Raw genomic sequence first — 56,086 nt, forward strand, 5'->3', positions numbered from 1 at the left:
TATTCAGATGTGTTCACAAACTCCGAACAATGCCCCGGCCACCGCTTCTACCAGCGCAGACACGCCGATACACTCCAGCCCCGAACTACGGCTGCAGTACTAACCTAATAGCGCCGGCCGTGCAAACGCCTGGTGGCGTGTGACGTCAACTTCGTGACAACTGAACGGCCGTGACCGCGAGGGGATTCCCGCGCGGCCGCCGCCAGGATGTCGACCGACTCTGCGATACCGGTCGCGATGTCGTCGACCGCGGGCACGTTGTCGGGGCACACGCACACGCTCAGATCGAGCACGTCGCCGCGCGAGGTCAGCGCAATGGTCAACCCGCAACCAGCTTGTAGCGGCACCACGGTGTGCATACCGACGACCCTGGCCCCCGCGCAGTACGCTGACACGGGCTTGCCGGTTATGTACGAGACACTGCCGTGGCAGATCGGTGCCAGGCCCAGTCGGGTGTAGAGCTGCGATGCCGCGTGGGCTGCGGTCGGCGGCATCGCCGACGCGATAGTCACGAAATCCACTGTTCCATAACCTTTCTCGATGTCACGTTCGCGAACGGTGTTCAACCTTTCGGTGGCGGTGTGGAGGTTGGTGAGGACCAGCACGGGGTCGTCGAGCTGCACCGGGAGGCGAATCCGCCCGACTGTCAACGGATTGCCAATCGCGTTAGGATCGGCGTCTGGCGGCGCGAGCGGCATCTGCATTAGGAGCGGACCATCGGGCACGGTGCCGTGGCGCTGCAGCCAGGCGCGCAGGGACAGTGTGCAGGCGGCGAGGAAAACGTTGGTGATGCTGCCCCCGAACGCCTTCTTGACTGTCTGCAAGTCAGTCAGCCGGATGGAGGCGAAGGCCACCGACCGCCGCTGGGTCAGCGGCGCGTCGAACACGGTGTGCGGCACTGGCCCGGTCATCGACGACGCAGCTGGCACGATGGGTTTGTGTTCGCGCGCGCCGCGCAGCCGACTCCGGGCGGCCCGGAGGACGTCAGCTACGGCCTCGGCGAGAAGCCAAGCTCCGGTGACATTGTTCTCGATGACCTCGGTAACCGTGTCGGCGACAAGCTCGCCGAGGGAGGGCGTGCCCAGGCTCGGCTCGGTCGGCATGGCATCGGCGGGGTCGTGCGCACGGGTAGTCAAGAGCCGCGGCCACACCAACGCTGATCCGGCGCCCCCGCCGCTCACTGCAGGTGACATCTTCACCGCCAACGCCCACCGGCCGCCCGCCAGACCGTCGATGCTCCACGCTTCCCACAGACGGCGATCCAGTGGTTCGGCGGCCAGCTGCCCCATCAGGTCGGCGAACTCGCCCGGATCGCCGGGATTGTGAACAGTTGCGCCATGGATCTGGGGAGTTGGGTCGTAGTCGTCGATCTCGGCCCACACGGGCTGGCCCATACCGAGTGGCTTGCCTACCAGCCGGCTGCGGAAGCGCGCCAACGCCGGTAGCGACGACGCCACCAGCCGGTGTAGCCGGTCGTGGCTGAGCTGATCGGAAGCCTCCATGATGATCAGCGCGACGGTGTGCGCAGCCGTCGTCGAAGTCTGGGTGTGCAGCGACACTGCATCTGCCGCAGGCAAACGGATAACCATCAGCGCGCCACCCCCTCCCCCACGGAAACCTGAGCCAGCGTCGGACAATCGATCTCGATAATCGAAGGCTTCATCATTCTTTCAAGGCCAGTTGTCTTTGCAGCTCAATCAGCCGGGTCTCAAGTTCGACCACCGCATGTGCGACGACGCTAGATGCCAGGGCTGCGCGCGCAGCCGGGCCGGTGGGGCCAGCGGTAGTAGCATTGTCGATGTCCTCGAGTCGCCGCAGCATCCGCTGTGAAATCACTGCTTCGAGAGGCAGGTCGTCAAAACCAAAACTGCTGAAGGCTTTGAATGTTGGTTCGTCACTTGTCATTGTGCTTTGTCCCTAACGTGGTGATGCGGTGCAGTGAACCTGCGGCTAGACGGGGAAGTCGCGGCAAATCGTCTGAGGGCAATGTCAATTCCGACTCGCCGAGCGTTGGGATCGGCCTTGTGATTCCCAACGCCCCTGTGTGGCGTTGCTCTTGTGCGGCTTTCCCGGTCCTGCTTGCTGCTCATGAGCAGGGTGTCGACACTTGAGGCGTCGTTTGATGCTGCGGCGGACATCACGATCCCGTATGCGTAGTCGGGGGCGGTGTACCACGGGACGACCAACAAGATGATCTTGCTTCTGGTGCGTCGGGTTACTTCGATGGTGTTGGACGGCGGGCGGTGGCTTCCGTCGAGTTGGACCGCTCGCCCACCGGTCGTGAGTTGGGCTGGCGCTTCTATCTCATTGACGTTGTACGTCACGCGATCAATTTCACCGAGCCGAAGCGACAACACCGCGATCAGATCTGGCAACTCCGTTGTGAGGTCATCGCTGCGCGGCCACCATGCCCCATCCACGTGCCCGCCGCGAGGCGACTTGGGCTTCAACCGCAATCGCGGCGTGCGGACGCGCGGTGTGTCGTGCTGCCTGAAGCTCTTGCGGGCCTGTTCCAGCCTCATTGCCACGATCCCTCTTGACCACCAACCGGCCAATTATTCGAAATCGGCGATGGCGTGACTCGGACCGGTCCCGCACAAAAGCCCGCAGATGCCTTTCACCCTACACGCGTCTGGTCCGAAAACGGAGTGGCGCAACGGGCGAAACCGCGAGGCGGTCGAATGGCTGACTGTGGTGGTGTCCGAGACGGCTAAGAGGTTGTTCACTCCCCCAGAGCATGCTGCGACGCAATTTGAAGCCGAACGGGCAACTTCCATCGTGATTGTGATGAGTGCCCGCCAGGCGACCCGACTGCCATGATATGGCACTGACCTTCACGATCGCTCTCGGCGGGTGCTGAAGTCGTAAACACCACTGGCTCAAAGATTTCCATGACGTGTTACCGCGGTCGGTGCATCCATTGTCCCGCATGTGCAGAGCCGCTCAGGTTTGCCAAGACTTGCAATGGTTCCGGCATGCCGCGCAGAACGGCTAACTCGCCACGCCTGTCATGGTGGGCGCACCTGCGTCTGCTTACCGTTAAAAACACTTGATGAAGCACGACTGCCCACACCACCCGAACGCGGCTCGCAGGTTGTCGATCTCGGTTTCGGCCTGCTCGATAAGCTGCTCAGGGTGCGCGCGGTGTCGGCCTCGCCGGACTTCCCGAGTTTTTCCAGCGCATACTGGCACACCGTTTCCAGCAATCGGTAGCGCGTTGCGCCACCGGGGAGTTCGGGATACACGAGTCGGACGGCGCTCCTGGATAAAAGGAGCGCCGTCCGAAGCACGAACCACCTGGTTACCAATCGCGCATGATGGTGCGGTGAAATGTGGCCTCGGCGTCAGGAGACATTTTCCCGCCTGACGCAAGCCCACCGCACTGTGCCCAGTTGATGGGCATTGCTTTGCGTGGGTGCCTGGTGCTCGTGCCGGGCGCCACAGCCGAGAGGAGGAATCTTCTCTTCCGGTCCGACCTTGGTCTGCCGTGGATCCGTACCCTTAGGTCTACCCCGCCTATCCAGGCAAAGCAACAGTCAAATGAGTTGGGCCGAGCGTTCAATCCGGCATCTGGCCGACCATCTCCAATTCCTGTCCGCGCACATGTTCGGCCGGATCGACAGCGTCGACGCTGATATTGCCCGACATCGACGAGCAGATCGAGGCGCGTCTGGCACCTTTTCATGTCGAAGACGGTCCTGGACACCAGGGTCCTCGCCGCCGAAGACCTGGGCGCAGCGCCGGCGCCCCTGGTGCTCGCGCAGGTGGAGTGCTACACCAGCACAAGCCAACCCCGAAAATGGGTTGGCCCACACCGAACGAGAAACCCATGACCGACACGCCCGACGACCTGCCGTCGCCCGACGAGTTCCGGAGGAAGATGGCGCACGTCGACCGCGAGTTCGCCGATGCCCGCCGGTACCTGTCGACGTTGTGCGCTGCGCGCCACTTGGCGTACGGCGCACGACGTGCCGAGGCCGAATCACTTAAGGCACTTCACCATTGCGACCAGTTAGGCTGTGGATGGGCGGCGCCTTGTTGAAATTGAAACCTCGTTCCAGTTCAAGTTCCCTGGTTGGTAAACGCCGTCGGCCACCGCTCGCCAGTCCCGGCGGTGCCACCATCACGCCGCCGGGCTGGCGGGCACCCTTTCCCAACGTGAATTTGCGTCACACGTGTCCGGCGTCGCCGGGGACCAGGGCACGAAGGTGGCATTGAAATCTGTCACAGATGATGGCCGCAGGTGATGACCGCCTTCTTGCCGCGAACCGCGGTCGTCACCCAACCACCAACCGATACCGAGCCTGAGGCCCGGGCGGGCTTCCACAATAGGAACACCGTGCCATTGCGCCAGGTGTCGTCCTTATCCTGGAGCGGAACCCCGCATATTCTCCGACTATCACCTGTCGAATATGGACGGCCTGCTGCATACCGCGCCCAGCGCACCTGGCCCTAGCTAGCGGGACGGGGCTGGGCTGACCACGTCAAGGATCGCCGCCATCAGCCGCAACCGCAGCTGCCCTCCGCGATCACCCGACGCCCAGCTCCCCGTCGGAGAGCATCGCACCGATAACCCGAAGCAGGTCAATAGCTTCCGCGCGCTCGGCCGTCGTTGCCGCCGCCATCACAACTCAGCGATCGCGACGTCGAGCGCTTCGGTGTACAGCTGCTGCCGCTGCGCATGATCGCACTGATCAAGCGGGATGCCGTACCACTCAAGCGCCCACTGCGACTTCAGCTCGTCGGTGCGGGCACTGAACCACCTCATCCAGCCGCGCCGCCTGGCAACATCGGACCGGCCTACCGGACGCGGCGGGGTAACTGTCTGCGGCCGGGACAGCCCCGACCGATCCGCGATGGTCGGTGCTGACCGCCGACCTCCTTCGCGGATGGCGTTAGGCCCGGTTGAGCGGGGGTGCATCCCACAACAATGGTTCCGTAGCAGAACGACGAGAGGAATACTCTATTCGCCTCTGTTCAGTCAGCCGGTTTAGCCGCGCCAGCACGGTCAAACCTCTGGTCAGTAGGAGGGAAATGCTGATGGCCCACCCAACTGATCGCCAAGAGAGCGAAAGCGACCTCCATCTTTGGGCATCTTTGGGCCACCGAACAAGTGTTGCGCGAACAAGTGTTGCGCGTCGGTCAACGAACTGAGGAAGTGCTACGACGGGCGAGGGCTGCCCAGCGAGCCGCAGCTGACAGCGTGGACAAGTCCGCAGACAGTCACGAACGAATCGCGAAGTCATACGAGGAATTAGCTGAACGAGCCGGCCGGCAGGACGACTACCTGAAACACGCGGCTCGCCACCGCACGTTCGCGCACGAGGATCGCCTGATGGCTGAGCGGTTGCGACAAATGGCAACTCCGCCTGAGTGAACGCGCAGCGAAAACGGGGCTGAACCCTCTTTTCGATCATGCTGGTGAACCCGTGCTGCACGGCGGGAGTGCGAATAACCGAAAGGCGTTCCGATGGTGTGCAGATAGCCGCGCAGCACGGATCGAACCGAAGTGGGGCGACGTCGCGGTCGTCGACGTCATGGTCACCGCGCACACCTACGCGGACCTCTACGATTCGGACCTGGATCGTGTGGCGAATGCGCTCGACGGGCTCGGAGACCGACGTGACTGCGGATACATGGCGGATAAACCGGGATCGCGGCGGGTTGCGGGACAGACCCTTTCGTGCTGGTCAGACAAGTTGGACCAGCAAGGCCTCGTCCAGCCACTGATTCCAACACCGACGGCGGATAACCGGCTGTCGACCGGCACTCAGGATGAGCACGATGGCGGCATTGACGGTGAGAATGTGCGGTTATGAAACGACCCCGCCGGGAGATGTCCGGCGGGGTCGGTGGTGTCCGGGGTGTCGGGGTGGTGCTCAGTCCGCCGTGACTTCGGCGATCGCTGTGCGGGTGGAGGATTCGTCGACGATGGCCTTGTCGGCGGCGAAGGCGGCGACGAGGGCTTGTAGCGCGAGGTTGTTGACCGCGCGCGGGTAGCCGCGGCTGGTCTGATGAACGAGGGTGACCGCGTCGTCGGAGAACAGGGTATCGTCGCGCCCGGCCAGCTTGAGGTGGTGACACAGATAGCTGCCGGTCTCGGTGTCGGTCATGGGCGCCATCGTGTAGCGCAGTCCGATGCGCTGGTCGAGCGCGGCGAGCACGCCGAGTTTCATTCGCCGCCGCAGGGTGGGTTGGCCGACGAGCAGACAGGCGAACGGGCTCGACGAGTCGAGCTCGTGATTTGTCAAGAGCCGCAACGCTTCTAATTGATCGTGGCCGAGGAGGTGGGCCTCCTCGACGACCACGACGGGAGTGCGTCCGCGCTCAGCGTGTTCGGCGGCCAGCGCGTCGGCGGCCTGGGGAGCCAGGGTGGCGTGATGGGCGAGGGGTTGCCCACCGAGCGCGGCGACGATGCGGTGGTGGATACCGCGCACCCCGCCGGTGGGGTCGGGCAGGTAGATGACGGTGTGTCGGCTGCGGTCCAGGGCGGCCAGCGCCGGCGCGCACGGCGACGGTCTTGCCGGCACCGGCCTCGCCGGTGATCACCCCGATACGGCGGGCGACACACCAGCCGATGCGGGCGACCGCCTCGCTGTGCGCGGTGTGGCGGTGCAGCATCCCCGGGGCCAGATCGCGGCCGAACGGCATCCGAGAAAGACCGAAGTACGAGATCAGGTTGGCAATCATTGCGGTGGCACCTCCTGGCCGGGGATCTGATCGGCTGCCCCGGACAGGGCAGCGTAGTTGACGCCGCGGGCGAGCTCGGCCGCGTGCGCGGTCTCGATCAGCTTGGCGTAGTCGATACCGCTGGGTTTCGGTGGCGCCGCCGGGGTTTCGGGTTTGGCTTTCGGGTGCGAGTGGCGCCCGATGTGGTGCGGGATCGCCAGCCCCATCGGCACGCCGGCCAGACGGACCTCGATGCGGGTTAAATCGAACGGGCCGACCAACGCCGGGTCGACCTCATAGCTGTTGCCTGCAGTGCGACGGTGGCGGTCTTGGTAACGCGGCGGTGTTCCTCCCACAGGAACGCCTCGGTGAGCGCCTCCGGCGCGGGCAGGCCGACCGGGCCGCCGGCTGACCAGCGCGCCAGCGGGGTCTGCCCGGTTTCGGAGTGCACCTGCCTGTGGTAGACGGTTTCGACCCAGGCCACGAAGAGCCGATTCAATTCGGCTAGGTCGGTCACGTGGTGGCGGCCGACGACGTCGGGTTCGCCGGTGATCTCTACCAGGAACTGCTCGCGCACAGTCCTGAAAAACCTCTCTATCTTTCCCCTGCCTTCAGGTCGATATGGTTTCGAATGAACAAGGCGCACACCGCGTTTCGCGCACGCCCGCAACAGCCACGTATCCACGTAGGCCGAGCCGTTATCGACATATGCGGCCTTGGGGACGCCGCGGGAGGCCAGCGCCGGGCGCAGCGCGGCGGCCAGCCGCACGGTGTCCTCCGCATAGCCCCACCGGTAGCCCGGCAGCAGCCGGGAATGATCATCTAAGAACGCGAACAGATATGTCTTGCGGGCCTCAATTCGTAAGCCGTGCAACGCATCTCCAATCCCCAGGTCATTCGGGTGCTCGGCCTCGAACCGGCCGAACACCGGCGCCGACCCTGCGGCTGCGGCGGTGGTGAGGCCGAGCCGGTGAAAGTTGCGCTGCAGGGTACGTTCGTCAGGGGCCCAGCCCAGCTGGGTGCGCAGGATCCGTTGGATCGCCGCGGCGGTGCGGTCCGGGTTCTCGCGGCGCAGCGCCACCGCCAGCTCCAGCACCTCGGCCGGGGTGCGCGGCGTGCACTGGCGCGGGTTGGGCACCAGCGCGTCGAACCCGCCGGCGCGCCAGTCCCTAATCCAGCGGTCGATGGTCTGCCGGCTGATCCGCACCTTCCGCCCGAACGGGTCGGTGTGCTCACGGGAGGCCAGCTCGCGCACCATCTTTCCCCGCTGCTTGGTGGAAAGCGCCGCATCGGCGGCCTCCCGGATCAACTGGTATCGGAACAAGCCGACCGCTTGGGCCCGCTCGGCCCGCACCTTGTCCTCATCATCAACCGTCACCGGCCGTCCTCCTTTGCGCATCTGTCAAACACACGACAGCGCAAACAATTACGGCCCCTCGACTCGCGGCGGCAGGGTCGACTCGTGTTGCACCCGCTCGCCGGGCCAGCCCGGCGCCAACAACCGCCCACCCGAGACGGCCACCGCCGTCTCGGCCGGCGACACCGTGGGCAGCAAAAACCGGCGCCCGATGGCCACCGCGAGCGCGACCATCGCCACCACCGCATCGGCGAACACCCCGCCGGCCGCATCCGGCATCACCGGATCCGGGTCCACCGCCCGCAACCAGACGGTGAACACCGACCGCACCGCCTCGGCACGCTCGGCGAAGCGACGCAGCTAACCCCGCACCGTCTCGGCCGGGCGAGCCAAATCCGCGGCGGTGCGGCGGAACCCGACCCGGCTCGTGGCCTTCGCCGCCAGCGCCGACACGATCACCGCCGCGGTGTCGGCGCGACGCAGCAACGCCGTGACCGGCAACAACACATGCGTCACCCGGCAACCGGTACACCGCGACCGGCGCGGGCACAGCTCCACCGGCCCGTGTCGGCCACGCACCTGCCGTGTCCGAGCCCGACCCCAACCCGCCAACACCCCGCCGCAGGACGGGCAGCTCAGCTCACCTGCCGCCAGCCGGCGCTCGACTTGATCAAAATCTGCTTCTACGGTGACCACTGCGCCTCCGAGCGCGAACAGGCGGCCCTCCCGTAGCACTCCGGCAAGAGACGACGGGAGGGCCGTCGCCTACCCATGACTTGATCACCGTGCCGCCCCGGCACCACAAACAACAAACACGGCTACAACAGGCCGACCCGCTGCTCACCCTCAGCGCCGGAACGCTACCCCCACGTCGGGCGTGGTCACCCTGAATGCCTCCGAACAAACCGGCGGACAGATTCGACGCCAGCCCAGGGATGGACACGGTACAGCATCTCCGCGTCGTGTATCGGGATGGCCCGACGGGGCGCCGCGCTTCCTGCTGTACCCGATGTCGGGCAGGCCGCTTCACCACACGACGGGCAATCCCGACCAGCGTATGGCCGCCCCGGCCGAGCAGTTCTATGTGCTTCCCCCTGACCTCGGCACTGCGATTGACTTTGCCCTAACCCACCGCGAGGTCATCAAGGGCAGACTGCGGCGAACGACGCAGCCGCCAAACAGGCGCGAGCTTGCTGCCGCCGCGCCGAGACTCCCTGAGCGAGACTGGTGGCGGGCTGCTGATCCTCTGCCGTCGCGGTTCCTGCCAGGTCTTGGACCACGGTCGGGTTGACGCTCGGACAGCCACGCATAGAATGATTGACGTGAGCAATAGCATCGAATTCATCGAATTCACTGAAGACCTGGAGGACGGCACTCCAGTTAAAGGCCTTCTTGTCCGGGAAGCGGCGACTGCGACCGCCAGAGATCTCGCCGCTGCGATCAAGCAAATCCGGCCGGAACGCGAAGAGGTTGTGGTTATCGCCGCAGATCACGCTGTGGCCACACAAGTCAAGCAGATCACACGAATGCTGGCTCAAAACAGACTTCTTGCCGAACGCCTGGTGGAGGCGATGTTCGTGCCGGGCACCACGGTCTCGCCGGCAGGGGCTCGCCAGGCACAGCGCAATGCCGAGGCGCGCCAAGAGCTGATCGATGAGTTCGGTTTCCGTGACAGCGACCAGATCGCAGACCTAGCCGGTTCGGCTGCGAGTAATCGCTCCGCCACTGCGTCACGCTGGCTGGCGGCTGGCAAAATATTCGCCGTCATCCACCGGGGTGCCCGCCTGTTTCCGAACTTCCAGTTCGGCACGGACGGACACCCCAGGCCGGTGATCGCGAAGGTGCTCGAGGTGTTCGAGCCATATGGTCTGGATGGTTGGGAGACTGCGCTGTGGTTCACCACGAGAAGTGGTTGGCTTGACGATGAGCGGCCGGTTGACCTGCTGACCCGCGAGCCGGAACAGGTCATCGGGGCAGCACGCCACGCATTTGATGAGGTGCCCGCATAGGGATACGCGTCCCCGACGTGCCAGATCCGCTCCCCGATCCGCTCGAACGGATCTGGCCTGCCGGGGATCCGATTATTCGCTGCCATCGCGTCGTGATGGGAGCAACCGAGTTCAACGCGTCGAACGTGTCCCGCCGTTTTCGCCCCGTCATACGGAGCGGCATAGTTGTTCCCACGCTCTACGGTGCCGACCAGGTGCATGGCGCACTGTCGGAAACGGTATTCCACGACGTGCCGATCCGAGGCAACGGACGGCGGATCGTACGCAAGGCGCTGCTCCCGATGATGCGCTCGACGGTGATCCCCCAGCGAGACCTGCGGCTGGTCCGGCTCCACGGCGCCGGCCTTCGTCGATTGCGGGTGACCCACAGCGAGCTCATCGAGAGCAGCTCTAGCCAGTACAGCCGAACCGCCGCCTGGGGGCAGGCGCTCTACGACCACGCCGACTATGACGGGCTGGTCTGGCGGTCACGTCAGTTCAATGACTCCTACGCGTTGATGCTGTGGGGTGACCGTGTCTACCGATTTAACGATCTTGACCCCGACCCGACCAATGCGCCGCTTCCGCTTTACGCAGGCGCCGGGTTCGACGAAGTCCAACAGCTAGCTAACGAGTGCGACATCACCGTCATCGGCTGAATAGCCAAGGTGCACAGTCGTTTCAAACATGCTTCGATACACGTTCGCCGAGGGCCATCAGCGACAGGTAGTGCCCGGACGCGCACACCCCCGTCGTCAATCGAGCGGGCAGACATCGAGCTGAACGTGCTACCAGTGCGCCGATGACGGACCGCAGATCTGCTCATCGACGACGATCAGCTGCATCGAGTGGGTGGACGCGTTCTACGGGACCATGAAGGCTCGAGCGGTCCCGATCAACGTCAACTACCGCTACCTGCAGCACGAGCTCACGCACGTCTACGGGAACTCCGAGGCCGTGATGGCGATCGTCGCCCCCGAATATGTCGATCGGGTCAACGACATCCGGCCCGTGCTGCCCGCCCTTCGCCAGCTGTTGATGCTGGGCGAAGACTACGACCAGGCCCTGGCTGGCGCCTCCCCGGAGCGCCGCATCACCGGCCGCAGCGCCGACGACCTCTACATCGTGTACACCGGCGGCACCACCGGGCTGCCCAAGGGTGTGATGTGGCGGCAGGAGGACCTGATCCGTGGCGCGCTGAACGCCCTGCGTTACGGAGCCCCGCTCGACAGCGTCGAACAACTCGGTGCAGAGGCCGCCGCGAACGAGTCCCCGATGCGGCTTCTCACGGTCGGGCCGCTGATGCACGGCGGCAGCCAGTGGATCATGGGCAACTGTCACGTCGCCGGCGCCACTTTCGTGTTGTACACGCAGCGCAGTTTCGACCCGGCCAAGATGCTCGACCTCGCGTCGAAGGCCAAGGCCACGAGCTTGGTCACACTTGGTGACGCCACCGCCCGGCCGCTGGCCGAGACGCTGCTGGCCGAACCCAACCGATGGGACTTGAGCAGTCTGTTGGCGGTGTCCAACGGCGCGGCGCCGCTTTCGGCCGCCGTGCGCACGCAGCTGCGCAGGGCTTTGCCTACTTGCGTCATCAACGACAGCTATGCGGCGTCCGAATCCGGCACCACCGCCACCCGCATCGATGACGGTATAGCCCGCACCGCGCCGCTGTTCAATGCCGGACCCGACGTGATGGTGGTCGACGAGCAGCTGCGACCCTGCCCGGTCGGCCAGGTGGGCATGCTCGCCCGCAGCGGCGCGATCCCGCTGGGCTACCTCAACGACCCGGAGAAGACGGCGGCGGCCTTCAAACAGATCAACGGCAAGCGCTGGGTCCACCCCAGTGACTTGGCCCGACTCGAAGAGGACGGCAGCATCTCGCTGCTGGGGCGCGGCTCGGTGACGATCAACTCAGGCGGGGAGAAGATCCACCCCGAAGAGGTCGAAGGCGTGTTACTCGAACACGAAAGCGTCTTCGACGTCGGCGTGGTGGGCACGCCGCACGAACGGTGGGGTGAACAGGTGACGGCCGTCGTGCAGTTACTGGTGGGCGCCTCGCTGACGCTAGAACAGCTCCAAGAGCACACTCGCAAAACCATCGCCGGCTTCAAGGCCCCCAAGGTGATGCTCACGGTGGATCATGTGCCGCGCACGGTGCTTGGCAAGGTCGACTACCCGGCATTGAAGTCGATGGCCCTCAAACTCCTCGGGCTCGAGAAGTCTGACACCCAGGCGCGGGCTGCCGATGAGGATGCCGGTGCCCCAATGGATCACTGAATTCCTCAACATTGCGGGCCCGCCACACCCCACCAATGCTGAGTGCCGCCTACAACCGACGTCGTCGCGGCCCGCTCATCGCCTTGCGGTCGCGTGAGCTTCCGCTAACGCCCGGCACCAAACGGCAGGTCCAGACCCGTGGTCTGCCGGTCATCCACCGGGAGATACCCAAAGAGTGCGGATTTTCGCTCTTCCGGATGCGATCTCGAGCCCACCAAGTTCTCGCAAATGCGTACCTAACCTGCACCGTCTCGAAGTGGTCCCGGCTGGGATCGAACCAGCGACCTTCCGCGTGTGAAGCGGACGCTCTTCCACTGAGCCACGGGACCGGCGCCGAGCGGCAACGAGGTCGAAGACTAGCACGAGCCGTGCCTGCACCGAACGTGCTACCTGGGCCGGTGACAGCCAAAGCGCCCCAAAGAACCTGGAGATTTGTGTGCGCCGGGTCACGTGGACTATCGTCGTCCTTCGCACCGGGCGACGATCTCGTCCGTTGCGCGCGGATGTAGCGCAGTTGGTAGCGCATCACCTTGCCAAGGTGAGGGTCGCGGGTTCGAATCCCGTCATCCGCTCGAAGGTGCAAGTGGCATCAATCCCCCGCGGTGGAGTGGCCGAGTGGTGAGGCAACGGCCTGCAAAGCCGTGCACACGGGTTCGATTCCCGTCTCCACCTCCAGATTGCAATCCCCGGCGCGATTAGCTCAGCGGGAGAGCGCTTCCCTGACACGGAAGAGGTCACTGGTTCAATCCCAGTATCGCGCACCAGTGTTTGTGCAGGTCAAGGGGCATTATGAGCCCGACACGTCGAGCCGGCACGCACAGGACGCACGAATCGGCACGTCGGCACGCGCAACAGCCAGCCGAAGCTGCTGGCTGATGAGTGTGGCTTCGGCGGTACGGCCGAGCTGCCGCAGGCATTCGTGGTACCCGTGCAGGCTCCAGACGTTCCCGGGATGCTGGCAGGGCCTGGCCAAGGTGGGGTCCAGACCGAGGTCGGCGGCATAGACGGCCGCCGCTTTTTCGACATGCCCCTGCTCGAGCAGCAGCGCACCATACGAATGCCGAGTGGGCTGCATCCAGCCCCACGGCTCGTCGTAGGGCAGCCTGTCGTCCAACTCGACGGCGCGTCGCAGATGACCGAACGCCTCGTCGAAGCGCGCTTCGCGGTAGGCGATTTCACCGTCGAGCATGGCCGCGGCCACGGCCAGGATGTCGCGACTGGTGTTGTTGAACAGGTAGCGCGAGCCCGGTATCCGGTCGTAGGCCTTCGTGAACGCGGCACGCTCGGCATCTGCCTGCGCCAGTTGATCCGTGGCGGCCAGCGCGACTCCCCGTCCGTAGTGAATCGTCGCCGTCGTGGTGCAGTACAGACCTTGGTCCTCCGGCAGCGGCTGCGCGATCAGCTCGTCCCACCGGCCGAAGCGCACCAGCACGTGGGTCCGCAACGCCACGAACGCTTCGAGCCAGTCGGCCATCGGCGGGGATTCGATCGACAGCAGCTCGGCCGTCAGCTGACCGGCGAGCTCGTCGGCGGCCTGCAACGCCATCTGCAGCCGCCCTTCCAACATCGCCGAATAGACGATGAAGTGCAGATCGTGCGCGCGGTATAGCGAGTAGAAGTTCAACGGGCCCTCGCGGCTCACAAAGCGCCGGTCTGCTTGTACCGCAGCAAGATTGGCCGTCACCGAGCTGCGATAGTCGCCGCACAGCACATCGATGTGGCTGGGCATGTGCTGCAGATGCCCGGCGTCAGGCACCAAGCCGCGCAACAAGTCCGCCGCCGGTAGGGCGTCCTCCGGAGTCGCCGACATCTCCATGGTGTGCAGGTACAGATGCAGGATCCCCGGGTGTTGGCGACCGGCCGGCGTGGCCAGCGCCGCGTCGAGGATCCGCTTGGCCTCCAGCACCCGCGAACCTGCCGCCGGCTCGCCGGTCGCGGTGTCCCACAGGGCCCACGCGGTGACGTTGACCAACGCGTCGGCGGCCAGCGCTTGCACGTCGACGTCGTCGGGGTAGGCAGCGGCCAGCGAAGCCATCGCGTCGGCATAGGCGATGACGCCCGCATCCAGGTCGTCGGCGGGAAAGCGGGTCCACAACGCGGCGATCAGGCCTTTCTCCACCGGAGTGGCCCGGCCGCGCTCGGCCAGCTGGAGCTCCGCACCCGCGCGGGCCAGCGACCCGCGCAGGTCGACCGGGTCGAACGCCTCCCACGCCTTGTTGTAGTTGGGCCCGACCGCATAAGCGATTCCCCACCGCGCGATGGCCAGCTCCGGGTCGAGCGCCAGGGCTCGCTCGAAGCACCGCACGGCCTCTTCGTGGTTGAACGCATACGCCCATACCAGCCCGCGGTCGAACCAGAGTTGCGCTTCCGCGCAACTGGTCTCGATTGGCCGGTGATAGGAGCCGAGGTCGAAATACTCGGCAGTCATTACCGCACCCTAGCGCGCCCGAAGGCCGAAGCAGCTCCCGTCGAACGTGTATCTGGCGACGACGCAGCCGGTCGCAGAGGTTCAGCCGCCGCTGTCGGGTTTGCTGCTCGCGGGCAGTTGCTCGGGACAGTAGACCCCCGCCGCGATCGCGGTAAATCTGGCAGCGTTGGGCTGCGTCAGCTTCGGGCTGAGGTCTTGAAGGTATGTGACGACCTCGATCGCCGACTTACCCTCCTTCGCCATATCGCACACCTTCTTGCCGGTGGCGATCGTGGCGCCGGCGTTCTGATAGGTGATGCCAGCAGCTCCCAGCGCGACCAGGAACGCTTGATCTTGTTTGTCATCGGCGCGCGCAGGCGCTGCCAAGCCGATGACGGCGGCAACGCCGGCCAGCACCAGTAGCAGTCTCATGACCTCCAAATTGTCCCAAAGCCACCGAGAGCATGCACGTCGCGCGGCGAACGGCAGGTGAACTTTGCATGATTTCGCGGGCATCGCGAGCGTCAGCCCGCCCCTCCCCCTTGAGTTACGGCATGTGCGATCATGCGAAGGTCCCCGAATAGGGAGCCGAGGAGGCACCGATGCAGCGCTGGCTGATCATCCTTTCCACCTTCCTCGTCGCCGCAGCGGGTGTGCTGGCGCCAGCCGCTCCCCGCGCGTGGGCCGGCGACGCACCCATCGGCCACATCGGTGACACGCTGCGGGTGGACACCGGCACCTATGTCGCCGACGTGACCGTCAGCAGCGTGGAGCCCGTCGACCCACCGCCCGGCTTCGGCTACACGCGCAGCGGCGTCCCGGTGAAGAGCTTCCCCGGCAGCGCGGTCAACCGGGCCGACGTGACGGTCCGCGCCGTCCGGGTGCCCAATTCCTACATCATGGCGACCAACTTCAGCTTCGACGGAGTCACCCAGTTCGCCGACGCGTACAAGCCGCGGCCCTGCGACGCACCCGATTGGCTGGACGCCGCGCTGGGCAACGCCCCGCAGGGCGCGATCGTCCGCGGCGGAGTCTATTGGGATGCCTACCGTGACCCGGTCTCCGTCGTCGTCCTGCTGGACCGCAAGACCGGCCAGCACCTCGCCCAGTGGAACCTGTGACCTGAACGTTCAGATCACCCCGACGGATCCCGCAGACGCGGCCGAGTTGACGGCCGTTGCCGCACAGACCTTTCCGCTGGCCTGCCCGCCGTCGGTGTCCCCCGAGCGCATCGCGTCCTTCATCGACGCGAACCTGTCGGCGACCCGGTTCGCCGAGTATCTGACCGATCCGGGGCGTGCCATTCTGGCCGCCCGCGACCAGGGGCGAATCGTCGGTTACGCCATGCTCGTTCGCGGTGCCGACCGTGATGACTCAGCCGAGTTGTCAAAGCTGTACGTAATACCCGACTTTCACGGCAAGGGTGTGTCCTCGTCGTTGATGAATGCCGCGCTGTCGACGGCAACCGCGTGGGGCGTTCACCGGATGTGGCTGGGAGTGAACCGGAAAAATGTTCGCGCCCAACGCTTTTACCTCAAGAATGGCTTCACCGTCAGCGGAGCCAGGACGTTTCAGCTGGGCAGTCACCAGGAGTTCGACTACGTCATGACCCGGCCCGTCACCGGGCAGTCAGCGCTAACAGGCGTGACGTGGCCCGCAGATACTTCTTCCGGTAGCCACCAGCCAGCATCTCCTCGCTGAAGATGGTGTCCAGCTTCGCCCCGGAGCCCACCACCGGGATGCCGGCGTCGTAGAGGCGATCGGTGAGCGCAACCAGCCGCAGCGCGACGTTTTGGTCGTCGATGCCGTGCACGCCGGTCAAGAACACCGCAGACACCCCCTCGATCAACGTCAGATAGCGCGACGGATGCATGGTAGCCAGGTGCGCGCACAGGGCGTCGAAGTCGTCGAGGGTCGCCCCCCGGACGGAGGCCGCCCGCGCGGCGACGTCCGCATCCGACAACGGCGGCGGCGCCGGCGGCAGGTCACGATGGCGGTAGTCCGGACCCTCGATCCGTACCGTGGTGAAAATGCTTGCCAACGTGTGGATCTCGCGTAAGAAGTCCTGGGCGGCAAAGCGGCCCTCGCCCAGTTGCTCGGGCAGCGTGTTGGACGTGGCGGCCACCGACACACCGCGTTCGACCAGCGCGGAGAGCATCCGCGAGATCAGCGTGGTGTTACCCGGGTCATCCAGCTCGAACTCGTCGATGCACACCGCGGTGTAGTGCGCCAGCAGCTCGATGCATTCGGCGAAACCGAACACCCCGGCCAGCTGGGTCAACTCCCCGAAAGTCGCGAACGCCTTGGGGCGCTCCCCCGGCAGTTGGTAATAGGACGACGCCAGCAGATGGGTCTTGCCCACCCCGAACCCGCCATCCAGGTACAGGCCTACCCCGGGCAACACCTCACGCTTGCCGAACAGCTTCTTGCGGCCCGCCCGCCGCTCGACGGCGTGCCGGCAGAAGTCCTGACAGGCGAGCACGGCGGCAGCCTGAGTCGGCTCTGCCGGATCGGGCCGATACGTCGCAAAGCTCACCTCGGCGAAGGTGGGCGGCGGCCGCAGCTGGGCGATCAGCCGTTCCGGCGACACCGAAGGATGCCGATCCACCAAGCGGCCCACCCGGCCGCCGGCTCCCGCAGCGGTGGACCCGTGCATGCTGGCACTGTAGCGGCGTGCTGCAATCACACTCATGTCCGACTTCGGGGCCGGCCCGGCCGCCGGCCGATCCGCCGGCATCCGGCTGACGCTGCTCGGATCCGACCGCACACTCGACGAAGCCGACCTATCCGAGCTCTACGGCTACCCGGCGGACACCGACCGCACCTGGGTGCGGGCCAATTTCATCAGCAGCGTCGACGGCGGCGCCACCGTCGCCGGCACCAGCGGCGGACTCGGCGGCCCGGGCGACCGGACAGTGTTCCGGCTGCTGCGTGAACTGGCAGACGTGATCGTGGTTGGCTCGGGCACCGTGCGCGTCGAGGGCTACTCCGGCCCTCAGCTCGGCGTCGCCGCACGCTGCCAGCGACAGCTGCGCTGCCAAAGCGAGGTCCCGCAACTGGCGATCGTCACCAAGTCCGGTCACCTCGCCCGGGATCTCGGCGTGTTCACCCGCACCGAGGTGCCACCTCTGGTGCTCACCACCACGACGGTGGCCGACGAGACACGACGGCGCCTGACCGGCCTCGCCGAGGTGGTCGACTGCTCGGACACCGATCCCGCCAAGGTCGACGAAGCAGTGCTGCTGGCCAGGCTTGCCGAGCGCGGTCTACGCCGCATCCTCACCGAGGGCGGGCCGATACTGCTCGGATCGTTCATCGAGCGCGGCTTGCTCGACGAACTGTGCCTGACGATCGCACCGTTCGTGGTCGGCGGTCTGGCCCGGCGCATCGCCACCGGACCGGGGCAACGGCAGACCCGAATGCGCTGCGCCCACCTGCTCACCGACGACGCCGGTTATCTGTACACCCGCTACGTCAAAGCCTGACGTTACTGTGGTCGGCATGAGTCGGCGCATCACCTCCGCAACGGTCCTGGTCTCGATGGCCTGCTCGGTGACCACGGTGCTGACCGGCTGCGTCCCAGTCCTCGGCGCCAACCCGCGCTTTGCCACCTATAGCGGTGCCAAACCGCAGGGCGTCGCCACCACCACACCACCCCCCAGCGGCCCGCCACCGATCGCCGCCCCCAAGAACGATCTGTCCTGGCGCGACTGCACGTCTCAGGTCTACGGGAACGCGGCCATCCCCGCCGCGCCGGGCATCAAGCTGGAGTGCGCCACCTTCGACTCCGACCTCGACCCGGTCAACGGCGGGTCCGGGTCGGTCAGCATCGGCGTGGTCCGCGCCCGCTCGGGCCAAACCCCGCGTGACGCGGGACCGCTGGTTTTCACCACCGGTTCGGATCTGCCGTCGTCGACGCAGTTGCCGGTCTGGTTGTCGCATGCGGGCGCCGACATCCTGCGCAGTCACCCGATCGTCGCCGTCGACCGCCGTGGCATGGGCATGTCGAGTCCGATTGATTGCCGAGACCACTTCCAACGCGACGAGATGCGCGATCAATCGCAGTTCCAGACCGGCGACGATCCGGTGGCCAACCTCTCGGCAATCTCGAACGAGGCCACCACCAGCTGCACCGACGTCATCGCACCCGCCGATTCCGCCTACGACAACGGACACGCCGCCTCCGACCTCGAGCGACTGCGCAATCTGTGGGATGTGCCCGCACTGGCGCTGGTCGGCATCGGCAACGGTGCCCAGGTGGCTCTCACCTATGCCGGCTCGCGCCCGGACAAGGTGGCCAGGCTGATCCTCGACTCCCCGGTCGCTTTGGGTGTTAGCGCCGAGGCCAAGGCCGAGCAACAGGTCAAAGGCCAGCAGGCGGCGCTGGACGCGTTCGCGGCGCAGTGCGTCGCGATCAACTGTGCGCTGGGCCCCGATCCAAAAGGCGCCGTCACCGCGCTGCTGAACACGGCTCGCTCCCTCAAGGGGCCCGGGGCCTCGGTCGCGTCGATCGCCAACGCGATCACCACCACGCTGGGCTTTCCGACCGGCGACCGCATCAGCACCACCACCACGCTGGCCAACGCATTGGCGGCCGCCCGCGCCGGTGACATGAATCAGCTGTCCAACCTGATCAATCGCGCCGATGGCCTTCAGGACACCGACGGCCAATTCGTCAATTCGTGCAGCGACGCGGTCAACCGCCCGACCCCGGACCGGGTACGCGAACTGGTGGTTGCCTGGGCCAAGCTCTATCCCCAGTTCGGCACGGTCGCCGCGCTCAATCTGGTCAAATGCGTGCACTGGCCCAGTGGTTCGACGCCGCAAATGCCGAAGGAGCTCAAGGTCGACGTCTTGCTGATGGGGGTGCAGGACGACCCGATCGTCGGCGTCGACGGGGTTGCGCAGACGGCGGCCACAGTCATCAACGCCGACGCCGCGAGCAAGCGGGTGATGTGGCAAGGCATCGGCCACGGTGCCAGCATCTATTCCTCCTGCGCGGTGCCGCCGCTGGTCGGTTATCTCAACGACGGCAAGCTGCCCGGCACCGACACTTACTGTCCCGCCTGACACCTGCCGACTGGGTGTCCCGGTGTACGGTGCGCTGGTGACGGCAGCTGACTCAACTCGAACCCGCCTCCGCGAATCGATGCTGGCCGCATTCCGCCCCCGCACCGGCGCCCCGAGTACGGCGTCGATCGTGCGGGCGGCGCTCTGGCCGGTAGCCATTCTGTCGGTGCTGCACCGCAGCATCGTGTTGACCACCAATGGCAATATCACCGACGACTTCAAGCCCGTCTACCGTGCGGTGCTGAACTTCCGGCATGGCTGGGACATCTACAACGAGCACTTCGATTACGTCGACCCGCATTACCTCTACCCGCCGGGCGGCACGCTGTTGATGGCGCCGTTCGGGTATCTGCCCTTTGCGTCGTCGCGCTACCTGTTCATCTCCATCAATACGGTGGCCATCCTGGCCGCGGCGTACCTGCTGCTGCGGATGTTCAACTTCACGCTGTCCTCGGTGGCCGCGCCCGCCTTGTTGTTGGCCATGTTCGCCACCGAGACGGTGACCAACACCCTGGTGTTCACCAACATCAACGGCTGCATCCTGCTGCTCGAGGTGCTATTCCTGCGGTGGCTGCTCGACGGCAGAGTCAGCCGTCAGTGGTGGGCCGGGGTGGCCATCGGGCTGACGCTGGTCCTCAAACCGCTGCTGGGTCCGTTGCTGTTGCTGCCGCTGCTGAACCGCCAGTGGCGGGCGGTGCTGGCCGCCATCGTGGTTCCCGTCGTCGCCAACCTGGCCGCGCTGCCGCTGGTCAGCCACCCGATGGACTTCTTCACCCGCACACTGCCCTACATCCTGGGCACCCGCGACTACTTCAACAGCTCGATCCAGGGCAACGGCGTGTACTTCGGCCTGCCGACGTGGTTGATCGTGTTCCTGCGGCTGCTGTTCACCGCACTCGCCGTGGGTGCGCTGTGGCTGCTGTACCGCTACTACCGCACCCGCGACCCGCTGTTCTGGTTCACCACGTCATCGGGCGTGCTGCTGCTGTGGTCGTGGCTGGTGATGTCGCTGGCCCAGGGCTATTACTCGATGATGCTGTTCCCGTTCTTGATGACGGTGGTGCTGCCCAATTCGGTGATCCGCAACTGGCCGGCGTGGCTGGGCATCTACGGGTTCATGACGCTGGACCGCTGGCTGCTGTTCAACTGGATGCGCTGGGGCCGCGCCCTCGAATACCTGAAGATCACCTACGGCTGGTCGCTGCTGTTGATCGTGACGTTCACCGTGCTCTACTTCCGCTACTCCGACGCCAAGGCCGAAAACCGGCTGGACGGTGGTATCGATCCGGCATGGCTAATGGCCGAGCGGGAGCGCGTGCGGTGATCGCAAGCGCGGCGGAGTCGGGCGCTGGCGGTCACCGCCATTGGGGCTAGCGTGAAAGCATGACGCGCCGACGACGATGCAGAGCGAAGCGATGAGGAGGAGTGGCGCAAATGACTAAGCCCAAGTTGGAACTGACCGACGACCAGTGGCGCCAGAGGCTGACCCAGCAGGAATTCGACGTTTTGCGCCGGGCCGGCACCGAGCGACCCTTCACCGGCGAGTACACCGACACCAAAACCGAGGGCATCTACCAGTGCCGGGCCTGCGGTGCCGAATTGTTCCGCAGCACAGAGAAATTCGAGTCGCATTGCGGCTGGCCGTCGTTCTTCGACCCGGCGAGCTCCGAAGCGGTCATCCTGCGTCCCGACCACTCGCTGGGGATGACGCGCACCGAGGTGCTCTGCGCGAACTGCCACAGCCACCTGGGCCATGTGTTCGCCGGTGAGGGTTATCCGACGCCCACGGATCAGCGTTACTGCATCAACTCGATCTCGCTGCGCCTGGTCCCGACGGACTAGCTTTCGCCGAGCCGGTAATTTTGCAGGCCCTTACTCGCACTTTCGCTGCAGAATTTCAGTTTCGGCGGATCTGCCGTCAGCGGCATGCCCTAGTCCACCCGAGTGGCGTGCACTTCCCAGAACGGAGCGTGTACCCGGCCGCCAACGAGCCATGGTTCCATCGCCCGGAACCGTTCCAGCATGGGCCGCACCTCATCGACCATGTCGGGATTTCGCGCGGCCATCATTTCGATCGATTCGACGCTCAGATTGATCTGATAGGTCGTCGGCCCCAGGTAGGTGATCTCCCAGCCACCGACCGGTAGCACGTCACGAAAGTCGTTCTCCGACAACGACCGCGGCATGCTGAAGCCGTTGACGTCATGCTCACCGAACTCGTACATGTACAGCCGCGCACCCGGTTTGGTCGCCCGGTGCAGCGCCTGCACGTAGGACTGCCGTAGCTCCGGGGCGGTGCTAAAGGTGTGATAGAACGCGCAGTCGACGACGGTGTCGAACCGGCCGTCCAGCCCTTCCAACGTGGTGGCGTCGGCCACCCGGAAATCCACCGACACGCCGGCCTTGCGCGCGTTATCCCGGGCACGCTCGATGGCGGCCACCGACCCGTCGATCCCGGTCGCCGAGAGACCCTTGGCGGCGTAGTAGATGGCATGGTGGCCCGGCCCGGTACCCGGGTCGAGCACCTCCCCCTTGATCGCGCCCAGGGCGACGAGCTGCTGGACCACCGGCTGCGGGCCGCCGATGTCCCACGGGGTGGCCGCCGGAAGGCCGTGCGCGACGCGGTCGTCGCGATACATCTCCTCGAAGCGGGTGGGGTCAGCAGGGTCCGGTGCGGTCATGGCAGCGACCCCACCAGCTGCTCCACCGGCACCCGAGGCCCGCTGAAAAACGGTGTCTCGGCGCGGGTGTGCCGCCGGGCGTCGGTGGCCCGCAGCTCCCGCATCAGGTCGACGATGCGGTGCAACTCGGGGGCCTCGAACGCCAGGATCCATTCGTAGTCGCCCAGCGCGAACGCCGGCACCGTGTTGGCCCGCACGTCCTTGTATTCGCGGGCGGCCATGCCGTGCTCGGCGAGCATGCGGCGACGCTCCTCGTCGGGCAGCAAATACCACTCGTAGGACCGCACAAAGGGATACACGCAGATGTAGGCGCCCGGCTCCTCGCCGGCCAGAAATGCCGGAATGTGACTCTTGTTGAACTCCGCCGGCCGGTGCAGCGCCACGCTGCTCCACACCGGAGTGCAGACCCGCCCCAGGGCGGTGGTGCGCCGGAAGTCGGCGTAGGTGGCCTGCAGCGCTTCCACCCGCTCGGCGTGGGTCCAGATCATGAAATCGGCGTCGGCCCGCAGACCGGCGACGTCGTAGAGGCCACGCACCACGACGCCGCGTTCCTCCTGCTGCTTGAAGAACATTGCAGCGTCATCCGCCACGGCGTCGCGTTGCTCACCGAGTTCGCCGGGACGCACCGCGAACACCGAGAACATCAGGTAGCGGATGGTCGCATTCAAGGCTGCAAAGTCTAGTTTCGCGTCGAGGCGGGCCATGGCACCTATCGTGCCACTTGTGCGGCCCGGCCTGCTCGGAGTTTCACAAGGCCTCGAGGAGGCCGGTGACCGCCCGGCCCGCGGCCGCCACGCAGGCCGGCACCCCGATCCCGTCGAGGTAGCTGCCTGCAACGGCCAATCCCGAAGGCAGGCCGGCACGCACCTCAGCGACCAGATCCGCATGACCCGGCCCGTACTGCGGCATCGCCTCGATCCAGCGCTGCACGCGACATTCGATCGGGTGCACGGTCACGCCGAACACCGTGGCCAGGTCGTCGCGCGCCCAGGCCAGGAGTTCCTCGTCGGACGCGCGGTCGGCCAAGTCGTCACCGAAGCGGCCGAACGACAGCCGCAGTAGCTGCGTGTTCCCTCGCGGGCCCCACTTGCGTGACGACAAGGTGATCGCCTTGGCCCGCAACCGCTCGCCGCTGGCCACCAGCACACCGGAACACTGCGGAAACGGGGTGTCGAGCGGCACCGCGAGCGCCACCACCGCTGACGAGGCGCTCGTGATCCGGCGGGCGGCCGCGGCGCTACGCGGCGCGATTTCGTCGACCAATAGCACCAGGCGCGGGGCCGGGATGGCCAGGATCACCGCATCGGCATGCCAACGAGCACCGGTGTCGTCGTGCAACTCCCAGCCATGACCGCTTCGGCCGATCTCCACCACCGCGGCGCGCACTCTCCGCGCCCGGCTACGGGCGACCAGCTCGTCGACCAGCACCCGGTAGCCACCGTCGAGCGCACCGAACACCGGTCCATCGCCGGCGGGCGGCAACGCCTGCCGAACCGCGTCGGTCACGCTGGCGGCGCCACGATCGAGCGCTGCCGCCAGGTTGGGGGCCGCGGCGCGCAGCCCGATCGTCGCCGCCGAGCCCGCATACACCCCGCACAGCAACGGGTCCACCGATCGGGCCACCGTCTGCTCGCCGAACCGGTCGGCCACCAACTCGGCCACCGCGGGATCGCTACCCGGGCGCCAGCAGAACGGCCGAGCGGGCTCGTCCTCGATGCGCGCCATCGTGGCCTCGTCGACGAGGCCCGCCAGCGACAACGCCGACGACGGGATTCCCACCACCGTGCCCGACGGCAACGCATGCAGCTGCTGGCCGCTGTAGATCAGCGGCCGGGCACCGGTGGTGGTCCGTTGCCGGCCGGCCAGGCCGAGCTCGGCCAGCAGCGCCGGCACTTCGGGCCGGCGCAGCACGAACGCTTCGGCGCCCAGATCCATGGGTTGCCCGCCGACCAGCTCGGTGCGCAGTATCCCGCCGAGCCGGTCAGCGGGGTCGAACAACGTGATCATCGCGTCGTCACCGCCGGCGGCCCGCAACCGATAGGCCGCCGTCAAACCTGAAATACCGCCGCCCACAACACAATACGAGCGCCGATTCATAGCGAGTGGACCAGCGAAACCAGTTCGGTCAGTACCCCCGGATCGGTCTGCGGCAGCACTCCGTGGCCAAGATTGAAGACATGCCCGGCGGCGCCCGCGTCGACGGCACGGCGTCCGTCGTCGACGACGGCGCGGGCGGCGCGTTCCACCACCGGCCAGCCCGCCAGCAGCACCACCGGATCGAGGTTGCCCTGCAGCGCGGTACCCGGCTGCACCCTGGCGGCCGCATCGGCCAGCGCGGTCCGCCAGTCAACGCCGACGACGGTCGCCGTTGCCGGTTTGAGGGCCTCCGACATGGCGCCCAGCAGCTCGGCGGTGCCGACCCCGAAATGCGTCATCGGCACGCCGTGTTCAGCCAGCGTGCCGAACACCCGTGCACTGTGCGGCAACACGTATTGGCGGTAGTCGGCCAGCGACAACATTCCCGCCCACGAGTCGAACACCTGAATGGCGTCCACGCCGGAGTCGATCTGTCCGCGCAGAAACGCGATGGTGAGGTCGGTCAGCTTGCTCATCAGCGCATGCCAGCTGGCCGGCTCGGCCAGCATCATCGCCTTGGTGCGGACGTAATGGCGGCTGGGTCCGCCCTCGATCAGGTAGGAGGCCAGCGTGAACGGCGCACCGGCGAAACCGATCAGCGCGACGTCGCCCAGCGCCGCCACCAACAGCTGAACGGTCTCCATTACCGGCTGAATCGCTTGTGAGTCAAGGGGTTTGATGCGGTCGATATCGGCGGCGGTGCGCACCGGGTGAGTGATCACCGGTCCGACGTCGGCGACGATATCCAGCTCCACACCGGCCGCCCGCAACGGCACCACGATGTCGGAGAACAGGATCGCCGCGTCCACACCATAGCGCCGCACCGGCTGCAGAGTGATCTCGCAGGCCACGTCCGGCTCCAGACAGGCGTCCAGCATGCTGTGGCGTTGGCGCAGCGCCCGGTACTCGGGCAGCGACCGGCCGGCCTGCCGCATGAACCACACCGGCACTCGGCTGGGTTTGCGGCCGGCCACCGCCGCCAGATAGGGCGAGTGCGGAAGCTCGCGTCGGGTACGCGCAGGAGTATTCACTGGCCCCAATGCTGCCATGACGGGCCCGCAACCAGGTGTGCCCTCCGGGTTGTCTGGGTACTGCCCAATACGGCGGTCGCTGCATTGCGCGGACATTCGCCCCTCGAAGACCCATAGACGGCAGGCAAGGAGACGGGTTCATGTTGCTGACTCGAAATTCGGCACCCAGCGGGCATTTGGTCGAGGAGGCGGAGTATTTCGTCGACCGGGTGTTGCACAACGTCGCCCACGGTCGCTTCGAGCGGTCGCTGTCGGGCTTGACGGCGTTCGCGGCGCTGGTGACCACCGCGGAGGTGTACTTCGAGCACTATCGCGCCAGCTTCGGCAACAAATGGATGTGGAGCCCGATCGTCGTCACCCCGCCGGTGGTGGTCGCCGGGGTGGGCGGAGTGTTCTCCAAGCGCTGGGCCAAGCGGTGGCTGCCGGCGACCGCGGCGATATACGCGGCGAACGGCCTGCTGGGCGAATACTTCCACGCGCGCGGTGTCGCGCGCCGCCCCGGCGGTTGGCGGCTGTACAACTACAACGTGCCGATGGGTCCGCCCATCGCCGCGCCCGGCCTGATGAGCATCGTCGGGGCGATGGGTCTGCTAGCCGCGGTCCTGCGGCGGGAGAAGTAGCTGCCGTGCCTGACATCTCAACCGGGCACCACCTGCCAAAACTGCGACCGGACGGCAAGCCGCTGCATCCGTCCTGGCTACCGCGTCAGCGCCGCGGCGCCACCCCACAGATGATCGGCCGCTATCCCGACTACGACGTGCTGTCGACGGCCGACACCTGGGACGAGGCCACCCGAAAGGTGGTGCTGGCCCGGCTGGACGAGCCGGGGCCGTTGCGATTCTTCGACGAGTCGCAGGAGCCGACGCTGCGCGCGTTCTGCGACACCGTGTTGGCTCAGGACGCCGAGCCACGGATCCCGGTGGCCGAGTTCGTCGATGCCAAGCTCGCCGATGGCCGGCTGGACGGCTATCAATACGCCGATATGCCCGACGACCGCGACACCTGGCGGCTGGTGCTCTCGGGTCTCGACGAGACAGCCCGCGAGACCGCCTCCGGGGTGGAGTCGTTCGCGGCGGCCGATCTCGCGACCCGCGAATCCGTCGTGCAGCGGTTCGCCGACGGCGAGCTGTCCGGCGGCAGTTGGGAGAAGTTGAACGTCTCCCGGGCCTGGTCGGTGGCGATGCGGATGACGTTGAGCGGCTTCTACAGTCATCCGTGGGCGTGGAACGAGATCGGCTTCGGCGGCCCGGCCTATCCTCGCGGGTTCATGCGGCTGGGCGGTGTGGGCAGCCGTGAGCCGTTCGAGGCCCCGGGAGCCACCTCCGAAGATCCGGTCAGAACCGTCGAACAGGAACACATCGATGGGTGATTTCTGGCGCGGGCTGCTCAAGGGCTCGCTCGGGCCGCGCGACAACGATTCGCGGTTCCTGCTCGACGTGCACTCCCGTGACCTCCCCGGCGAGTCCACCATGCGCCGCTACTCCGACGACGAGGAGGTCGACCTGGTGGTCGTCGGCGCCGGCGCGGGCGGTTCGGTGCTGGCCCAGCGACTGGCGCGGGCCGGCTGGCGCATCGTCATCCTGGAGGCCGGCCCGTTCTGGCACCCGGACGAGGACTGGGTGTCCGACGAAGCCGGCTCCCACCCGCTGTATTGGACGCAGAAGCGGATCATCGGCGGATCGGATCCGGTCGAGCTGGGCAAGAACAACTCCGGGCGCGGCGTGGGCGGGTCGATGGTGCACTACGCCGGCTACACGCCGCGCTTCCATCCCAGCGACTTCGAGACCTATAGCCGCGACCGGGTCGGCGCCGACTGGCCGATCAGCTACGCCGACCTGCGCCCGCACTACGAGCGCCTCGAGCTCGAGCTGCCGGTGGCCGGTCAGGACTGGCCGTGGGGCGATCCGCATCGCTATCCGCATGCGCCGCACCCGGTGTCGGGGGCCGCGATGAAGCTGTGGGAAGGCGCGATGCGACTTGGCATCGAGATGCGGGTCGGCCCGGTCGGCATCGTCAACGGCACCTTCGGCAACCGGCCGCACTGCATCTACCGCGGCTATTGCCTGCAGGGCTGCAAGGTCAACGCCAAGGCCAGCCCGTACGTCACCCACCTGCCCGACGCGCTGGCGCACGGTGTCGAGATCCGGGCGAGCTGCATGGCCAGCCGGATCGAGCTCGACGAGAACGGAAATGCAAGCGGGGTAACGTATTTCGACGAGGTTCGGGGTCGTGAGCGGTGTCAGCGGGCCAAGGTGGTCGCGGTGGCCTGCTATTCGATCGAAACTCCGCGGTTGTTGCTCAACTCCGCCAGTCCGCGGTTCCCCAACGGCTTGTGCAACAACCACGACCAGGTGGGCCGCTACGTGATGGTGCAGGGCGCCTCGCAGACCGCGGGCCGGTGGCCGGAGGAACTGCGGATGTACAAGGCGCCGCCGCCGGAGGTGTCCTCGGAGCAGTTCTACGAAACTGATCCCGACCGCGGTTTCGCCCGGGGGTTTTCCATCCAGACCGTCTCGCCGCTGCCGATCGGCTGGGCCGAGCATGTGCTCGCCGACGGGCATTGGGGTGCGGCGCTGCGCGAATACATGCGTGACTACAACCACTGGTCCACCATCGGTGTACTCAACGAGCTGCTGCCACACGAGGACAACCGCGTCACCCTCGCCGACGAGACCGATCAATACGGGCTGCCCGTGGCCCGGTTCGACTACCACCTGTCGGACAACGACAAGGCCAACATGGGGTACTCCACCCAGGTGATCTCCAACATCCTGCACGCCGCCGGCGCGCAGGACGTGCTGACCATCCAGCGCTTCGCCCACCTCATCGGCGGTGCCCGGATGGGCAGCGACCCGCAGACCAGCGTCGTCAACTCCGACCAGCGAACCTGGGCAGTGCCCAACCTGTTCATCGCCGACGGCTCGGTGTGCCCCACCCAGGGCAGCGCCAACCCGGCGCTGACCATCATGGCGCTCGCATCGCGGCTGGCCGAGCGGATCGTGCGCGGTGACGTGCGGGCAGGCGCCCTGGTCGGCAGCCGATCAGCCCGTGCGTAACATCCTGGTATGCCAGTGCGCCACCCGCCAGTCGACTACGACGAGTTCCCAAGTCTACGAATAGAACACAACGAAAACGGCGTGCTGAACCTGATTCTGGACTCCCCCGGCCTGAATTCGGTCGGGCCGCAGATGCACCGCGACCTGGCCGACATCTGGCCGGTGATCGACCGCGATCCGGCCGTGCGGGTGGTGCTGGTGCGCGGTGAAGGCAAAGCGTTTTCCTCCGGCGGCAGTTTCGACCTGATCGACCAGACCATGGGCGACTTCGAAGACCGGGTCCGCATCATGCGCGAGGCCCGAGATCTGGTGTTCAACCTGGTCAACCTGGACAAGCCGGTGGTCTCGGCGATCCGCGGCCCGGCCGTCGGCGCGGGTCTGGTGGTGGCCCTGCTGGCCGACATCTCGGTGGCGGGCCGGACCGCGAAGATCATCGACGGCCACACCAAGCTCGGGGTGGCCGCCGGCGACCACGCCGCGATCTGCTGGCCACTGCTGGTGGGCATGGCCAAGGCCAAGTACTACCTGCTGACCTGTGAGCCGCTGTCCGGCGAGGAAGCCGAGCGCATCGGCCTGGTCTCGACGTGCGTCGACGACGACGACGTGCTCGCCACCGCGACGCGCCTTGCCGAGAATCTGGCGCAGGGCGCCCAACACGCGATTCGCTGGACCAAACACAGCCTCAATCACTGGTACCGCATGTTCGGGCCCGCCTTCGAAACGTCGCTGGGCCTGGAATTCCTCGGGTTCAGCGGCCCTGACGTGCGCGAAGGATTGGCCGCGAACCGCGAGAAGCGTCCGGCGCGATTTGGCGCCGGTACCGGCGGCTGAGCATGATTCGGCGCGCCTGTCTGCGGGTGTCGGACGTTAGGTCTACCGTCGGATTTTGTGACCCGCGCCGACGACATTGCGGAGCGCAGCGACAAGCTGGAGCTGCGCTCGTGACCGCAGCCGAGCCGGCCCCGTTCCGCGAAGCGGTCGCTGCCATGAATGCTGTCACCGTGCGCCCGGAGATCGAGCTCGGTCCCATCCGTCCGCCGCAGCGGCTGGCGCCCTACAGCTACGCGCTGGGCGCCGAGGTCAAACATCCCGATCTCGACATCGTCCCCGAGCGGTCCGAGGGTGACGCGTTTGGCCGGCTCATCCTGCTCTACGACCCGGAGGGCTCCGACGCCTGGGACGGCACCATTCGCCTGGTCGCCTACATCCAGGCCGACCTGGACTCACAGGAAGCCATCGATCCGTTGCTGCCCGAGGTGGCGTGGAGTTGGCTGGTAGAGGCGCTGGAGTCGCGCACCGAGCACATGACCGCCCTCGGCGGCACCGTCACCGCCACCACATCGGTGCGATACGGCGATATCTCCGGACCGCCGCGCGCCCATCAGCTCGAGCTGCGGGCGTCGTGGACGGCGACCACGCCCGAGGTGGGCAGCCACGTCGAGGCGTTCTGCGATGTTCTCGAGCATGCCGCGGGCCTCCCCCCAACCGGGGTCATCGACCTGAGCTCGCGGTCACGCGCCTGACATGTGCCCCGACCCGTCTCCCGCGGAGACCGAACCGTCGGGCAGCACCGCATCCCGGCCGACGCCGCTGCTGCGTCCGGCACACGGGATGCCGGAGCTCTCGGTGACCGTCGGCCAGATCGAGGCCGCCGCGGAACTCTTGGACCGCGGCCACGGGCCCTTTGCGGTGGACGCCGAGCGGGCGTCGGGTTTTCGCTACTCCAACCGGGCCTATCTGATCCAGATCCGGCGGGCCGGCGCCGGCACCGTGCTGATCGACCCGGTCAGCCACGGCGGCGACGCGTCGACCGTGCTGGCGCCGGTCGCCGAGGTGCTCAGGCAGGACGAGTGGATTCTGCACTCGGCCGATCAGGACCTGCCGTGTCTGGCCGAGGTCGGCATGCGGCCCTTGACGCTCTATGACACCGAACTGGCCGGACGCCTGGCCGGGTTCGATCGGGTGAACTTGGCGACCATGGTCGAGCGGCTGCTGGGGATGGGGCTGGCCAAGGGCCACGGTGCGGCCGACTGGTCCAAGCGCCCGCTGCCGCCGGGCTGGCTGAACTACGCCGCCCTGGACGTCGAGCTGCTCATCGAACTACGCGCGGCGATCTCGCAGGTGCTGACCGAACAAGGCAAAACCGATTGGGCCGCAGAGGAATTCGAGCATCTGCGGACATACGAATCGCGGACGGCGCCGGCGACGGCGCGGCCGGACCGCTGGCGCCGCACCTCCGGTATCCACAAGGTGCGCGACCGTCGGGGGTTGGCCGCGGTTCGCGAGCTGTGGCTGGCACGCGACCGGATTGCCCAGTTGCGCGACATCGCGCCGCGCCGGATCCTGCCGGACTCGGCCATCATCGACGCGGCCGTCGCCGACCCGAGATCGGTCGAGGACCTCGTCGCTTTGCCGGTGTTCGGCGGACGCAACCAGCGTCGCAATGCCGCGATCTGGCTGGCGGCGCTGGAAGCGGCCCGGGAAAACCAGCATCCACCGGAGGTGACCGAGTCGGCCAATGGGCCACCGCTGCCGGCGCGGTGGAGCAGGCGGAAACCCGACGCCGCCGCACGGTTGGAGGCGGTGCGGGCGGCGCTGGCAGAACTGTCGCAGCGGGTGCGGGTGCCGACGGAAAACCTGGTCTCACCCGAGTTGGTGCGACGGCTGTGCTGGGAATGGGCCGGTCCCCGGGAGGGCGCCGCGGACGCGATCGACGAGTTCCTCCGGGCCGGCCACGCGCGGGCGTGGCAGCGCCAACTGGTGGTGCCGGTGCTGGCCGCGGCGATAACCCGGGCCGATGCCGAATTTGCGAGCGACAGCTCTTAGTCGAGGTGCTCGCTGATCTCGGACGCCGGCCCGAGGGCGCCGGAACCGGTGGGGCCAAACCGGCCCGATTCGTCGCCCGCGTCGGATGTACCCAGCGCGGCGACCCAACCGGTGATACGGAGGGCCACGTCCTGGTCGGTCAACCCCAGATCGGCCAGCACCTCACCCCGTGAGGCGTGATCGAAGAACTCCTGCGGCAGCCCGACGTCACGGCACGGCACGTCGATCTCCGCGCGCCGCAACGCGGCCGACACCGCGGAGCCGATGCCGCCGTTGACCCCGTTGTCCTCCAACGTGACCAGCAGCTTGTGCTGCACGGCCAGCTCGCGAACACCGTCGGATACCGGCAGCACCCAACGCGGGTCGATCACCGTCACCCCGATGCCCTGAGTGTGTAGCCGCTTGGCCACCGCCAACGCCATCGAGGCCAGCGGGCCTACCGCCACGAGCAGCACATCGTGGTTCAGGCCGTCGGCCGGTACCGCGAGCACGTCGACACCCGCCCGCCGCTCGAGAGCCGAAATGTCTTCGCCCACATCGCCTTTCGGGAACCTCAAGGCCGTCGGGCCGTCACTGATGTCGAGCGCCTCACCGAGTTCCTCGCGCAGCCGGGTGGCGTCGCGGGGTGCGGCCACCCGGATGCCGGGCACGATGTTGAGCATCGACAAGTCCCACATGCCGTTGTGACTGGGGCCGTCCGAGCCGGTGATGCCGGCGCGGTCCAGCACCATGGTGACCGGCAGCTTGTGCAGCGCCACGTCCATCATGATCTGGTCGAAAGCGCGGTTCAGGAACGTCGAATAGATCGCTACGACGGGGTGCATCCCGCCCATCGCCAGTCCGGCGGCCGAGGTGATCGCGTGTTGCTCGGCGATGCCGACGTCGAACAACCGGTCCGGGAAGCGCTGCCCGAATGCCGTCAGTCCGGTCGGTCCGGGCATGGCCGCGGTAATGGCAATGATGTCGCGGCGCCGCCGGCCGTAGTTGATCAGCGCGTCGGAAAAGGTCGCCGTCCAGCCCGGACCGGCCGCCTTGGTGGCTTGTCCGGTGACCGGGTTGATCGGGACCGTGGAGTGCATCTGCTCGGCCTCGTCGGCTTCGGCCGGGGCATAACCCATGCCCTTGCGGGTGACCACATGCACGATCACCGGGCGGCCGAACCCGCGGGCCTTGCGCAACGCGACCTCCACCGCCCGTTCGTCGTGCCCGTCGACGGGGCCTACGTACTTCAGCCCGAGGTCGGTGAACATCAGCTGCGGCGACAGGGAGTCCTTGATGCCGACTTTGACGCTGTGCAGGAAGTGGTAGCAGACCTCACCGACCAGCGGCACCGCCCGCACCACGTCGCGGCCCTTCTCCAGCATTTGCTCGTAGGCCGGCAACGTCCGCAGCGTGGCAAGATGATCGGCGACGCCGCCGATGGTCGGGGCGTAGCTGCGGCCGTTGTCGTTGACGACGATGATCACCGGCCGGTGCGACCCGGCGATATTGTTCAGAGCCTCCCAGCACATACCGCCGGTGAGCGCGCCGTCGCCCACCACCGCGACCACGTGCCGATTGCGGTGCCCGGTCAACTCGAACGCCTTGGCCAGGCCGTCGGCATACGACAATGCTGCGCTGGCATGGCTGGACTCCACCCAGTCGTGTTCGCTTTCGGCGCGGCACGGATACCCCGACAGCCCGCCCTTCTTGCGCAGGCTTTCGAAATCCTGGGCGCGTCCGGTCAGCATTTTGTGGACGTAGGCCTGGTGACCCGTGTCGAAAATGATCGGGTCGTGCGGCGAATCGAACACCCGATGCAGCGCCAGCGTCAGTTCCACGACCCCCAGGTTCGGCCCGAGGTGTCCCCCGGTCGCGGCAACCTTGTGGATCAGGAACTCGCGGATTTCCTGGGCCAGCTCCCGTAGCTGGGCCTGGGATAGGTGCTGCAGATCGGCGGGCCCACGGATCTGTTGCAGCATTTCGCCAGTGTACGCAGCAAGGGCCCATTTAGCCCTCGCGCGCGCTCTCCGCCGAACCCGCGCCACAGTATGGGCTGAGCACTTGGTAGCGTCGGTGACCGGTGAGCCGGGAAGCCTGGTCGGCGTGGAGTGGTACCTACGACGCGAAGGAACACCATGACCACAGCTAGGCTGACCGCGACCCCGACTCCGACGTATCGTCGGCATATGCGCGCCGAGGACATCGCTGAAGATTTTCCGGTAGTCGACGTCAATTCGAGCGCGCTGGATGCTGCCCGCATGCTCGCAGAGCATCGCCTGCCCGGGCTCTTGGTCACCAAGCCCTCAGGAAAACCGTACGCAGTGCTGCCGGCCTCCCAAGTCGTGCGCTTCATCGTGCCCCGCTACGTCCAGGACGATCCTTCGCTGGCCGGCGTGCTCAACGAATCGATGGCTGACCGCTGTGCGGAAAAGTTGAGCGGCAAGACAGTCCGCGACGTGTTGCCGGACCACCTGGTCGACGTTCCTCCGGTCAATGCCGACGACACCATCATCGAAGTGGCCGCGATCATGGCTCGGCTGCGCAGCCCGCTCCTCCCGGTGGTCAAAGACGGCAGTCTGCTCGGGGTGATCACGGCATCGCGCCTCCTGGCAGCGGCGCTGAAGCGTTGATCTCGAAGGTCTCGGCGATAATCGGTGTCCCGGCACCAACACAGGTGACCACCCGATGAGTGTCATCGCGGTCTGCGTATTTGTGGTCGCCTATGCGCTGATCGCCAGCGAACGCATCAACAAGACGCTGGTAGCGCTGGCCGGTGCGGCGATCGTAGTTGCCCTACCCGTCATCAATTCCGAAGACGTCTTCTATTCTCACGAGACCGGAATCGATTGGGACGTCATCTTTTTGCTGCTGGGCATGATGATCATCGTCAGCGTGCTGCGGCAGACCGGGGTGTTCGAATACGTCGCGATCTGGGCGGCCAAACGGGCTGGCGGCTCGCCCGTGCGCATCATGATCTTGTTAGTGCTGGTCACCGCGATCGCATCAGCGATGCTGGACAACGTCACCACGGTCTTGCTCATCGCCCCGGTGACCCTGCTGGTGTGCGACCGGTTGGCGATCAACGCGAACCCGTTCTTGATGGCCGAAGCTTTCGCATCGAACATCGGCGGCACCGCGACATTGGTCGGCGACCCCCCCAACATCGTCATCGCCAGCAAGGGCGGGCTTTCGTTCAACGACTTCCTGATCAATCTGGCCCCGATCGTGATAATCGTGCTAGCGGCGTTCATCCTAATCGTGCCGCGCCTGTTTCCCGGCGCATTTACCGCCGATCCCACGCGGATCGGCGACGTCATGTCGTTGGAAGAAAAGGAAGCCATTCGCGATCACAGGCTGCTGATCAAGTGTGGTGTCGTCCTCGTGGCGGTGTTCACGGCCTTCGTCGCAAATTCGGCACTGCATATGAAACCATCCATGGTGGCGCTGGTGGGCGCTGGCATCCTGGTGGTGATCTCCGGGCTGGAGCGGTCCGATTATCTATCCAGCGTCGAATGGGAAACACTGCTTTTCTTTGCCGGGCTGTTCATCATGATCGGTGCCCTGGTAAAAACCGGTGTCGTCTATCAGCTGGCGCGGGCGGCGACCAACTTGACCGCCGGAAACGAGTTGTCCACCGTATTCCTGATTCTCGGCATCTCGGCGCCCGTGTCCGGCATCATCGACAACATCCCCTACGTCGCGACGATGACGCCCATTGTCGCCGAGCTGGCTGCGGTCATGCCCGGTCACATCAACCCCGACACGTTATGGTGGGCACTTGCCCTGGGTGCCGACTTCGGGGGCAACCTCACCGCAGTGGGAGCCAGCGCCAACGTCGTCATGCTCGGAATCGCCCGGCGCGCAGGCACTCCTATCTCATTTTGGGAATTCACCCGCAAAGGCATTGTGGTTACCGCGGTCTCGGTCGCGTTGGCGGCGATCTACCTGTGGGTCCGCTACTTCGTGTTGGGCTAACCGTTGCATACGCCGGGTATTGCTAGGGCTGACGCCGCCATCGGCGGCGCGCATAAGGATTGGTGGGACATCCCGTGAACATCATCGCAGTCACGGTGTTCGTCATCACCTATGCGCTCATCGCCAGTGACCGGGTGAGCAAGACCCGGGCAGCACTGTCGGGGGCGGCGATCATGCTCGCACTCGGGGTCGTCCGCTCACATGACGCCTTCTACTCGCCCGAGACCGGAATCGACTGGGACGTCGTCTTTCTACTGCTGGGCATGATGATCATCGTCAGCGTCCTACGACAGACCGGTGTTTTCGAATACGTCGCGATCTGGGCCGTCAAACGCGCGAATGGCTCCCCGCTGCGCATCATGATTCTGCTGGTGCTGGTGATGGCTTTCGGGTCGGCCTTGCTCGACAACGTCACCACAGTGTTGTTGATTGCTCCGGTCACGCTGCTGGTGTGTGACCGGCTGGCAATCGACGCGTCGCCGTTTCTGATCGCCGAAGTCTTCGCGTCCAACATCGGCGGCGCGGCGACGTTGGTCGGCGACCCGCCCAACATCATCATCGCTAGCCGGGCGGGGCTGTCGTTCAACGACTTCCTGGTGCACATGGCGCCGGTAGTTATCGTGGTGATGATCGTCTTCGTCGCTCTGCTCCCCCGCCTGTTTCGTCCCGTTACGGTCAAGCCCGACCGGGTCGCCGACGTAATGTCGCTCAACGAGCGCGAGGCGATCCGCGACCGCAAGCTGCTCATCAAGTGCGGCGTCGTCCTGCTAGCGGTGTTCACCGCTTTCGTCGCCCACCCGCTGCTGCATATCCAGCCGTCGGTCGTGGCGTTGCTGGGCGCCGGCGTCCTCATCGTGATTTCGGGCCTGGACAGTTCGGACTACCTATCCAGCGTCGAGTGGGAAACTCTGATGTTCTTCGCCGGCTTGTTCATCATGGTCGGCGCGTTGGTGAAGACCGGCATCGTCGAGAAGCTGGCGCGCGGGGCGATCGAATTAACCGGCGGTAATGAACTACTCACGGTGATGCTGATCATCGGCGTGTCAGCGCCGGTGTCCGGCATCATCGACAACATTCCGTATGTCGCCACGATGACGCCGATCGTCACTGAACTTGTCACGGTGATGCCCGGTCAGGTCGATTCCAACGTGCTGTGGTGGGCGCTGGCACTGGGCGCCGACTTCGGCGGCAATCTTACCGCCGTCGGGGCCAGCGCCAACGTCGTCATGCTCGGAATCGCCCGGCGCGCAGGCACTCCCATTTCCTTCTGGGAATTCACCCGCAAAGGCATTCTGGTCACCACGATCTCGCTGGCGGTGGCAGCGATCTACTTGTGGGTGCGTTACTTCCTGCTGGGATAGCCGCGGGCCAGTGAGCGCCAGCCGCGACTGTACTGATGGCGTCGAGACTGCGCCCACAGCGTGCCGAGAGCCCTGGTGCGCACGCTCACCGCAGTCTCGGCGCGGCATCGGCCTAGCAGGTCAACAGCGCAACGCATTCCACGTGATGGGTCAGCGGGAACGCGTCGAACACCCTGATCTTCTCGACCGAGTAGTCATGACTGCGGTACAGGCCGATATCGCGTGCGAAAGATGCTGCCTCACAACCGATATGCACCACCCGCGGCACCCGCGCGGCGGCCAGTAGGTTGATCACGTCGCGTCCGGCCCCGGTACGCGGCGGATCCAGCACCGCGACGTCGGCGCCGGCCGGTTGCCTTTCCAGCGCCCGCCGCACCGAATCGCTGACGACGGCTACCTGCGGTAGATCGGCCAGCGCGGCATGGGCGGTCCTCGACGCCGCACGCGCGCTGTCGACGGTCCATACCCGTCCCGACTCCCCCACCGCCTCACCCAGCACCGCGGCGAAAACACCGGCACCGCCGTAGAGATCCCACGCCGTCATGCCGGGAGCGGCCTGCGCCCAGTCCGCGACCAGGCCGCTGTACACCGCCGCCGCATCGCGATGCGCCTGCCAAAAGGCCGTCACCGGCACCCGCCAGATACGCCCGCCGACCCGCTGCACCGCGCGAGACTCACCCTCGACCGCGCTGGTGGCGACCCGCCGGCCATGGCGCACCGTGAGCATCACGTGACGCTGGCCGTCGTCGTCGAGCACCACGTTCACCTGCCCGCCCGGCGGCCAGGGGCGACCCGAATTCAGGCCGTCCAGCATCCCGGCGGGCACCTGCCCGCAATGTAGATCGGTCACCACCGCGCTGCTGTGGTAGCGGTGAAAGCCGACGCGACAGTAGGGTCCCACCTCGAGTCGCACCCGGCTGCGCCAACCGGTGGGACCGGCATCCGAAAGCGGTTCGACCGCCCCGAACCAGTTGTATCCGCCGAGCCGTTTCAGTTGATCGGCCACCACGTGCGCCTTGAGCGCCCGCGCCGCTTCCGGGGCGACAAAAGCCAGATCACAACAGCCGGCGCCAGTCACCCCGGCAATCGGGCACAACGACTCGATCCGGTCCGGAGACGGATCGAGCACTTCGATAACCTCCGCGTGCCAATAGGATTGACGCTCGGCGGTGACCCTTACCCGCACCCGCTCCCCGGGTAAGGCACAGCGGACGAAGACCACCCGGCCTTCGTGGCGCGCCACACAGCTACCGCCGTTTGCCGGCGCACCGGTGACCAACGTCAGTTCGGGTGCCAGGGTCAATCGAAGATGCCTCGCCGCGCATCGCCGGGAGCCACATGAGGCTGTAGCGTCTTCACCCGCTCCGACGAAGTCAGTTGCCAGGGAACCGATGTCACCATCACCCCCGGCATGAACAGCAACCTGCCCTTGAGCCGCAGCGCACTCTGGTTGTGCAACAGCTGCTCCCACCAGCGGCCCACCACGTACTCCGGGATGAACACCGTCACCACGGTCCGCGGGGATTCCTTGCTGACCCGTTTGACGTAATCCAGAACCGGACGGGTCACCTCACGGTAGGGCGAAGCGATGACCTTCAGCGGCACGCTGATATCGCTTTCCTCCCACTTGTGCACCAGGTCACGGGTTTCGGCGTCATCGACGCTGACCGTGACGGCCTCGAGCACGTCGGGACGGGTCGCCCGCGCGTAGGCCAGCGCACGCAGTGTCGGCAGATGCAACTTCGACACCAGTACCACGGCATGATTGCGGCTGGGCAACACGATTTCGTTGTCCTGCGCTGCGGCCTGTTCCGCCAGTTCCCGGTTGACCGCGTCATAGTGGCGGCGGATCAGCTTCATGAGCATGAACAGGGCGCCCATGGCGACAATCGCAATCCAGGCGCCCACAAGGAATTTCGTGACCAGGACGATCAGCAGGACCGTGCCGGTAGACACTAATCCGACCGAGTTGACCACCCGCGAGCGGATCATCTTGCGGCGGCCCACGGGATCGGTCTCGGTGCGAAGCAACCGAGTCCAATGCCGGACCATCCCGATCTGGCTCAGCGTGAACGAAATGAACACCCCGACGATGTAGAGCTGGATCAACGCGGTGAGTTCGGCGCGGAAGGCCATCACCGCCGCGATGGCAGCAGCCGCGAGGAACAAGATCCCGTTGGAGAACGCCAGCCGGTCACCGCGGGTGTGCAGCTGGCGTGGCAGGTAGCTGTGCTGCGCCAGCACCGAGCCGAGCACCGGGAAGCCGTTGAACGCGGTGTTGGCCGCCAGCACCAAGATCAGCGCGGTGACCGCGGCGATCAACAAGAACCCCACGTGGAAGCCGCCGAACACGGTCTGCGCCAATTGAGCGACCAACGTTTTTTGCTGATAGCCCGGCGGGGCGCCGGTCAGCTGCGTCTCCGGATCGTCGACGACCTGGACCCCGGTTTCGACGGCGAGCAGGACCATGGCCATCAGCAAGGTCACCGCGATGGTGCCCAGCATGAGCAGGGTCGTGGCGGCGTTGCGGGACTTGGGCTTCTGAAAAGCCGGGACCCCGTTGCTGATCGCCTCCACACCCGTCAGTGCCGCGCAGCCCGACGAGAACGAGCGGGCCACCAGGAATGCCAGTGCGGCACCGACGACCTTGCCGTGCTCGGCGTGCATCACGAATCCGGCGGACTCGGCGCGCAGCGGGTTGCCCAGCACGTAGATGCGGAACAGCCCCCAACAGAGCATCGCGCCGACTCCGATGATGAACGCATAGGTCGGAACGGCGAATGCCAGCCCGGATTCGCGGACCCCCCGCAGGTTCATCGCCGTCACCAGCACGATGGCGCTCACCGCGAAGAACACCTTGTGCTCATATACGAAGGGGATCGCCGAACCGATGTTCGACATCGCCGATGCGATCGAAACCGCAACCGTGAGAACATAATCGACCATCAGGGCGCTGGCGACCACGAGACCGGCGGTGGGGCCCAGGTTGGTGCTGACGACTTCGTAGTCGCCGCCCCCGGACGGATAGGCGTGCACGTTCTGCCGGTAGCTCGACACCACCACGAGTAGCACCGCGGCCACCGCCAGCGCGATCCACGGCGCCATGGAATACGCGGCGAGACCGGCCACCGACAGCATCAGAAAGATCTCTTCGGGGGCGTAGGCCACCGACGACATCGCATCCGAGGCGAATACCGGCAACGCGATCCGCTTCGGCAGTAGCGTGTGGCTCAGCCGGTCGCTGCGAAACGGCCTGCCGATCAGCAGCCGGCGCGCGGCGGTGGAAAGTTTGGACACGAGAGCCAAGGGTAAGCCCCGACGGCTTTGACGGTAGCGTTCCCTGGGCGAGAATTTTCCGCACCGGAATCAGCTACAGCCGAGAGGACGTCACGTGCGAGTGGTAGTGATGGGGTGCGGCCGGGTCGGCTCGTCGGTGGCCGACGCGCTGTCCCGCATCGGCCACGACGTCGCGGTCATCGACCGCGACAGCACCGCCTTCAACCGGCTCAGCCCCGAGTTTGCCGGCGAGCGGGTGCTTGGCCAAGGATTCGACCGAGATGTGCTGCTGCGTGCAGGCATCGAAGGCGCCGACGCATTCGCTGCGGTGTCCTCCGGAGACAACTCCAACATCATCTCGGCACGGTTGGCCCGGGAAACCTTCGGTGTGCCGCGGGTGGTCGCGCGCATCTACGACGCCAAGCGCGCCGAGGTCTACGAACGCCTGGGTATCCCCACGATCGCCACGGTGCCCTGGACCACCGACCGGCTGCTCAACGCGCTGCTCCGCGAAACTGAGACCGCCAAGTGGCGCGATCCCACCGGTACCGTCGCCGTCGCCGAGGTCATCTTGCACGAGGAATGGATCGGGCACCGGGTCACCGACTTGGAGCAGGCCACCGGCGCCCGGGCGGCGTTCCTGATCCGATTCGGAACCGGGGTGCTGCCCGAGCCGAAGACGATACTGCAGGCCGGCGACCAGGTCTACGTCGCCGCCATCTCCGGCCGGGCGGCCGAGGCGGTAGCCATTGCGGCCCTGCCGCCCAGTGAGGACCTCGAGTCAGGGCCGCGCAAATGAACCGCGCCGTCGACGAAGACACCGGCTCGGCCGGGGTTCGAGCCGGGGTTAAGGGGTGGCGCAGATGAAGGTAGTCGTCGCCGGGGCCGGCGCCGTCGGCCGCTCAGTCACCCGTGAGCTCATCGGTAATGGGCACGACGTGACCCTGATCGAGCGCAACCGCGACCACCTCGACCCCGACGCCATCCCGACCGCGCATTGGCAATTGGGCGATGCTTGCGAGCTGAGCCTGCTGGAGTCGGTGCACCTCGAGGATTTCGATGTCGTGGTCGCCGCTACCGGCGACGACAAGGTCAACGTGGTACTCAGCCTGCTGGCCAAGACCGAATTCGCGGTGCCGCGGGTGGTGGCCCGGGTCAACGATCCCCGCAACGAGTGGCTGTTCACCGACGCCTGGGGCGTTGACGTGGCGGTGTCCACTCCGCGAATGCTGGCCTCGCTGATCGAGGAGGCCGTCGCCGTCGGCGACCTGGTACGGCTGATGGAATTCCGCAAGGGCCAGGCAAACCTGGTGGAGATCACGCTGCCCGACGACACACCCTGGGGCGGCAAGCCCGTACGCAAGCTGCAATTACCGCGGGATGCGGTACTGGTCACGATCCTGCGCGGACCGCGAGTCATCGTGCCGCAAGCCGATGAGCCGCTGGAAGGCGGCGACGAATTGCTGTTCGTCGCGGTCACCGAGGCAGAGGAGGAGCTGAGCCGGCTGCTGCTGCCGCCAACCTCACCGGCGGGTGAGCCCGGTCCTCGAGCCTGAGCGGTAGCACTCCCGGCGTGCCCGTCCATTGAGAGCCGTCACCATACGGTCAACGCCCTGGGCGCACACCCGCAAGTCGCTAGAGCTCGCGACCGGCGTCGGTATCGATTTCCGGCATCCCCGCCACCGCAGGCCCTTCGAGGAGCGGCATCGCCCGCTGAGCGGCCTTTATCGCGGCGTACGTCGCCAGCGCCGCCATCGCGGTGAGCGGCCAGCCCATCCCGATGCGCGCGACGCCCAGCCAGCCGGTCTTGTCGGCATCGTAGAGAAGCCGCTGGACGATGAAGCGAGCGGCGAACACCAGCGTCCAACCCAGCGTGGCGATGTCGAACGCGTAGCGGGCGCGGGGTACGTCGCGCCAGCCGCGGTCCCGCCCGGTGGCCCAGCTCCAGAGGACACCGACTGCGGGCCGGCGAATCACCACCGACAGGGCGAAAATCACCGCCCATAGCAACGACATCCAAATGCCCAACAAGAAATAGCCCTTGGACTGACCCACCAGGTAGGCGATCAGGGCACACACGGCGACCCCGAAGAACCCGGAAACGGCGGGCTGGGCGGATTCCCGCCGAATCAGCCGCAATAGCAATACCAATGCGGCCACGCCCACGGCAGACGCAATTGCGGGCAGCAATCCGGCCACACTGGACACCACGACGAAGACGACCACCGGCAACGACGAATAGACCAGACCACTGACGCCACCGGCCTGCGCCAGCAGGCGCTCTGCGCTGATGCGGTGAGTACTCATGTCGAGGCCGCTGCAGCTAGCCGGCTCGAGACGGTGTACCCCAGACAAACCCGGATACCGGAAATGGTCACCGCTGAATTTCGTAGTGCGGGTTGTAGATGGCCTTGCTCCCGTTTTCGAGCTTGCCCAGCCGCCCGCGTACCCGCAGCGTGCGCCCGGAGTCGATGCCGGGGATCCGCCGCTGGCCCAACCACACCAGCGTCACGGTGTCGCTACCGTCGAACAACTCGGCGCGAACACCACCGGCGCAACCCTTGCCGTTGGTTTCCACACTGCGCAGCGTGCCGACCATAGTGACCTCCTGACCACGCTGGCAGTCGATGACGCGCTGCGCGCCGGTAGTGAGGACTTCATCCGACAATTCTTCGACGTCGCGCTGCTGGGGATCTTCCGTCAACCGACGGGTCAGCCGGCGCAGATAACCTTGGGCGCCCATGGCCTCTCCTGACACTCCAACGTCGTAACGGAAGCTCTTCGTGCGATCAGCATTCCATCTATGCCAACGGTCACCGTAGACCTGTTGGTTCCCGTCCGCCACACGTATCGATGCACCGGGCTCGGAGTACCCGCAATGGCGGAGCACTATCAAGGCACTATCAAGGAATGCCAGTCGATTTTCGCGGAGTCACGGCCGTGGTGTTGCCCGGAACCGGTTCCGACGACGACTACGTCTACCGGGCGTTTTCCGGCCCCCTGCACGGGCTCGGCGCGGCGCTGCTGACACCTGCGCCACGACCAGAGCACTTGATCTCCGGGTACCTGGCCGCACTGGACGACGCCGCGCGCACCGGTCCGGTCGCGGTCGGCGGCATCTCGATCGGAGCCGCCGTTGCCGTAGCGTGGGCGCTGGCCCATCCCGACCGGACCGTGGCCGTCCTGGCCGCATTACCTGCGTGGACGGGCCCGCCCGAATCAGCCCCGGCCGCCCACGCGGCGCGATACACGGCCTCACAGCTGCGCCGTGACGGCCTGGCGACGACGACGACGCAGATGCGGGCATCCAGCCCCGCATGGTTGGCCGACGAGCTGGCCCGGTCCTGGCGGGTTCAATGGCCGCAATTGCCCGACGCCATGGAGGAAGCCGCAGCCTATATCGCGCCTGGCCGCAGCGACCTGGAGCGGCTTTCTGCGCCGTTAGGGGTCGCTGCCGCCGTCGATGACCCGATTCACCCGCTGCAGGTGGGCATTGACTGGGTGACCGCCGCGCCGCATGCCGCACTACGGACGGTGACTCTGGATGAGATCGGCGCGGATCCCGCCGCACTGGGAGCCGCCTGCCTGGCAGCGCTGGCCGAGACCTAGAACGCCTCGTAGAACCGCCAAACCCTAGCCGCTGGTGCTGCTGCGCAACTGCTGCATCGCCGACCCGCCGGCACCGCGTCGCGCCGCCGGATTGGATTGCTCCTGCTCCTGCGCCTGTGCCTGGGCGGCCGCGGCCTCGCGCAGCTGCTCCACCATCGGCTCGGGCAACCGCACCGGCAACGGGGTACGTACCGGCAGGGGGGTGTCTCCGCGGCGGACAACGGTGTCCGCCAACGCCTCGCGAGCCTCATCGGTCAACGCATCGATCGTCTCGTGCGGGCCGTTGACCACACACCGGATCATCCAGCGGTAGCCGTCGACACCGATGAAACGCACCACGCCGGAGGCCGTACCGATCACCTCCCGACCCCACGGGCCGTCTTTGATGGAAACCTGAGCGGAGTCCTTGCGCAGCGAGTCGGCGAGCTCGCCGGCCACCTCACGCCATAGGCCGGCGGACTTCGGCGCCGCGTAGGCCGCGATGGTGAAGCGGCCGTTGGGCGTGACGATCCAGACCGCGCTCGGGACGCCGTTCTCGGTCAGTTCGACCTGCACCTGGCCTGCCGTCGGCATCGGGATCAACACCGAACCCAGGTCGAGTCTGGCCAACTCCGCGACCGAGGGGTCGTCGAAGTCTTCGATGTCGAACGGGCCCACCAACTCGTCGCCGTCGTCGGCCAGTTCGGATGCCTTCGGCGCAGCGGCCACCGGTGCTTCCGGCTCGGCCGAACTCGATCCGCTGTCCCGGTTGCGTGTGCGTCTACCGAATGCCATCACAAACTCGCATGTCCGCCGGAGGAGCCGTGGCCACCATCGCCACGGGAAGTCTCGGCCAGCCCGGCCTCGTCGAACGACGCGACCTCGACCAGCTCGACTAACTCGACCCGCTGCACCAGCAGCTGGGCAATACGGTCACCTCGATGCACCACGATCGGCGTGGCGGGGTCGAGGTTGATCAGCGCGACCTTGATCTCGCCACGGTAGCCCGCGTCGATGGTGCCGGGGCTGTTGACGATCGAAAGCCCCACCCGGGAGGCCAAGCCCGAGCGCGGATGGACGAGACCCACCATCCCGAACGGGATGGCGACCGCAACGCCCGTCGGCACCAGGGCACGCTGACCAGGGGCCAGCTGCACGTCTTGCGCACTATAGAGATCTACCCCCGCGTCGCCGTGATGAGCGCGGCTGGGCAGCGGCAGCCCGGGGTCGAGACGGACAACGGCCAGACTGGTCGACACGGGGCCACAGACTACTCTTGACCGAATGTCGGGTACGCGCGTCGCGCCGCACAGTGTGCGATACCGCGAACGACTATGGGTGCCGTGGTGGTGGTGGCCGCTGGGGTTTGCGGCGGCGGCGCTCATCGCTTTCGAAGTCAACATGGGTATCGCCGCCCTGCCCGACTGGTCGCCGTTCGCGACGTTGTTCGCCGTCGCGGCCGGCACGCTGCTATGGCTGGGCCGGGTGGAGATCCGAGTCACAGCCGACCAGACCGGCGTCGAGCTGTGGGCCGGCGCGGCGCACCTGCCGGTCACCGCGGTCTCCCGATCGGCCGAAGTGGCCCGCACCGCCAAGTCAGCGGCACTGGGCCGACAGCTCGACCCGGCAGCGTTCGTCCTGCATCGCGCATGGGTCGGCCCGTTGGTTCTGCTGGTGCTCGACGACCCCGAGGACCCCACCCCGTACTGGCTGGTGAGCTGCCGTCACCCCGAGCGGGTGCTGTCGGCATTACGCGGCTGACCGATCACGCCGCGCAGTCGGTACAGATCATCACGCCGTTCTTCTCGCTGGCCAGTCGACTGCGGTGTTGCACCAGGAAGCAGCTCGAGCAGGTGAACTCGTCTGCCTGCTTCGGGATGACACGCACCGACAGCTCTTCACCGGACAAGTCGGCGCCAGGCAGCTCGAATGACTCGGCGGACTCGGACTCATCCACGTCGACCACGGCCGACGCCGCCTCGTTCCGTCGAGCTTTCAGCTCCTCCAGCGAATCCTCCGACACATCGTCGGCCTCGGTGCGCCGTGGAGCGTCATAGTCGGTAGGCATTATTCCGTCCCCTCGCATGCCCTCTCATAAGTTCAAGCATCGCTTTGTACCAGCGTCGAACGCATCCACCAAACGATTCGTGCCCAGAACTCGGCTCAATCAACTGTGATTTACGTCACACCACCTTAGGCGCCCTCGCGATCGGCCCTCAACGCGGCAATCCAGGCGCCGGACTACAGTGCACGTGTGGTCGCACAAATCACCGAGGGCACCGCCTTTGACAAGCACGGTCGGCCATTTCGGCGGCGCAATCCCCGCCCCGCAATCGTGGCCGTGATCCTGCTGGCGATCGCGACGGCAGTGGCGTGGACGCTGGCCCTGACCCGCCCGACGAATGTCCGCGAGGCTGCGACGTGCAACCCCCCGCCACAGCCGACCGGGTCGACGGCGCCGCCCAGGCTCGGTGAGCCGGTGTCGCGAACCGAAATGACCGACGTCGCCCCCGCCAAACTCAGCGAGACCAAAGTGCGCGTCCTCAACGCCAGCGGACGGGGCGGTCAAGCCGGCGACATCGCTGGGGCCATGCAGGATCTCGGTTTCGCCCAGCCGACGGCCGCCAACGACCCGGTCTATGCCGGTACCCGGCTGACCTGCCAGGGCCAGATCCGGTTCGGCACCGCAGGTCAAGCCGCGGCCGCCGCGGTATGGCTGGTGGCGCCGTGTACCGAGCTGTTCCACGACAGCCGTGCCGACGACTCGGTCGACCTCGTCCTCGGCACCGACTTCACCACGCTGGCCCACAACGACGACATCGACGCCGTACTCGCGAGCCTGCGGCCCGGTGCCACCGAGCCGACCGATCCCACGCTCGTGGCCAAGATCCACGCAAGCAGTTGCTGAGCAGCTCAGTCCGGGATCGGCTCGAGAGCATCGAATCGCGTCAGCACCGCCAACAGCTCGTCGGCAATGCCGGGCGCGGCGGCCAGCACCAAGCCCCCTTCCGGGGCATCCGCGGCGGGCAATAGCACCCTGGCTCCCGCCTCGGCAGCTATCAGGGCACCCGCCGCGCGGTCCCACACCTGCAGCCCGTGCTCGTAGTAAGCATCCAGCTGGCCGGCGGCGACCATGCACAAGTCCAACGCCGCAGAACCGATCCGGCGCACGTCTCGAACCACCGGCAGCATCCGGGCCAGCAGCGCTGCCTGGGTAGCGCGGCGCCGCGTTGAGTACCCGAAGCCGGTGCCCAACAGGGCCATCGACAAATTGTCGACATCGGTGCAGCGCAACTGACGAATCCCGTGCCGGTCGGTGACATGGGCGCCTAGCCCTGCCGCAGCCGAATACACCCTGCCGCCGACGACATCAGCGACCGCGCCGGCCACCGACACGCCGCCGACTTGGGCTCCGACCGACACCGCGTAGGCCGGAATGCTGTAGACGAAGTTCACGGTGCCGTCGATGGGGTCCAGCACCCAAGTCACGGCGTCGGCCGCCGCGGCCGTCGAGTCTGCCGGACCCCCGCCCTCCTCCCCCAAAATCGGGTCACCGGGCCGAAGCTGAGCCAGCCGCTCGCGCAGCAGCCGCTCGGTATCGGTGTCGACGACGGTCACCGGGTCGGTCGGGGTGGTCTTGGTCCGCACCGCGGCGCCGCTGTCAGTGGCCGGATGCAGACCGAATATCTCGGCGCGCCGACCACGCACGAACTCGGCCGCCTCCGCGGCGAGAGTCTCGGCCACCGAACGCAGCCGCGCGGGCTCGTTGTCGGATCGTGTCACCGCTCTATCGCATCACAGTCGCCCGGACCCGCCCGCGTCGCCGGGCCTAGCCACATTCGCCCGGCTCCTCAACAGGCAAAGCCCGCACCGTCGCCGGGGCCGAGCCAGAATGCCCGGTCTCGACAAGCACGCGGGCTAAGGTATTCGGACACCCATGTCTCGCCGAGGAGAACCGATGACCAGCGCCGACCCCCCATCCCACATCGCCGGTGCCACGCAGCAGCGTCGCGGCTTCGGCATCGATGTCGGTGGCAGCGGCATCAAGGGCGGAATTGTCGACCTGGACACCGGCCAGCTGATCGGGGACCGGATCAAGCTGCTGACTCCCCAGCCGGCCACGCCGTCAGCGGTCGCCAAGACCATCGCCGAGGTGGTCCACGGCTTCGGCTGGACCGGCCCACTCGGGGTGACCTACCCCGGCGTGGTCACGCACGGCATCGCCCAGACGGCGGCCAATGTGGACAAGTCATGGATCGGGACCAACGCTAGCGAAATCATCGGCACCGAGCTGGGCGGTCAAGAGGTAACAGTTCTCAACGACGCCGATGCGGCCGGGCTTGCCGAAGAACGCTATGGAGCCGGCAAGGACAACTCGGGGCTGGTCATCCTGCTCACCTTCGGAACCGGCATCGGGTCTGCGGTCATCCACAACGGCAAGCTGATACCCAACACCGAGTTCGGGCATCTCGAGGTCGGGGGTAAGGAGGCCGAGCAGCGGGCCGCGTCGTCGGTCAAGGAAAGGAAAGACTGGAGCTACGAAAAGTGGGCCAAGCAGGTGACGCGGGTTCTGGTCGCTATCGAGAACGCGATGTGGCCCGACCTGTTCATCGCCGGCGGCGGCATCAGCCGCAAAGCCGACAAATGGGTGCATCTGCTGGAAAATCGCACCCCTGTAGTGCCGGCAACCCTGCAGAACGCCGCCGGGATAGTCGGCGCAGCAATGGCGTCCACCAGGGATGTGACCCACTGATTTTTCCCGCTCGGGCAGTACGGGCGCGCAGTGAAGTTACAATGGTCGTCGGCGACCGCCCGACCGATAGAGCGCGAGTTTTCACGCCGATATCAACGCCGACATTCGACATAGCAGACACTTTCGGTTCAGCACGCCCAGACTCATACCGGAAGCGAGTACCACCGAAGGGGTGTATGTGGCAGCGACCAGGGCCAGTCAGGCGACCGGTGAGCCGGTGAAGCGCACCGCCACCAAGTCCCCGGCCAAAGCCGGCGCCAAGCGACCGGCGGCAAAGACAGCCAATGGCGCTACCCCCGCGAAGCGGGCCACCAAGGCGGCGGGCCGGTCCACAAAGGCCGCCGATGCCGCCAGCGACGCCGAGACCACCGCTCCGAAGAAAAGCCGTACCGCGGCAAAAGCCGCAAAGGCCCCGCCCCGTGACGCCGACACGTTCGGCGAGACACTCGAAGGCGCGGCCACGGACCCGGCCGTTGCGCTCGATGCCGCCGAAGACCTCGACGATGAGCCAGACCTTGACGTCGACCCCGTCGAGGACCTCGATCTGGAGGCCGGTCTCGGCCTTGACGACCTGGAAGACGACGTGGAAGACGACGTGGAAGGCGACGTCGTCGCCGCCGTCGTCGACGACGGCGACCTCGATCCCACCGACGTCGAGGACACCAACGAGGTTGAATCTCCAGCTGTTGCAGCGCCCGGGAGCGCCGTCGATGACGAGGAGGAGATCGCCGAGCCCACCGAGAAGGACAAGGCCTCAGGCGATTTCGTATGGGACGAGGACGAGTCGGAAGCGTTGCGCCAAGCGCGCAAAGACGCCGAACTCACCGCCTCCGCGGACTCGGTTCGCGCCTACCTCAAGCAGATCGGCAAGGTGGCGCTGCTCAACGCCGAGGAAGAGGTCGAGCTGGCCAAACGGATCGAGGCCGGCCTCTACGCCACGCAGCTGATGGCGGAGATGGCAGAGCGCGGCGAGAAGCTGCCCGCCGCGCAACGTCGCGACATGATGTGGATTTGCCGCGACGGCGATCGCGCGAAAAACCATCTGCTGGAGGCCAACTTGCGGCTGGTGGTTTCACTGGCCAAGCGCTACACCGGGCGCGGGATGGCGTTCCTGGACTTGATCCAGGAAGGCAACCTGGGCTTGATCCGGGCGGTGGAGAAGTTCGACTACACCAAGGGTTACAAGTTCTCCACCTACGCGACCTGGTGGATCCGCCAAGCCATCACCCGCGCCATGGCCGACCAGGCCCGGACCATCCGTATCCCGGTGCACATGGTCGAGGTGATCAACAAGCTCGGCCGAATCCAGCGTGAGCTCCTGCAGGACCTGGGCCGCGAGCCCACCCCCGAGGAACTGGCCAAAGAGATGGACATCACCCCGGAGAAGGTGCTCGAGATCCAGCAATACGCCCGGGAGCCGATCTCGTTGGACCAGACCATCGGCGACGAGGGCGACAGCCAGCTGGGCGACTTCATCGAGGACAGCGAAGCGGTGGTGGCCGTGGACGCGGTGTCGTTCACGCTGCTGCAAGACCAGCTGCAGTCGGTCCTGGACACGCTGTCCGAGCGCGAGGCCGGCGTGGTACGGCTGCGCTTCGGCCTCACCGACGGCCAGCCGCGCACCCTCGACGAGATCGGCCAGGTATACGGCGTGACCCGGGAGCGCATCCGGCAGATCGAGTCCAAGACCATGTCGAAATTGCGCCACCCCAGCCGCTCGCAAGTCCTGCGCGACTACCTGGACTGAGCGAACCCGCCGGCGCAGCGGGACCCTTCGGTTTTCGCTTAAGTCTCGTCGGCAAGTTGATCCCGAGTCTGGTGCAGACCGGGCGCGGCCGGGTCGTCGCCTTGGTGCTGCAGCCTTTCGAGGATCTCCCACATTTCGTCTGACGAAACCGGTTGGGTCCGTGTAAAAGTCGTGACGACCGTGGCCGCCTTCCAGAAGCACGCCTCGGTACGGCATGCTTGGCGACGACCGGAACGCCAGCTGCCCGCACCCAACGGCCGCGCATCGGCCGCCGCCGTCGTACTGTCACGGCATGTCAGCAACCCGCAGGTGTATCTCCTCCGGATCCGACTTCGAATCGGCCGTTGGCTATTCGCGCGCGGTGCGCGTTGGCCCGCATGTGGCAGTGGCCGGCACCACCGGCAGCGGCAGCGATATCGCCGCGCAGACCAGAGACGCCCTGCGCCGCATCGAGGCCGCACTCGGACAAGCTGGCGCGAGGCTCACCGACGTGGTCCGCACCCGCATATACGTGACCGATATTTCCCGCTGGCGGGAGGTCGGCGATATCCATGCCGAGGTTTTCGGCGGAATCCGACCCGCGGCGACCATGGTCGAGGTTTCAGCGCTGATCGCGCCCGGCCTGCTGGTGGAGATCGAGGCCGACGCCTACCTGGATGCCCGAGGTTCCGGAATCGGCGGGAAGGTGCCGTCCGCCGCCGGGGGGTAGGCGGCGACGCTGATCACCGCCCGCGCCGGAAGCTCGCCGTACAGGTGCGGGAACAGCATCCAGTCCGGATCCGCTACCGTTCCCGGCTCCCAACGCACGGGCGAATCGAGCGCCGCCGGGTCGATGTACAGCAGGACCATGTCACCACGGCCGTGGAAGAGCCGATTGGCCGGCAGATGTATCTGCTCAGGCGTCGACAGATGGATGAACCCGGTAGCCGATCCAGGACGGAAGCCGCCGCGGCGGCGGGCGGACGACCATTCGGAGGCCGCACACATATGCACCAACACCGCCGGAGTGGACGACATACTAGCCAGCTTGCCCGACTCATCATCCCGAAATCCGTGAGAAAGGACACACTTGATGCCACCCGGGGAACAAGGCGAAAACGGGGAACGTCTGAGACAGTGAACTTACCTAGATATGGAGAGGTCATGAACGCAACGTTGACCAGTCCTGAGCTGACTAGAGCCGACCGCTGCGACCGCTGTGGCGCAGCAGCGCGGGTCCGCGCCAAGCTGCCTTCCGGTGCCGAACTTCTCTTCTGCCAGCACCACGCCAACAAGCACGAAGCCAAACTGATCGAGCTGTCGGCCGTGCTGGAGGTCAGTGGAAACTAGGTTCGCCGAAACTCGCTCCCCTCAAGTCGGGTCCAATGTGCCACGTGTGACCGATCTTCGGTAATGCTGGACCGGATGAGCGACCAAACGCCAAAACCGTCCCGCCACCACATCTGGCGAATCAGCCTTCGGACGCTCTCCAAGAGTTGGGACGACTCGATCTTCTCCGAGTCAGCGCAAGCAGGTTTTTGGTCGGCGCTGTCCCTTCCGCCCTTGCTTTTGGGAATGCTGGGCAGCCTGGCCTACGTGGCTCCGCTATTCGGTCAGGACACCTTGCCCGCGATCGAAAAAACCATCATTGCCACCGCCCACAGCTTCTTCTCACCCAGTGTGGTCAACGAGATCATCGAGCCGACCATCCGCGACATCACCGCCAACGCGCGCGGCGAAGTGGTGTCGCTGGGTTTCTTGATCTCATTGTGGGCAGGATCGTCGGCAATCTCTTCCTACGTCGACGCCGTGGTGGAGGCGCACGACCAAACTCCGCTGCGCCATCCGGTGCGGCAGCGGTTCTTCGCGCTGTTCCTGTACGTGGTGATGCTGGTGTTCCTGGTGGCCGCCGCGCCGGTGGCGGTGGTGGGCCCGCGGAAGGTGAGCGACCATATTCCGGCCAACTTGGCCAATGTCCTGCACTATGGCTACTACCCGGGACTGATCGCGGGCCTGACGGTCGGGGTGATCATCCTTTACCGCGTCGCTCTGCCGGTACCGCTGCCGACACACCGACTGGTCATTGGCGCAGTGCTGGCTACCGCGGTGTTCCTGATCGCGACGCTGGGTCTACGGTTCTATCTCAGGTGGATCACCAGTACGGGCTATACCTACGGCGCGCTGTCCACGCCCATCGCTTTCCTGTTGTTCGCGTTCTTCGGTGGTTTCGCGATCATGATCGGAGCCGAACTCAACGCGGCGATCCAAGAGGAATGGCCGGCGCCGGCCACACACGCACATCGGCTGCGCAACTGGCTGAGGACCCGCACCGCCGCCATCACGGGAACGGCCGACTAGGCGTCGGACTGGGCGGGGCAGGCCACGACGGCGCAGCCTCCGCGCCAATTCAGCCCTTCTTGAGCGTCTCGTAGATCCGCTTGCAGTCCGGGCACACCGGCGAACCCGGCTTGGGTGCCCGGGTCACGGGAAATACCTCACCGCATAACGCCACCACATGGCTTCCCAGCACCGCGCTCTCGGCGATCTTGTCCTTCTTGACGTAGTGGAAGTACTTCGGGATATCGCTGCCGGTCCCGTCGTCGACGCGTTCCTCGGTGTCGGTGCGTTCGATCGTCTGCGTCTGCATACCAGACATTGTGCCCCCTGACTCGCTCCTGCCGGAATCGACTGGATGTGGGAGAGTAGAGAAATGAAGCGCGGCTTCGAGCTGAGTTTCGACGACTTCGACGAGCGAGGCCGCCCGGTACTGATCACCGCCGCCGCACCGTCCTACGAGGAACAGCACCGAGCGCGGGTACGCAAGTATTTGACCTTGATGGCGTTCCGCATTCCGGCGCTCATCCTGGCCGCCGTCGCATACGGGGCCTGGCACAACGGTCTTGTCTCGCTACTGATCGTGGCTGTCTCGATTCCGTTACCGTGGATGGCCGTGCTCATCGCCAACGACAGACCGCCCCGCAGCGCCGATGAGCCCCGGCGATTCGACGATGCCCGACGGCGCACTCCGCTGTTTCCGACGGCCAAGCGTCCGGCGCTGGAGCCTCGGCGAGACCCTGTGCCCCAATCGGACCCCCCGGACTTGTCCAATCGCGGTTAAACCGGCTGCCGCGGCGCACTTCTCAGGACATTCTCAGGTCGCTGGCAACATTTCGGCACGTCACGGTGTGTGAGATGACAGCGCGGCGGGAACTCTGTGGGCGAGCCTGTCGTTAAACCCCGTGACAGGACAAGCCGATCGGGAGGGCGCTATGGCACATGCCACCACAAGCCGGGCTGACAGCGATCTGGATGCTCAAAGCCCCGCAGCGGACTTGGTGCGCGTATATCTGAACGGCATCGGCAAGACGGCGTTGCTCAACGCCGCCGATGAAGTTGAGCTGGCCAAGCGCATCGAAGCCGGGCTGTATGCCGAGTATCTGCTCGAAACCCGAAAGCGGTTGGGCGAGAACCGGAAACGCGAATTGGCGGCCGTGGTACGCGACGGCCAGGCAGCGCGCCGTCACCTCCTCGAGGCCAACCTACGGCTGGTGGTGTCACTGGCCAAGCGCTACACGGGCCGCGGAATGCCGCTGCTCGACCTCATCCAGGAGGGCAACCTGGGCTTGATCCGCGCGATGGAGAAGTTCGACTACACAAAGGGATTCAAGTTCTCGACGTATGCCACCTGGTGGATCCGCCAAGCCATCACCCGTGGCATGGCCGACCAGAGCCGCACCATCCGTCTGCCCGTTCACCTGGTCGAGCAGGTCAACAAGCTGGCGCGAATCAAGCGGGAGATGCACCAGAACCTGGGCCGGGAAGCCACCGACGAGGAACTCGCCGAAGAGTCCGGCATTCCGGTCGACAAGATCAACGACCTGCTCGAACACAGCCGGGACCCGGTGAGCCTGGACATGCCGGTCGGCTCTGAGGAAGAGGCGCCGCTGGGTGACTTCATCGAGGACGCCGAAGCCATGTCCGCGGAGAACGCGGTCATCGCCGAACTGCTGCACACGGATATTCGCAGTGTGCTCGCCACCCTCGACGAGCGTGAGCACCAGGTGATCCGGCTGCGCTTCGGCCTGGACGACGGTCAGCCGCGCACGCTGGATCAAATCGGCAAGCTGTTCGGTCTGTCCCGCGAGCGCGTGCGCCAGATCGAGCGGGACGTGATGTGCAAGTTGCGCCATGGCGAACGCGCCGACCGGCTGCGGTCATACGCCAGTTGAGGCCCCGCCCGAAGATAGATTGAGAAGCCTGGTACAAGACAGTGTGCCCGCCGCGATGAGCGGCGGGCACACTGCTGTCGGGGGCGTTTTGGGCCAACCACATGTGCAGCTGGCCAAGTAGACTCGGCGGCAACGGAGGATGCTGAATGAACGACTTGGTTGATACCACCGAGATGTACTTGCGGACGATCTACGACCTCGAGGAAGAGGGCGTGACACCGCTGCGCGCCCGGATAGCCGAACGCCTGGAGCAGAGCGGGCCGACTGTCAGCCAAACCGTTTCCCGGATGGAGCGGGACGGATTGCTTCGGGTGGCCGGGGATCGCCACCTCGAACTCACCGACAAAGGCCGGGCGCTGGCGATCGCGGTGATGCGCAAGCACCGCCTCGCCGAACGACTCCTCGTCGACGTCATCGGGTTGCCGTGGGAAGAGGTGCACGCCGAGGCATGCCGGTGGGAGCACGTGATGAGCGAGGATGTCGAGCGTCGGCTGGTCAAGGTGCTGAACAACCCGACGACGTCACCGTTCGGCAATCCGATTCCGGGCTTGCTGGACCTGGGCGTGGGCCCGGAATTCGGCGCCGAAGACGCCAACCTGGTGCGGCTGACCGAGCTGCCGGCCGGTCCGCCGGTGGCAGTAGTCGTTCGCCAGCTCACCGAGCATGTTCAAGGCGACATCGACTTGATCACGCGGCTCAAGGACGCCGGCGTCGTGCCGAACGCCCGAGTGACGGTCGAAACCAGTCCGGGAGGCGGCGTGACCATCGTCATTCCGGGGCATGAGAACGTCACCCTGCCGCACGCGATGGCGCACGCCGTCAAGGTCGAGAAGGTCTGACTACCCCGCCCATCGGCCGGATTGACCGAATGGGCCGAACACCCGTCGCGGCGGTAGCCGCACGCCGAGTTGCCGAGCCAACCGATAGCCGGTGGTCGCGAGTTCCCGGATGTGCTCCGGCCGAAGCCCGGACTGTAACGCCGTGTCCAGCATGCCGGCCATCCGATGACTGGGCGAGCAGCGCAGCGCGGCCTCCAGGGACAACCCGGCCAGCGGACCGTCTCCGCGGGCGTAGGCACTGAACGCCAGCAACACCAGCGCCTCCACCCGCCAGGGCTCGGGCAGCGCACGGGCCAGGACTGCCCACAACGACTCGGCCGGACCGGAATTCTCACCGACGGCGAGGGCATAGAGCGTGTCGCGCACCCGCACGTCGGTAAGCGCACAGCCCAACTGGGCCAGCTCCACGTCCGATAGCGGTTGCCCGTCGGCCACCCGCTCGGCAGCGGCCATCGCCTTCTCCACGTCGCGACGGCTACAGCCCAAGGGGTCGGCACGCTGGGCGATCTCACGCTCGGCCGCCTCTCGCTTCACGACGGCGGCCAGCGTGTCGGTGCGCGCCCGGTCGTCAGCCGCGACGACGGCCTCGAGGTCGGCACGTCGCGGGTACAGCCGCCGACCGTCGAGCACCGCCGCCACCGCCAGCGGCGACGCCACCGGGTCGTCGATGACGCCACCCGAACCGCAGCCGTCGACGCAATGCCAGCGTCCGCCGACCGCGATGCGGTCGACCACGTGGGCCGCCCAGAGCACGATGTCACGCTGCGCCAGTGCCTCGGTCAGCGCATCGCACACCCGCCGGTACTCGTCGCTGCATCCCGGACACTGCGCTCCCTCCGCGTCGACGATCACCGCG

Annotated in this window: 55 protein-coding genes, 4 tRNA genes and 4 pseudogenes (1 of these 63 only partly in view); 36 read left to right on the plus strand and 27 right to left on the minus strand. The window is 66.4% G+C overall.

What is annotated here, in order from left to right; all coding sequences use genetic code 11:
• Positions 1–104: 104 nt before the first annotated feature.
• From CDN38_RS03310 to CDN38_RS30335, 3 genes are all read right to left on the minus strand, one after another.
• A complete protein-coding gene (locus CDN38_RS03310) occupies positions 105–1,577 on the minus strand; it encodes a wax ester/triacylglycerol synthase domain-containing protein (RefSeq protein WP_233026745.1) in 1,473 nt (490 codons plus the stop codon).
• An 85-nt stretch (positions 1,578–1,662) separates the two neighbouring features.
• The gene (locus tag CDN38_RS03315; protein ID WP_075511250.1) at positions 1,663–1,905 is read right to left on the minus strand and encodes a hypothetical protein; all 243 of its coding nucleotides are present in this window, start codon (positions 1,903–1,905) and stop codon (positions 1,663–1,665) included.
• Positions 1,902–2,522 (minus strand): DUF5994 family protein, encoded by a 621-nt coding sequence (locus CDN38_RS30335; RefSeq protein ID WP_408632992.1) that lies wholly within the window; start codon positions 2,520–2,522, stop codon positions 1,902–1,904. The genes CDN38_RS03315 and CDN38_RS30335 overlap by 4 nt, the downstream gene beginning before the upstream one ends.
• Before the next feature lie 1,307 nt (positions 2,523–3,829).
• On the opposite strand from CDN38_RS30335, the gene CDN38_RS03325 reads away from it, so the two are divergent.
• A complete protein-coding gene (locus tag CDN38_RS03325) occupies positions 3,830–4,042 on the plus strand; it encodes a hypothetical protein (protein WP_082277177.1) in 213 nt (70 codons plus the stop codon).
• 582 nt (positions 4,043–4,624) lie between these two features.
• Here CDN38_RS03325 and CDN38_RS29225 read toward each other — a convergent pair.
• A complete protein-coding gene (locus CDN38_RS29225) occupies positions 4,625–4,768 on the minus strand; it encodes a hypothetical protein (RefSeq protein WP_161951645.1) in 144 nt (47 codons plus the stop codon).
• 661 nt (positions 4,769–5,429) lie between these two features.
• Between CDN38_RS29225 and CDN38_RS03330 the strand changes: the two genes are divergently transcribed.
• A complete protein-coding gene (locus CDN38_RS03330) occupies positions 5,430–5,819 on the plus strand; it encodes a hypothetical protein (protein ID WP_075511249.1) in 390 nt (129 codons plus the stop codon).
• A 60-nt stretch (positions 5,820–5,879) separates the two neighbouring features.
• Here CDN38_RS03330 and CDN38_RS03335 read toward each other — a convergent pair.
• From CDN38_RS03335 to CDN38_RS03345, 3 pseudogenes are all read right to left on the minus strand, one after another.
• Positions 5,880–6,690: pseudogene (locus tag CDN38_RS03335) on the minus strand (ExeA family protein).
• Positions 6,687–8,068 (minus strand): annotated as a pseudogene (locus CDN38_RS03340) (DDE-type integrase/transposase/recombinase). The pseudogenes CDN38_RS03335 and CDN38_RS03340 overlap by 4 nt, the downstream one beginning before the upstream one ends.
• A 27-nt stretch (positions 8,069–8,095) precedes the next feature.
• Positions 8,096–8,722: pseudogene (locus CDN38_RS03345) on the minus strand (transposase family protein).
• Positions 8,723–9,348: 626 nt separating this feature from the next.
• Here CDN38_RS03345 and CDN38_RS03350 point away from each other — a divergent pair.
• The 3 genes from CDN38_RS03350 (at position 9,349) to CDN38_RS03360 (ending at position 12,294) form a co-directional block, all read left to right on the plus strand.
• Entirely contained in the window at positions 9,349–10,035 is a 687-nt protein-coding gene (locus tag CDN38_RS03350) for a type 1 periplasmic-binding domain-containing protein (RefSeq protein WP_142361237.1), read from the plus strand.
• Between the two features lie 17 nt (positions 10,036–10,052).
• A complete protein-coding gene (locus CDN38_RS03355; RefSeq protein ID WP_099318773.1) occupies positions 10,053–10,673 on the plus strand; it encodes an RES family NAD+ phosphorylase in 621 nt (206 codons plus the stop codon).
• Between the two features lie 193 nt (positions 10,674–10,866).
• The gene (locus tag CDN38_RS03360; RefSeq protein ID WP_075511246.1) at positions 10,867–12,294 is read left to right on the plus strand and encodes an AMP-binding protein; all 1,428 of its coding nucleotides are present in this window, start codon (positions 10,867–10,869) and stop codon (positions 12,292–12,294) included.
• A 257-nt stretch (positions 12,295–12,551) separates the two neighbouring features.
• Here the strand turns inward: CDN38_RS03360 and CDN38_RS03365 are convergent.
• Positions 12,552–12,623, minus strand: a tRNA-Val gene (locus CDN38_RS03365).
• A 170-nt stretch (positions 12,624–12,793) separates the two neighbouring features.
• On the opposite strand from CDN38_RS03365, the gene CDN38_RS03370 reads away from it, so the two are divergent.
• From CDN38_RS03370 to CDN38_RS03380, 3 genes are all read left to right on the plus strand, one after another.
• Positions 12,794–12,866 (plus strand) — tRNA-Gly (locus CDN38_RS03370).
• A 29-nt stretch (positions 12,867–12,895) separates the two neighbouring features.
• A tRNA-Cys gene (locus CDN38_RS03375) sits at positions 12,896–12,969 on the plus strand.
• A 14-nt stretch (positions 12,970–12,983) separates the two neighbouring features.
• A tRNA-Val gene (locus CDN38_RS03380) sits at positions 12,984–13,058 on the plus strand.
• A 23-nt stretch (positions 13,059–13,081) separates the two neighbouring features.
• Here the strand turns inward: CDN38_RS03380 and CDN38_RS03385 are convergent.
• On the minus strand, positions 13,082–14,722 hold the full coding sequence (locus CDN38_RS03385; protein WP_075511245.1) for a tetratricopeptide repeat protein: 1,641 nt from the start codon (positions 14,720–14,722) through the stop codon (positions 13,082–13,084).
• 81 nt (positions 14,723–14,803) lie between these two features.
• A complete protein-coding gene (locus tag CDN38_RS03390) occupies positions 14,804–15,133 on the minus strand; it encodes a DUF732 domain-containing protein (RefSeq protein ID WP_075511244.1) in 330 nt (109 codons plus the stop codon).
• Positions 15,134–15,303: 170 nt separating this feature from the next.
• Here CDN38_RS03390 and CDN38_RS03395 point away from each other — a divergent pair, with 170 nt between their 5' ends.
• Together CDN38_RS03395 and CDN38_RS03400 are read left to right on the plus strand one after the other, a co-directional pair.
• Complete coding sequence (locus tag CDN38_RS03395; RefSeq protein WP_075511243.1) at positions 15,304–15,822, plus strand: hypothetical protein; 519 nt, start codon at positions 15,304–15,306, stop codon at positions 15,820–15,822.
• Entirely contained in the window at positions 15,743–16,402 is a 660-nt protein-coding gene (locus CDN38_RS03400; protein ID WP_082277175.1) for a GNAT family N-acetyltransferase, read from the plus strand. The genes CDN38_RS03395 and CDN38_RS03400 overlap by 80 nt, the downstream gene beginning before the upstream one ends.
• Here CDN38_RS03400 and zapE read toward each other — a convergent pair.
• The gene (gene zapE, locus CDN38_RS03405; protein ID WP_075511242.1) at positions 16,320–17,393 is read right to left on the minus strand and encodes a cell division protein ZapE; all 1,074 of its coding nucleotides are present in this window, start codon (positions 17,391–17,393) and stop codon (positions 16,320–16,322) included. The two genes, CDN38_RS03400 and zapE, sit on opposite strands and share 83 nt — an antisense overlap.
• On the opposite strand from zapE, the gene CDN38_RS03410 reads away from it, so the two are divergent.
• The 4 genes from CDN38_RS03410 to msrB all read left to right on the plus strand — a co-directional run bounded on the left by CDN38_RS03410 (position 17,392) and on the right by msrB (position 21,613).
• Positions 17,392–18,186, plus strand: a complete 795-nt coding sequence (locus CDN38_RS03410) for a pyrimidine reductase family protein (RefSeq protein WP_075511241.1) — start codon at positions 17,392–17,394, stop codon at positions 18,184–18,186. The two genes, zapE and CDN38_RS03410, sit on opposite strands and share 2 nt — an antisense overlap.
• A 16-nt stretch (positions 18,187–18,202) precedes the next feature.
• On the plus strand, positions 18,203–19,771 hold the full coding sequence (locus CDN38_RS03415; RefSeq protein WP_075511240.1) for an alpha/beta hydrolase: 1,569 nt from the start codon (positions 18,203–18,205) through the stop codon (positions 19,769–19,771).
• Positions 19,772–19,793: 22 nt separating this feature from the next.
• Complete coding sequence (gene aftC / locus CDN38_RS03420; RefSeq protein WP_075511239.1) at positions 19,794–21,095, plus strand: arabinofuranan 3-O-arabinosyltransferase; 1,302 nt, start codon at positions 19,794–19,796, stop codon at positions 21,093–21,095.
• 110 nt (positions 21,096–21,205) lie between these two features.
• A complete protein-coding gene (gene msrB, locus CDN38_RS03425) occupies positions 21,206–21,613 on the plus strand; it encodes a peptide-methionine (R)-S-oxide reductase MsrB (RefSeq protein ID WP_075511256.1) in 408 nt (135 codons plus the stop codon).
• Between the two features lie 89 nt (positions 21,614–21,702).
• On the opposite strand, the gene CDN38_RS03430 is transcribed toward msrB, so the two are convergent.
• Genes CDN38_RS03430 through hemE form a run of 4 tightly spaced genes read right to left on the minus strand, consistent with a single transcriptional unit; the run spans position 21,703 to position 25,637 of the window.
• Positions 21,703–22,452: a class I SAM-dependent methyltransferase gene (locus tag CDN38_RS03430; protein WP_075511238.1), complete on the minus strand. Its 750-nt coding sequence runs from the start codon at positions 22,450–22,452 to the stop codon at positions 21,703–21,705.
• Entirely contained in the window at positions 22,449–23,156 is a 708-nt protein-coding gene (gene hemQ, locus CDN38_RS03435) for a hydrogen peroxide-dependent heme synthase (protein ID WP_075511237.1), read from the minus strand. Before hemQ ends, CDN38_RS03430 begins: the two co-directional genes overlap by 4 nt.
• A 43-nt stretch (positions 23,157–23,199) precedes the next feature.
• Positions 23,200–24,549, minus strand: coding sequence for a protoporphyrinogen oxidase (locus tag CDN38_RS03440; RefSeq protein WP_075511236.1), 1,350 nt, complete (start codon positions 24,547–24,549; stop codon positions 23,200–23,202).
• The gene (gene hemE / locus CDN38_RS03445; protein ID WP_075511235.1) at positions 24,546–25,637 is read right to left on the minus strand and encodes a uroporphyrinogen decarboxylase; all 1,092 of its coding nucleotides are present in this window, start codon (positions 25,635–25,637) and stop codon (positions 24,546–24,548) included. The genes CDN38_RS03440 and hemE overlap by 4 nt, the downstream gene beginning before the upstream one ends.
• 122 nt (positions 25,638–25,759) lie before the next feature.
• Between hemE and CDN38_RS03450 the strand changes: the two genes are divergently transcribed.
• The 6 genes and pseudogenes from CDN38_RS03450 (at position 25,760) to CDN38_RS03475 (ending at position 31,501) form a co-directional block, all read left to right on the plus strand.
• Entirely contained in the window at positions 25,760–26,239 is a 480-nt protein-coding gene (locus tag CDN38_RS03450; RefSeq protein WP_075511234.1) for a hypothetical protein, read from the plus strand.
• A 5-nt stretch (positions 26,240–26,244) separates the two neighbouring features.
• Positions 26,245–26,988, plus strand: a complete 744-nt coding sequence (locus tag CDN38_RS03455; protein WP_099318774.1) for a gluconate 2-dehydrogenase subunit 3 family protein — start codon at positions 26,245–26,247, stop codon at positions 26,986–26,988.
• Positions 26,981–28,675, plus strand: coding sequence for a GMC family oxidoreductase (locus tag CDN38_RS03460; RefSeq protein WP_075511232.1), 1,695 nt, complete (start codon positions 26,981–26,983; stop codon positions 28,673–28,675). The genes CDN38_RS03455 and CDN38_RS03460 overlap by 8 nt, the downstream gene beginning before the upstream one ends.
• Positions 28,676–28,684: 9 nt before the next feature.
• The gene (locus CDN38_RS03465) at positions 28,685–29,506 is read left to right on the plus strand and encodes an enoyl-CoA hydratase/isomerase family protein (protein WP_075511231.1); all 822 of its coding nucleotides are present in this window, start codon (positions 28,685–28,687) and stop codon (positions 29,504–29,506) included.
• Positions 29,507–29,563: 57 nt separating this feature from the next.
• Positions 29,564–30,198 (plus strand): annotated as a pseudogene (locus tag CDN38_RS03470) (DUF3000 domain-containing protein).
• A gap of 1 nt (position 30,199) precedes the next feature.
• Positions 30,200–31,501 carry an HRDC domain-containing protein gene (locus tag CDN38_RS03475; protein WP_075511229.1) on the plus strand — a complete coding sequence of 434 codons (1,302 nt, stop codon included), beginning with the start codon at positions 30,200–30,202 and terminating at the stop codon, positions 31,499–31,501.
• Here CDN38_RS03475 and dxs read toward each other — a convergent pair.
• Positions 31,498–33,462 carry a 1-deoxy-D-xylulose-5-phosphate synthase gene (gene dxs, locus CDN38_RS03480; RefSeq protein WP_075511228.1) on the minus strand — a complete coding sequence of 655 codons (1,965 nt, stop codon included), beginning with the start codon at positions 33,460–33,462 and terminating at the stop codon, positions 31,498–31,500. The two genes, CDN38_RS03475 and dxs, sit on opposite strands and share 4 nt — an antisense overlap.
• 207 nt (positions 33,463–33,669) lie before the next feature.
• Here dxs and CDN38_RS03485 point away from each other — a divergent pair, with 207 nt between their 5' ends.
• The 3 genes from CDN38_RS03485 (at position 33,670) to CDN38_RS03495 (ending at position 36,819) form a co-directional block, all read left to right on the plus strand.
• Entirely contained in the window at positions 33,670–34,113 is a 444-nt protein-coding gene (locus CDN38_RS03485) for a CBS domain-containing protein (RefSeq protein WP_075511227.1), read from the plus strand.
• Between the two features lie 55 nt (positions 34,114–34,168).
• A complete protein-coding gene (locus CDN38_RS03490) occupies positions 34,169–35,458 on the plus strand; it encodes an ArsB/NhaD family transporter (protein WP_075511226.1) in 1,290 nt (429 codons plus the stop codon).
• Between the two features lie 74 nt (positions 35,459–35,532).
• Complete coding sequence (locus CDN38_RS03495; protein WP_075511225.1) at positions 35,533–36,819, plus strand: ArsB/NhaD family transporter; 1,287 nt, start codon at positions 35,533–35,535, stop codon at positions 36,817–36,819.
• A 112-nt stretch (positions 36,820–36,931) separates the two neighbouring features.
• Here CDN38_RS03495 and CDN38_RS03500 read toward each other — a convergent pair whose 3' ends face one another.
• Together CDN38_RS03500 and CDN38_RS03505 are read right to left on the minus strand one after the other, a co-directional pair.
• A complete protein-coding gene (locus CDN38_RS03500) occupies positions 36,932–38,122 on the minus strand; it encodes a class I SAM-dependent RNA methyltransferase (RefSeq protein ID WP_408632993.1) in 1,191 nt (396 codons plus the stop codon).
• Positions 38,119–40,116 (minus strand): APC family permease, encoded by a 1,998-nt coding sequence (locus CDN38_RS03505; protein WP_099318775.1) that lies wholly within the window; start codon positions 40,114–40,116, stop codon positions 38,119–38,121. Before CDN38_RS03505 ends, CDN38_RS03500 begins: the two co-directional genes overlap by 4 nt.
• 94 nt (positions 40,117–40,210) lie before the next feature.
• Here CDN38_RS03505 and CDN38_RS03510 point away from each other — a divergent pair, with 94 nt between their 5' ends.
• Positions 40,211–40,894, plus strand: coding sequence for a potassium channel family protein (locus CDN38_RS03510; protein WP_082277174.1), 684 nt, complete (start codon positions 40,211–40,213; stop codon positions 40,892–40,894).
• A 64-nt stretch (positions 40,895–40,958) separates the two neighbouring features.
• The gene (locus tag CDN38_RS03515; protein ID WP_075511254.1) at positions 40,959–41,651 is read left to right on the plus strand and encodes a potassium channel family protein; all 693 of its coding nucleotides are present in this window, start codon (positions 40,959–40,961) and stop codon (positions 41,649–41,651) included.
• A gap of 79 nt (positions 41,652–41,730) precedes the next feature.
• Here CDN38_RS03515 and CDN38_RS03520 read toward each other — a convergent pair whose 3' ends face one another.
• Both CDN38_RS03520 and CDN38_RS03525 read right to left on the minus strand, forming a co-directional pair.
• On the minus strand, positions 41,731–42,402 hold the full coding sequence (locus CDN38_RS03520; RefSeq protein WP_075511222.1) for a DUF3159 domain-containing protein: 672 nt from the start codon (positions 42,400–42,402) through the stop codon (positions 41,731–41,733).
• 67 nt (positions 42,403–42,469) lie between these two features.
• On the minus strand, positions 42,470–42,838 hold the full coding sequence (locus CDN38_RS03525) for an OB-fold nucleic acid binding domain-containing protein (protein WP_075511221.1): 369 nt from the start codon (positions 42,836–42,838) through the stop codon (positions 42,470–42,472).
• 167 nt (positions 42,839–43,005) lie between these two features.
• On the opposite strand from CDN38_RS03525, the gene CDN38_RS03530 reads away from it, so the two are divergent.
• On the plus strand, positions 43,006–43,704 hold the full coding sequence (locus CDN38_RS03530) for an alpha/beta fold hydrolase (protein WP_075511220.1): 699 nt from the start codon (positions 43,006–43,008) through the stop codon (positions 43,702–43,704).
• A 24-nt stretch (positions 43,705–43,728) separates the two neighbouring features.
• Here CDN38_RS03530 and CDN38_RS03535 read toward each other — a convergent pair whose 3' ends face one another.
• On the minus strand, positions 43,729–44,478 hold the full coding sequence (locus tag CDN38_RS03535; protein ID WP_075511219.1) for a DUF3710 domain-containing protein: 750 nt from the start codon (positions 44,476–44,478) through the stop codon (positions 43,729–43,731).
• Complete coding sequence (dut, locus tag CDN38_RS03540; protein ID WP_075511218.1) at positions 44,478–44,942, minus strand: dUTP diphosphatase; 465 nt, start codon at positions 44,940–44,942, stop codon at positions 44,478–44,480. The genes CDN38_RS03535 and dut overlap by 1 nt, the downstream gene beginning before the upstream one ends.
• Before the next feature lie 25 nt (positions 44,943–44,967).
• On the opposite strand from dut, the gene CDN38_RS03545 reads away from it, so the two are divergent.
• On the plus strand, positions 44,968–45,444 hold the full coding sequence (locus CDN38_RS03545; protein ID WP_075511217.1) for a DUF3093 domain-containing protein: 477 nt from the start codon (positions 44,968–44,970) through the stop codon (positions 45,442–45,444).
• A 4-nt stretch (positions 45,445–45,448) separates the two neighbouring features.
• On the opposite strand, the gene CDN38_RS03550 is transcribed toward CDN38_RS03545, so the two are convergent.
• Entirely contained in the window at positions 45,449–45,751 is a 303-nt protein-coding gene (locus CDN38_RS03550) for a DUF4193 domain-containing protein (RefSeq protein WP_023372621.1), read from the minus strand.
• A 186-nt stretch (positions 45,752–45,937) separates the two neighbouring features.
• On the opposite strand from CDN38_RS03550, the gene cei reads away from it, so the two are divergent.
• Positions 45,938–46,591, plus strand: coding sequence for an envelope integrity protein Cei (cei, locus tag CDN38_RS03555; protein WP_075511216.1), 654 nt, complete (start codon positions 45,938–45,940; stop codon positions 46,589–46,591).
• Positions 46,592–46,596: 5 nt separating this feature from the next.
• Here cei and CDN38_RS03560 read toward each other — a convergent pair whose 3' ends face one another.
• On the minus strand, positions 46,597–47,466 hold the full coding sequence (locus tag CDN38_RS03560) for an inositol monophosphatase family protein (RefSeq protein ID WP_099318776.1): 870 nt from the start codon (positions 47,464–47,466) through the stop codon (positions 46,597–46,599).
• A gap of 175 nt (positions 47,467–47,641) precedes the next feature.
• Between CDN38_RS03560 and ppgK the strand changes: the two genes are divergently transcribed.
• From ppgK to CDN38_RS03575, 3 genes are all read left to right on the plus strand, one after another.
• Complete coding sequence (gene ppgK / locus CDN38_RS03565; RefSeq protein ID WP_075511214.1) at positions 47,642–48,436, plus strand: polyphosphate--glucose phosphotransferase; 795 nt, start codon at positions 47,642–47,644, stop codon at positions 48,434–48,436.
• A 178-nt stretch (positions 48,437–48,614) separates the two neighbouring features.
• Positions 48,615–50,183, plus strand: a complete 1,569-nt coding sequence (locus CDN38_RS03570; RefSeq protein ID WP_075511253.1) for an RNA polymerase sigma factor — start codon at positions 48,615–48,617, stop codon at positions 50,181–50,183.
• Between the two features lie 292 nt (positions 50,184–50,475).
• Positions 50,476–50,892: a RidA family protein gene (locus tag CDN38_RS03575; RefSeq protein WP_075511213.1), complete on the plus strand. Its 417-nt coding sequence runs from the start codon at positions 50,476–50,478 to the stop codon at positions 50,890–50,892.
• On the opposite strand, the gene CDN38_RS03580 is transcribed toward CDN38_RS03575, so the two are convergent.
• Entirely contained in the window at positions 50,832–51,200 is a 369-nt protein-coding gene (locus CDN38_RS03580) for a DUF952 domain-containing protein (RefSeq protein WP_075511212.1), read from the minus strand. The two genes, CDN38_RS03575 and CDN38_RS03580, sit on opposite strands and share 61 nt — an antisense overlap.
• Positions 51,201–51,326: 126 nt before the next feature.
• Between CDN38_RS03580 and CDN38_RS03585 the strand changes: the two genes are divergently transcribed.
• The gene (locus CDN38_RS03585) at positions 51,327–51,512 is read left to right on the plus strand and encodes a DUF7455 domain-containing protein (protein ID WP_075511211.1); all 186 of its coding nucleotides are present in this window, start codon (positions 51,327–51,329) and stop codon (positions 51,510–51,512) included.
• Positions 51,513–51,587: 75 nt separating this feature from the next.
• Positions 51,588–52,520, plus strand: coding sequence for a YihY/virulence factor BrkB family protein (locus CDN38_RS03590; RefSeq protein WP_075511252.1), 933 nt, complete (start codon positions 51,588–51,590; stop codon positions 52,518–52,520).
• Positions 52,521–52,569: 49 nt separating this feature from the next.
• Here CDN38_RS03590 and CDN38_RS03595 read toward each other — a convergent pair whose 3' ends face one another.
• Complete coding sequence (locus CDN38_RS03595) at positions 52,570–52,809, minus strand: DUF3039 domain-containing protein (protein WP_075511210.1); 240 nt, start codon at positions 52,807–52,809, stop codon at positions 52,570–52,572.
• Between the two features lie 45 nt (positions 52,810–52,854).
• On the opposite strand from CDN38_RS03595, the gene CDN38_RS03600 reads away from it, so the two are divergent.
• From CDN38_RS03600 to ideR, 3 genes are all read left to right on the plus strand, one after another.
• Positions 52,855–53,280, plus strand: coding sequence for a DUF3099 domain-containing protein (locus CDN38_RS03600; RefSeq protein ID WP_082277173.1), 426 nt, complete (start codon positions 52,855–52,857; stop codon positions 53,278–53,280).
• A gap of 151 nt (positions 53,281–53,431) precedes the next feature.
• Positions 53,432–54,391, plus strand: coding sequence for a sigma-70 family RNA polymerase sigma factor SigB (gene sigB / locus CDN38_RS03605; RefSeq protein WP_075511208.1), 960 nt, complete (start codon positions 53,432–53,434; stop codon positions 54,389–54,391).
• A gap of 146 nt (positions 54,392–54,537) precedes the next feature.
• On the plus strand, positions 54,538–55,230 hold the full coding sequence (gene ideR, locus CDN38_RS03610; RefSeq protein ID WP_023372597.1) for an iron-dependent transcriptional regulator IdeR: 693 nt from the start codon (positions 54,538–54,540) through the stop codon (positions 55,228–55,230).
• Here ideR and CDN38_RS03615 read toward each other — a convergent pair whose 3' ends face one another.
• Positions 55,231–56,086: the 3' portion of a DUF4192 domain-containing protein gene (locus CDN38_RS03615; RefSeq protein WP_099318778.1), read on the minus strand. The gene runs 221 nt beyond the window's last position; 856 of the gene's 1,077 nt are visible here — the last part of the coding sequence; the start codon falls outside the window, past its right edge; its stop codon occupies positions 55,231–55,233.

Origin of the sequence: Mycobacterium ostraviense, assembly GCF_002705925.1 — a bacterium.
GTDB lineage: Bacteria > Actinomycetota > Actinomycetes > Mycobacteriales > Mycobacteriaceae > Mycobacterium > Mycobacterium ostraviense.

Bases quoted from the DNA above. Each gene is read 5' to 3' on its own strand.
- CDN38_RS03315 (WP_075511250.1), bottom strand. From the start codon at position 1,905: ATGACAAGTGACGAACCAACATTCAAAGCCTTCAGCAGTTTTGGTTTT.
- CDN38_RS30335 (WP_408632992.1), bottom strand. From the start codon at position 2,522: ATGAGGCTGGAACAGGCCCGCAAGAGCTTCAGGCAGCACGACACACCG.
- CDN38_RS03325 (WP_082277177.1), top strand. From the start codon at position 3,830: ATGACCGACACGCCCGACGACCTGCCGTCGCCCGACGAGTTCCGGAGG.
- CDN38_RS29225 (WP_161951645.1), bottom strand. From the start codon at position 4,768: ATGAGGTGGTTCAGTGCCCGCACCGACGAGCTGAAGTCGCAGTGGGCG.
- CDN38_RS03385 (WP_075511245.1), bottom strand. From the start codon at position 14,722: ATGACTGCCGAGTATTTCGACCTCGGCTCCTATCACCGGCCAATCGAG.
- CDN38_RS03390 (WP_075511244.1), bottom strand. From the start codon at position 15,133: ATGAGACTGCTACTGGTGCTGGCCGGCGTTGCCGCCGTCATCGGCTTG.
- CDN38_RS03395 (WP_075511243.1), top strand. From the start codon at position 15,304: ATGCAGCGCTGGCTGATCATCCTTTCCACCTTCCTCGTCGCCGCAGCG.
- CDN38_RS03400 (WP_082277175.1), top strand. From the start codon at position 15,743: ATGCCTACCGTGACCCGGTCTCCGTCGTCGTCCTGCTGGACCGCAAGA.
- CDN38_RS03410 (WP_075511241.1), top strand. From the start codon at position 17,392: ATGTCCGACTTCGGGGCCGGCCCGGCCGCCGGCCGATCCGCCGGCATC.
- zapE (WP_075511242.1), bottom strand. From the start codon at position 17,393: ATGAGTGTGATTGCAGCACGCCGCTACAGTGCCAGCATGCACGGGTCC.
- CDN38_RS03415 (WP_075511240.1), top strand. From the start codon at position 18,203: ATGAGTCGGCGCATCACCTCCGCAACGGTCCTGGTCTCGATGGCCTGC.
- msrB (WP_075511256.1), top strand. From the start codon at position 21,206: ATGACTAAGCCCAAGTTGGAACTGACCGACGACCAGTGGCGCCAGAGG.
- CDN38_RS03430 (WP_075511238.1), bottom strand. From the start codon at position 22,452: ATGACCGCACCGGACCCTGCTGACCCCACCCGCTTCGAGGAGATGTAT.
- hemQ (WP_075511237.1), bottom strand. From the start codon at position 23,156: ATGGCCCGCCTCGACGCGAAACTAGACTTTGCAGCCTTGAATGCGACC.
- CDN38_RS03440 (WP_075511236.1), bottom strand. From the start codon at position 24,549: ATGAATCGGCGCTCGTATTGTGTTGTGGGCGGCGGTATTTCAGGTTTG.
- hemE (WP_075511235.1), bottom strand. From the start codon at position 25,637: ATGGCAGCATTGGGGCCAGTGAATACTCCTGCGCGTACCCGACGCGAG.
- CDN38_RS03450 (WP_075511234.1), top strand. From the start codon at position 25,760: ATGTTGCTGACTCGAAATTCGGCACCCAGCGGGCATTTGGTCGAGGAG.
- CDN38_RS03460 (WP_075511232.1), top strand. From the start codon at position 26,981: ATGGGTGATTTCTGGCGCGGGCTGCTCAAGGGCTCGCTCGGGCCGCGC.
- CDN38_RS03465 (WP_075511231.1), top strand. From the start codon at position 28,685: ATGCCAGTGCGCCACCCGCCAGTCGACTACGACGAGTTCCCAAGTCTA.
- CDN38_RS03475 (WP_075511229.1), top strand. From the start codon at position 30,200: ATGTGCCCCGACCCGTCTCCCGCGGAGACCGAACCGTCGGGCAGCACC.
- dxs (WP_075511228.1), bottom strand. From the start codon at position 33,462: ATGCTGCAACAGATCCGTGGGCCCGCCGATCTGCAGCACCTATCCCAG.
- CDN38_RS03485 (WP_075511227.1), top strand. From the start codon at position 33,670: ATGCGCGCCGAGGACATCGCTGAAGATTTTCCGGTAGTCGACGTCAAT.
- CDN38_RS03490 (WP_075511226.1), top strand. From the start codon at position 34,169: ATGAGTGTCATCGCGGTCTGCGTATTTGTGGTCGCCTATGCGCTGATC.
- CDN38_RS03515 (WP_075511254.1), top strand. From the start codon at position 40,959: ATGAAGGTAGTCGTCGCCGGGGCCGGCGCCGTCGGCCGCTCAGTCACC.
- CDN38_RS03520 (WP_075511222.1), bottom strand. From the start codon at position 42,402: ATGAGTACTCACCGCATCAGCGCAGAGCGCCTGCTGGCGCAGGCCGGT.
- CDN38_RS03525 (WP_075511221.1), bottom strand. From the start codon at position 42,838: ATGGGCGCCCAAGGTTATCTGCGCCGGCTGACCCGTCGGTTGACGGAA.
- CDN38_RS03530 (WP_075511220.1), top strand. From the start codon at position 43,006: ATGCCAGTCGATTTTCGCGGAGTCACGGCCGTGGTGTTGCCCGGAACC.
- CDN38_RS03535 (WP_075511219.1), bottom strand. From the start codon at position 44,478: ATGGCATTCGGTAGACGCACACGCAACCGGGACAGCGGATCGAGTTCG.
- CDN38_RS03545 (WP_075511217.1), top strand. From the start codon at position 44,968: ATGTCGGGTACGCGCGTCGCGCCGCACAGTGTGCGATACCGCGAACGA.
- CDN38_RS03550 (WP_023372621.1), bottom strand. From the start codon at position 45,751: ATGCCTACCGACTATGACGCTCCACGGCGCACCGAGGCCGACGATGTG.
- ppgK (WP_075511214.1), top strand. From the start codon at position 47,642: ATGACCAGCGCCGACCCCCCATCCCACATCGCCGGTGCCACGCAGCAG.
- CDN38_RS03575 (WP_075511213.1), top strand. From the start codon at position 50,476: ATGTCAGCAACCCGCAGGTGTATCTCCTCCGGATCCGACTTCGAATCG.
- CDN38_RS03580 (WP_075511212.1), bottom strand. From the start codon at position 51,200: ATGTCGTCCACTCCGGCGGTGTTGGTGCATATGTGTGCGGCCTCCGAA.
- CDN38_RS03585 (WP_075511211.1), top strand. From the start codon at position 51,327: ATGAACGCAACGTTGACCAGTCCTGAGCTGACTAGAGCCGACCGCTGC.
- CDN38_RS03590 (WP_075511252.1), top strand. From the start codon at position 51,588: ATGAGCGACCAAACGCCAAAACCGTCCCGCCACCACATCTGGCGAATC.
- CDN38_RS03595 (WP_075511210.1), bottom strand. From the start codon at position 52,809: ATGCAGACGCAGACGATCGAACGCACCGACACCGAGGAACGCGTCGAC.
- CDN38_RS03600 (WP_082277173.1), top strand. From the start codon at position 52,855: ATGTGGGAGAGTAGAGAAATGAAGCGCGGCTTCGAGCTGAGTTTCGAC.
- sigB (WP_075511208.1), top strand. From the start codon at position 53,432: ATGGCACATGCCACCACAAGCCGGGCTGACAGCGATCTGGATGCTCAA.
- ideR (WP_023372597.1), top strand. From the start codon at position 54,538: ATGAACGACTTGGTTGATACCACCGAGATGTACTTGCGGACGATCTAC.